Below are 53253 nucleotides of genomic sequence, written 5' to 3' on the forward strand. Positions count from 1 at the left end.
GGCGCGATGGACCACAGCGTATGGCTGGGGTCATCCGTGTTCGACGGCGCGCGTTCGATACGCGGCCACATGCCGGACCTGCGCCTGCACCTGCAACGCGTGATCACCTCGTCGGAGCGGGTGGGCCTGGTGTGCCCGCTGAGCGTCGACCAGATGGAACAGCTGGTGCGCGAGGGCGTGGCCAAGTTCCCGGCCGATGCCGAGCTGTACGTGCGGCCGCTGGTGTTCGGCACCGACGGCCTGCTGGTGCCGCTGCCGGAAAAGAGCGCCTTCGCGCTGACCCTGTTCGACGCGCCGATGCCGCCGTTCACCGGCTTCTCGGCCTGCCTGACGGCGCTGCGCCGTCCCGACCCGTCGATGGCGCCGACCGACGCCAAGGCCTCGGCGCTGTACGCCAACACCAGCAAGGCCATCCGCGAGGCGCAGCAGCGCGGCTTTGACAACGCGGTGGTGTGCGACAACGCCGGCAACGTGGCCGAGTTCGCATCGGCCAATCTGTTCCTGGTCACGCCCGAAGGCAGGGTGGTGACGCCGGTGGCCAACGGCACTTTCCTGTCCGGCATCACCCGCGCGCGCGTGATCGCCTTGCTGGCGCAGGAAGGCATCGCGGTGGAGGAACGTTCGGTGCGCCCCGAGGAGCTGGAGACGGCCATCGAGATCTTCAACACCGGCAACTACGGCAAGGTCACGCCCTGCATCCGTTATGAAGCGCGCAGCCTGCCGGTCGGTCCGATCGCCACGCTGGCCTTCCAGCGCTACATGGCGTTCTCCGACAGCGAGTAATCAGTTCAGTTGGAGCGGGCCGGACAGGTGGCGCCCAGCCAGCGTCCGGTCGATTCCACCTGCACGTTCTGCGGCTTGCCGCCGGCCTCGCTGTTGATGTTCATGTTCATCAGATAGCTGCTGTCGCCGTTGAAGCGCAGCGTGCCGCTGCCGTTGGAGACCGGGTCGGTGCAGCTGAATGAAATGTTCAGGCCGCCCGCCACCGGATCGCTCTTCGACGTGCACTTGCCCTGCTGATTCATCGGCAGTTCTTTTTTTGCCGCCATCTCGGGCGTGACGCAGGCTTTGATGACCATGGCGCCGTCGCCGCCGGCCGTGGGCATGGAGGCGCCGTTCTGCTTCATCATCGCCTCGATCTGCGCGCGCTGCTCGGGCGGCATATTGGCCAGCTGCTTGAGCGCCATGCTCATCGCCTGGTCGGCCTGCGCGTTGCCGGTCTTGACCTTGTTGGTCAGCTCCCACAAGCCTGGCTTGATGGATTGGGCCGATGCCTGCACGGCGGCCAACATGGCCAGGGAAATTATCAGTCGCTTCATGTGATCTCCTGAAATGAAAAACGGCGCACCACCGCTGGGTGGAACGCCGCTTCAATGGCTTGCCGAGGTGGCGCTACACGCCGCGTCCGCTAATCAGGCGCAGCAGCACCATGATGATAGCAATGACCAGCAGGATGTGGATAAACCCGCCGATGGTGTAGGACGTGACCAGGCCTAGCAGCCACAGGATAAGCAAAACGACAGCGATGGTATAGAGCATGATTCTCTCCTCAGGTTGTTATGCGACGTCCATGTTGGTCATCGATTGCGATCTCGAACCTGCAACCCTGTTGCCATGTTCGTATCTTGTAGCCATTATCTGCAAAGGCGAAGGGACCTTCTGTACGGTATCGTACTTAAGCAGAATGCAACTGGCCGTTGACGATCTTGACCTGGTCGCCCGAACGCCATTGCGGCTGCGCCGACTGGTGCAGCACGCGTTTCTTGCCATTGTCCATGCGCACCACGATCTCCCAGCTGTGCGTGGTTTTCATATTGCCCTCGACCTGGTTGCCGGCCACGGCGCCGCCGACCGCACCGGCCACGGTAGCCAGTTGACGGCCGTGGCCGCTGCCGACCTGGTTGCCCAGCAGGCCGCCCAGGATGGCGCCGCCGGCCGCGCCCACGCCGCTACCCTGGCCGCGATGTTCGATCGAGCGCACCGACTCCACCACGCCGCAGCTGCTGCAAACGGCCGGACCCTGTTGCGCGAGCTGTTCCTGCTGCTGTTGCTGCGCGGGAGCTTGGCCCTGGGCCGGTGCGGCGTTGTTGGCGTAGCCGGCCTGCTGCGATTGCTGTGACGGCAGCGGCTGTTCCGCCGGCGGCACCGACGACAGCTGGCCCGGCATCGGCGCGCTACCCGCCACGGTGGCGCTGGAAGTCGGCAGCCAGCCCATGATGGCGGCGCTGCCGACACCGCAGAACAGTACCACCGCGACGGCGGCGATGACCATGATAGGGTGGAGCGATGGCTTGCTGGTTAGGGTGTCCATGATGATTGTCCTGTTTTTGGTTGGCGTAGTGGATTGCAGCTTGGATTTTCCCTGAAGACTTGTACTGCTTCCGTGCGTCACCGTACATACAGGGAAAATCGCAGCCTTTACGCTGGTCCCATGCATACCCATCCCTCCATTTTTTCCGACGACGACAGGGCGCAAGCCAGGCCCGTGCTGAACCGCTTGTTGTCCGGCCTGCCGGACGAAGACCGCGGCAAGTTGCTGGCGCTGTGCGACACGGTCAGGCTGGAGGCGGGCGAGGTGCTGTATGAACCTGGCCAGACCATCGACTACGTTTACTTTCCGGTCGGCTGCCTGATCTCGCTGCTGGCGGTGGCCGAAGGCCGCATGACGCTGGAGGTGGGCTCGGTGGGGCAGGAGGGCATGATAGGCGCGTCGGTGGCGCTGGGCCGTGGACAGGCGCTGGTGCGCGCGGTGGTGCAGCGCGCCGGGCGCGCCAGCCGCGTCAGTGCGGCGGCCTTCCGCGCCGAGTTCAAGCACACCGCCTCGCTGCAACGGCTGCTGTACCGCTACACCGACACCCTGCTGGCGCAGGCGATCCAGATCGCCGTCTGCAGCCGCTTCCACGTGCTGGAGGCGCGCCTGGCGCGCTCGCTGCTGATCACGCGCGACCGCCTGCAATCGGAGAAATTCCACCTGACCCACGAGTTCCTCGCGCACGCGCTGGGCGTGCGCCGCGTGGGCGTGACCAAGGCCGCCAGCGCGCTGCAAAACCAGAAGCTGATCAGCTACAGCCGGGGCAATATCGAGATCCTCGATTCGGCCGGGCTGGAGGCGGCATCCTGCCGTTGCTACGAGCTGGTCAAGGACGACGGCGCCATCGGCATGGCGAACGTCTTTCTGTGAGCTCGAACCGGCACCCCTCAGTGCGCGTGGCGATGATGGATATCGGGATAGTGCTGATGCGCATGCCGCATCGGCTGATGCTGGTGGGGATGGGCGTGCGGCTCGCTGCCGTCCCATTCAAAGTCATGCGTGTGCTGGTGGTGCGCATCGTGGCGGTGGCGGTGGCTATGCGCCAATGCTTCATGCTCATGCTCGTGTTCATGCGTTTCAGTCAGGTGTAGCCAGATGCCCGCGCCCATCAGTGCGCTGGCGACCCAGAACAGCGGGCCGGGTTGGTCGCCGAGCATCACCAGCGAAATCGCCGCGCCCACAAACGGCGCTGCCGAAAAATACGCGCCGCTACGTGCCGTGCCGAGATGGCGCAGCGCCAATACGAACATCACCAGGCTCAGGCCATATCCCCCCAGGCCGACCACGCCCGCCATCAGCGCGGTCGACACCGGCGGCAGATGAAAGCCGAGCGCCAGCGCGAGCGCCACATTGACGGCGCCCGCCACCAGGCCCTTGAGGCAGGCGATCTGCACCGCGTCGCTGGCCGAGACCTTGCGCGTCAAGTTGTTGTCGATGCCCCAGCACAGGCAGGCGCCGACGATGGCCAGCGCGCCCCAAGGCACGCCGAACGCGGGGAGCTGTTCCCACGACAGCAAAATGCCTGCCGCGACGATCAGCAGCATGCCGATGAAGATGCGGCGGTCAAAGTTTTCCTTGAACACGAACCAGGCCAGCATGGACGTCAGCACGCCTTCCATGTTGAGCAGCAGCGATGCCGACGACGCCGGCGTCAAGCTCAAGCCGAACATCAGCAATACCGGCCCGGCGATGCCGCCGGCGGCGATCGCACCGGCCAGCCAGGGCAAGTCCGGCCTGGTCAGGCCGGCGCTGTCCACCTGCCGGCCACGCTGGGCAACGGCGCGCAGCAGGTAAAAGACCGACAGGCCCAGGCCGCTGCCGAGGTAGAGCGCGCCGGCCAGCATGACCGGTTCGACCTGGTCGACCATGGCCTTGGCAAACGGCGTGCTGGCGCCGAACAGGACCGCAGCCAACAAGGCGTAGACGACGCCCTTATGCATGGAGAGGAGTTTCATATATGTCCGAGACTGAATAAGTAAACATCATAACAAATATTGTATTGATCGCTACTTCTGCTATGCTTTAGCGATGAATTCCAATGATACAAGCTGGTTGCTGCTGATCGTCAGCCTGCCCTCGGACAGCGCCACGGCGCGCATGCGGATCTGGCGCGCCCTGAAAAGCCTGGGCTGCGGCGCCTTGCGCGACGGCGCCTATCTGTTGCCGGAGCGCGCGGCGGAGCAGCATCAATTATCCGAGCTGGCGGCCGAGACCATCCGCGAAGGCGGCAGCGCCTGGCTGCTGACGGTGCAGGCCCAGTCGGCCGGCGAGGACGAAGCTTTTCGCGCCCTGTTCGACCGCGGCGCTGCCTGGAGCGAGTTCGCCCACATGCTGGACGCGGCCCAGCGCTTGCTGGCCGGCCAGTCGCCCCAGGAGATTAACCGCTCGCTGCGCAAAATACGCCGCGAGTACGAGGCGGCTTGCGCGGTCGATTACTTCCCCAACCAGGCCAGCGCCGCCGCCGAAGCGGCGTGGATGGATTATCTTAACAGCGCTGAATCGCTGCTGTCGCCCGGCGAGCCGCAAGCCGTCGCGGCCGAGATTCCAGCGCGCGATCCTGCCCTCTACCAGGGCCGGACCTGGGCCACACGCCGCCATCTGTGGGTGGACCGCGTTGCCAGCGCCTGGCTGATACGGCGCTTCATCGATCCGCAGGCCCGCTTCCTATGGCTGGCCACGCCCGCCGATTGCCCGCCCGACGCGCTGGGATTCGATTTCGACCACGCCGCCTTTACCCATGTGGGCGAGCGCGTCACGTTCGAGGTGCTGTTGGCCAGTTTCGCGCTGGAGCAGGACCGTGGCCTGAGGCGGCTGGGCGCGATGGTGCACGCGCTCGATGTCGGCAGCGGCTTTGTGCCGGAAGCGGCCGGCTTCGAGGCGATGCTGGCCGGCGCCCGCCATCATGCGGGCGACGACGATCAGCTGCTGGCGGCGATGAGCGCCGTGCTCGACGCCCTGTACGCCCATTTCGGCAGCCCCCCGGCCGCGCCGGCCACACCGTAAGGAGAACATCATGTCCATCGTGGAATCGAACGCAGGCAAACCCGGCTATACCCTCTGGCAAATGGTCCGCTACATGCTGCGGCTGGGCAGTTTCGGTTTTGGCGGGCCGGTCGCCCTGGTCGGCTATATGCACCGCGACCTGGTCGAAGCGCGCGGCTGGATCAGCGACGGCGACTACAAGGAAGGCCTGGCGCTGGCGCAGATGGCGCCCGGTCCGCTGGCGGCGCAACTGGGCATCTACATGGGCTATGTGCACTATCGCATCCTCGGCGCCACGCTGGCCGGCCTGGCGTTCGTGCTGCCGTCGTTCCTGATGGTGGTGGCGCTGGGCTGGGCCTACGTGCGCTTTGGCGGCTTGTCGTGGATGCAGGCGGTGTTCTACGGCGTCGGCGCGGCGGTGATCGCCATCATCGCCATCAGCGCCAGGAAGCTGACCATCAAGAGCGTGGGCAGGGACAAACTGCTGTGGGCCATCTACCTGCTGCTGGCCGCGGTGACGGTGGTCACCGAATCGGAAGTGGCGTGGCTGTTCATCGCTGCCGGGGTGCTGGTCTGGTTGTTGCGCGCGCCGCCCAGGTGGCTCAAGGGCGGCCTGCCGGCGATCGTGCTGGCGCAAGCGCCGTCGATGCCGGTCGTGGCGGCCGCCATCGACCTGTCGCTGCTGGCGCAGATCGGCATCTTCTTTGCCAAGGCCGGGGCGTTCGTCTTCGGTTCCGGCCTGGCCATTGTGCCTTTCCTGTACGGCGGCGTCGTCACCGAACACCACTGGCTCAACGACAAGCAGTTCGTCGACGCGGTGGCGGTGGCGATGATCACGCCGGGCCCGGTGGTGATCACGGTCGGCTTCATCGGCTACCTGATCGCCGGCCTGCCGGGCGCCTCGGTGGCGGCGCTGGCCACCTTCATTCCCTGCTACCTGTTCACGATCCTGCCCGCGCCGTACTTCAAGAAATACGGCAAGCTGCCCGGCGTGATGGCGTTTGTCGACGGCATCACGGCGGCGGCGGTGGGCGCCATCACCGGCTCGGTGCTCGTGATCGCGCGGCGCTCGATTGTGGACCTGCCGACCTTGCTGATCGCGTTGGTGGCGATCGTGCTGTTATGGAAGTTCAAGAAATTGCAGGAGCCTGTGGTGGTGGCGGCTGCCGCCCTGGTTGGCTTGGTGATTTATCCGCTGCTGCCTCATTGATGTGCGAGCCGGCCCAACGAAAAAGCGGACCAGGCGGTCCGCTTTTCTTTTGCGGCCATGGCCGATTAACGCGGCGGCTTGTTGACCTGGTTGCCGATCACGCCGCCGACCGCCGCGCCGCCCACGGTGCCGATCGGGCTGCCGCCGGTCAGGACCGAGCCGGCCACGGCGCCGACGCCGGCGCCGATGGCGGTGTTCTTGTCCTGGTTGGACATGCCCGCGCATGCGCTCAGGCCCAGGGTGGCCGCCACGATGGCGACGGTCGATACCAGCTGTTTGATGTTGTTCATGATTTTCTCCTTGCTACTGATTGAGGCGCGGCGGGGAGTGCCCACACCAATGACCTAAGCGTACGCAAGAATCCGGGGCGATTCCGTTCGGCAGCGCACACAGAGTCGCAGCCGCCTTCAGTGCTTGAGCGGCGGTTTCGGCGCCAGCGTCTTGCCCGGCGGCGGCGCCACCGGCTTGCCGCCTTGCTGGGCCAGCAGGGTGGCGCAGCCGGTGGTTTCGCCGGGGCCAGCGTTGATCAGCGGCAGGATGGCCGCCACCGGCGCCACGATGGCCAGCGCCAGCGCGCCGCCGGCGCGCAAGGCCAGCACCCCCTTGTCGACGCTGATGTCCGGCTGCTTGAAGGTGCCGCGCACATAGATCGGCGCCCGCAGCGAAATCACCCGCAAGCCCTTGGCGTCGGGCCGCATGGTCAGGTCCATTTTCTCGTTGCCCAGGTTGACGGTGCCGGAGACGTCGATCTTGGCGTCCGAGGTGTCGACCACGAACAGGCGCGACTGCATCAAGCCCTTGCTCACGCCGAAGTCGGCCACCATGCAGTTGAGCTTGACCTGCTTGTCGCCGATCACCTTGGTCAGCACCACGTTGCCGATGTTCAGGCCCATCTCTTCGAGCAGCAGCTTGCTGACGCTGCCTTCGTTGATCACGCCTTTGAGCTCGCCGTTCGACGTCGCCAGCAGGCCGGCCACCGAGTTGCCGGTGGCCGACAGCGAGATGTCGGCGTTGACCTCGCCCACCGTGGCCTGCATTTCCGCGATGCGCGGGAACAGCTGGCGCAGCTTGAGGTGGCGCGCGCCGGCCTTCAGTTCGGCGCGGATGGCGTTGGGGTTGAGCTTGCCGCTGCCGTCCAGCAGCACGGTGGAGGTGAAGCGGCCGCCGGCGATGTCGAAGTTCATCGGCGTCAGCGACAGCACGCCGTCCTGCATGGCGATCATGGTGTCGAGATTGGCGATCGGCAGGTCCTTGTCGCGCGTGATGCGCTGGGCCTTGAAGCCGACCTTGGCGTCGAGCGCGGTCCAGCGCTCGGTCTTGAACGGCTCCACCGGCAGCACGCGGTCGCCCGGCTGCACCGGCGCCACGCCGCGCGCCTCCTTGCTGGCGTTGGAGTCGGCGCCGATCAGCGGCCCCAGGTCGGAAAATTGCAGCAGCTTCGATTGCACCGCGCCCGTCAGCAACGGCCGCGCCAGCGCCTGGCCGGACTGGTAGTCGAGCTTGCCGCCGATGTCGGAATGACCGACGCGGCCGCTGAACTGATCGTAGGTCCAGCGGCTGGCGTGGGCGCCCAGGCTGGCGCTCAGGTGGCCCTCGGTGGCGAACGGCGGGGTTTCCGGCAGCAGCACGCCGGTCAGGCCGTACAGGCGCGCCATGCTGGGGCCGGACACCTTGAGCCGCATGTCGAGCGCGGCCAGCGCGGACGGCTTGGTCAGCGTGCCGACGATGGCGATGCGGGTGCCGCCGACGTTGAGGTCGGCCGCCAGCGGGTAGGGCGTCGATTGCTGCTGCAGCGACAGCACGGCGCCGGCCTTGCCGCCGCCGGCGATGTTCTGCTGGTTCCACTTGCCGCGCAGTTTCCAGGCCACGCCGTAGGTCGGATCGGCGTTCAGCGTGTCGACCTCGGCGACGGCGTCCACGTGCGTCATGGCGTCGACGTAGTGCACCGTGCCCTTGGTGAACACCACGCGCTGCAAATCCAGTTTCCACGGCGAGGGCTTGTCGGCCGGCTTGAAGGTCCAGTTGTTGCGGCCGTCCTCGCGGCGCTGCAACAGCACCACCGGACTGTCGAAGCGCAGCACCGGGATGGCCAGCTTGTGCTCCAGCAGCGGCAGCAGGTCGATCGAGAACGAGAACTGGCTGACGCTGGTCATTTCCATCTGCGCCGGCCAGCCGGCCGGGTTGCCGACGTGGACGTCGCGCGCCACCAGGTGCGGCAGCGGCAGGTAGTCGCGCCAGGTGCGGTCGGCGTCGCCGTGGCCCTGGCGTTCCCAGGTCAGCGACAGCTCGCCGCGGATCGCGAACGGACGGTCGATGGCTTCGCTGACCTTCTCGTTCAACCACGGGCGCGCCCGGTTCCAGTCGACATTGACCAGGACGATGACGGCGATGGCGGGCACGGCGAGCAGGACGCCGGCGACGGCAAGGGCGATGCGGGTGCGGCGGCGGAGAGGGGACATGACTGGCCTATTTTCTTATTGGAGTGACGCTATTTTACTAGGCCGCAGCTGGCGAGCTATGTGCGGCACCGTACTGAGGCTGCATCGGCAAGGGCATATAACGTCAACCTACCGAACGATTTTTTGAGGAGAAGAATAATGACCACCATTCAAAACCGTCTCACCCTGTTGTGCACCGTGGCCGCCGTACTGGGCCTGAGCGCCTGCGCCAGTGAAAAAACCCCGGCCACCGCCGACGTCGCCGTGTCGCGCGCCGCCGTCGCCAACGCCACCAGCGCCGGCGCGTCCGACCTGGCGCCGGCGGAAATGCTGTCGGCCCGCGACAAGCTGATGCGCGCCAACCAGGCGCTGGCCGCCAAGGACTACAAGACCGCGCAGGACCTGGCCAACCAGGCCTCGGCCGACGCCCAGCTGGCGCAGAGCAAGGCCAGTTCGACCAAGGCCACCATGGCGGCGGACGAGCTGCAGCAAAGCATACGCGCCCTGCGTGAAGAACTGAACCGCAGCAACGCCACCAGCCAACAATAAGGAGCCCACCATGAAATCCCTGTACCTCATTCCATCCGTGTTCGCGCTGTCCATGCTGTTCGCCGCGTGCAGCACCACGCCGACCACCACCAGCCTGCTCGATCAAACCCGCGGCGACTTCATGGCCGCGCAAAGCACGCCTTCGGTCGCGACCAACGCGCCGCTGGAATTCAAGGCCGCGTCCGATGCGCTGGACCGCGCCAACGCCGCCGCCGCGAAGAAGGAAAGCCTGGACGAGATCGACAAGCTGGCCTACATCGCCAAGCAGAAGATCGCCACCGCGCGTGAAGTCGCGAAACAGAAACAGGCCGAGAGCGAGATGGCCAACGCCGGCCACCAGCGCGACGAGATCCGCCTGGAGCAGCGCACCGTGGAAGCCAACCAGGCCAAGTCGCAAGCCAACCAGGCCAAGGCTGACGCCGACGCCGCCCGCGCCCAGGCCGACGCCGCCGCCAACAGCGCCCGCGACGAAGCGGCCAAGAACGCCGCGCTGCAACAGCAGCTGGCCGACCTGCAAGCCAAGCAAACCGACCGCGGCATCGTCATCACCCTGAGCGACGTGCTGTTCAAGGTCGACCGCGCCGAGCTCAGCGCGGAAGGCATGCGCACCGCGCAGAAGATGGCCGACGTGCTGCTGCAGGAACCGCAAAGCGCGGTGCTGATCGAAGGCTTCACCGACAGCACCGGCAGCGCCGCGCATAACCTGGAGCTGTCGCAGCGCCGCGCCGAATCGGTGCGCAACGCGCTGATCGGCCTAGGCGTCAAGAGCGACAAGATCGCCACCCGCGGCTATGGCGCAGCCTTCCCGGTCGCCAGCAACAGCGATGCCGGCAGCCGCCAGCTGAACCGCCGCGTCGAGATCGTGCTGTCGCAGAACGGCGCGCCGATCGCCACCCGTCATTAACTTTTAAGGAAGGCACATCATGGCTGACTCCACCCCCATCGGCATCGACAAGGAGGCCATCCGCGCGGCCGCCCGCAACCTGCAGGACGGCCCGGTCACGGCCGGCTACCAGGGCGACCGCACGGCCGTCCTGAAGATGCTCAACGACGCGCTGGCCACCGAGCTGGTCTGCATCCTGCGCTACAAGCGGCACTACTACACGGTGACCGGTCGCGACAACGGTTCGGTCAAGGCCGAGTTCCTGCAGCACGCCATGGAAGAGCAAGAACACGCAGACTGGCTGGCGGAGCGTATCATCCAGTTGAATGGCCAGCCTGATTTCAATCCGGCAACATTGCTCGCACGTAGCCATGCCGAGTATGATGCATCTGACGATGTGCAATCGATGATCAAGGCCAACCTGATCGCCGAGCGTGTCGCCATTGAGTCGTACCGCCAGATGATCGAACAGATCGGCGCGACCGATCCGACCACCCGCCATTTATTGATCAAGATCATGGCGGTGGAAGAGGAACACGCGGACGATATGCGCGATTTGCTGGGATAATGCTGTTTTTGCAGTTTGCTGTACAGTTTTCACTTCACACAACCATAACAGGAGCTCCATCATGCTGGAACAAAACATCAGTACCGTGAATAACGACGTGAAAACTCTGGTTAAGGATGCGCAAGCATTGTTCACCGCCGCCACCGCGCTGACCGGCGAAAAAGCCGAAGAACTGCGCGGCCGCGGCATGCGCGCGCTCGACACCGCGCTGGCCAAGGCCCACGAAGCGCAGCAAAGCGCGCTCGCCGCCAGCAAGGAAATGGCCAAGCAGGCCGATGTCTACGTCAAGGAAAACCCATGGCGCTCGATCGCCGCCGCGGCCGGCGTCGGCCTGCTGATCGGTGTGATCATCGGCCGCAAGTAAGCCATCGTGTCCGATGAGATGAACCGTCCACCGGGCTTGATCGCGTCGCTGGGCAATATCGCCCGCAACAGTATCGGCCTGGTGCTGACCCGGCTGGAGTTGGCCGCGCTGGAATTGTCGCAGGTGCGCAATCACCTGCTGCAGCTGGTGCTGGTGTTCGCGCTGGCCGTGGTGGCGGGTTGCTTCGCGCTGGCCTACGGCACGGTGACCATCGCCTACCTGGCCTGGGACGCGCTCGGCTGGAAGATCCTGCCCATCATCACCGGCGTGTTCCTGTTGATCGCGATCGGCTTGATCCTGTACGCGCGCGGCCTGATACGCAGCGGCAAACTGTCGATGCCGGCGACGATGGCGGAACTGAAGTCCGACCGCGACATGCTGTTGTAACCGGGAGAGCAGATGAGCAAACAAGCTGAACGCGCCGCCGTCGAGGCCGACAAGCAGCGCCTGATCCGCGAAGGCGAGCTGTATCGCATCAAGGTGGTGCACGCCAAGGCGCTGGTCGGCAATGCCCTGCAGCCGGACGCCATGTTGCACGGCGCCGTCGAGCAGGCCATCGGCATGGCCCAGGCCCGCCTCGGCGGCCTGTTGCAGCCGGGCGGGCTGAAGAATGTCAACTTCAAGGCCTTGCTGCCGTATGCGCTGACGGTGGGCTCGTATGTCGCCCGCAAGCGCCTGGTCAAGCCGGCCATGGGCCTGGCCCTGGCCGCCGGCCTTGGCATGGCGTGGCTGCTGCGGCGCAAACCCGCGCCGGAGCAGGAGTAATCCCCCAAACGCCGCCAATGCGGCGTTTTTTTTATTGGAGTCACAGATGAGCAGTGCGAAACCGAATTTGAATCCCGAGCGCTTGCGCGTGGTGCTGGTGTTGCAGGGCGGTGGCGCGCTGGGGGCTTACCAGGCCGGCGTGTTCCAGGCGATGCACGAGCACGGCCTGGCGCCGGACTGGATCGTCGGCACCTCGATCGGCGCGATCAACGCCGCCATCCTGGCCGGCAATCCGCACGAGACCCGCCTGAGCCGCCTCAAGCAGTTCTGGGACGGCGTGGCCCACCGCGACAGCTACGACATGACGCGGGTGCCGGACATGCAGCGGCGCTCCAACGTGCAGATGCAAACCTGGGACACCGTGCTGCGCGGCGTGCCGGGCTTCTTCAAGCCGCGCTTCATGAGCCTGTTCCCCATGGGGACCGCCGTGGCGCCCGAGCAGGCCAGCTTCTACGACACCAGCGAGCTGGGCGAAACGCTCGAGCGCCTGATCGATTTCGACTACCTGAACGCGCCGGGCGGCATGCGGCTGACGGTCAACGCGCTCAAGGTCACCTGCGGCTCGCTGCGCAGCTTCGACAACCGCGAGCAGCGGTTGTGCGCCGACCATGTGCGCGCCAGCGGCGCCTTGCCGCCGGGCTTTCCGCCGGTGCGCATCGACGGCGAGCTGTACTGGGACGGCGGCCTGTATTCCAACACGCCGCTGGAAACCGTGCTGGACGATAACGAGCATGTCGATACCTTGTGCTTCATGGTGGACTTGTGGAACGCCGACGGCCCGGAGCCGACCACGCTGGACGAGGTGCAGACGAGGCAGAAGGATGTGAGCTTTGCCTCGCGTTCCACGCGCCACTTGCAGGACTATGTCGCCACGCACAAGCTCAAGCAGAAGCTGCGCGCGCTGTACGCGGAGTTGCCGGAGCGGGCCAAGTCGGAGCAGGGCCAGCAGGATCTGGCCGGGCTGGGCGGCGACAGCACGCTGCACGTGGTGCGCCTGGCCTATGCGGGACGCGACTGGAATATGGCGGCCAAGGACATCAACTTCTCCAAGGGCTCGATTGAATGGCGCTGGGAACAGGGCTATCAGGACGCGCTGCGCGCCATCACGGCGGCGGGCTGGTTGAGCTTTGTGACGGAAGACACGCCGCTGGTCGTGCACGAGCTGCCGCCGTTGCGGCAGCCGGCGCACGACCAGGAACGGGCGGCCTAGGCCTTAGTACGGATGGTTCTCCGCGCGGATCTGCGCGGCGTTCGCCATGTCGTGGCGGTAGGTTTCGCGGGCCTCTTTCAGGCAGGTGCTGCGTTCGGCCGCGGGACCCTGCTTGCAGGCGATGGTGGCCTCGGCCAGCGCGGCGCCGATTTCCTTGCGCAGGGTGCGCAATTGCGCCGCCGGGCTGGTGTCGTCCTGGTACCAGCGCGGCGGGTCGCCCTTGGCGATTTCCGACTTCTGCAACTGGACGTTTTGCGGCGGCGTGGTGTTGGTGCTGGCCTGCGCGGCGCACGCGGCGACTAGCAGCGCCGCGCCGATGATGAGGTGCTTGAAGTGAGCCATGATGTCCTCCAGTGTCGTTACAGCCTGCCGGTCAGCAGCATGATCAGCAGGATCACCACCACCAGGCCGGTGATGCCGCTGGGCGCATAGCCCCAGCCGCGGCTGTGCGGCCAGGTCGGCAAAGCGCCGATCAAGGCCAGGATCAGAATGATCAGAATGATGGTGCCCATGGTGTTCTCCTTGTTATATGCTTGACTGCCGGTGCGGCAAAAAAATTAATAGCGGTACACGCGGCCGTCGACCAGGCGCACGCGATTGCCGGCGCGCAGGTCGTAGACGCTGTCCTGGTTGACGATGCGGTAGTCGCCGTTGTCCATGCGCACGCTGATCTGGTATTGTTCGCGCGGCTGGCTGCGGTTTTCTTCTACCTTGTTGCCGACCACGGCGCCGCCGACTGCGCCGGCCACGGTGGCGGCGGTGCGGCCGCTGCCCGAGCCAATCTGGTTACCCAGCAGGGCGCCGACCAGGCCGCCCGTGACGGCGCCGGCGCCGCTGGTGCCGGATTTGGCCTGCATCACCTGGATCGATTCGATGGTGCCGTAGGAGGCGGTGTCCGCCGGGTTGGTGTAACTGCCTTGCGGCTGGCCGGTGCCGGCGCAGCCGCTCAGGACGGCGGTTCCTGCGATCAGCATGGCTGCTATGGTGGTCGAGTGTTTCATCTTGTCCTCCCGAAAATGTGTGATTCCAGCATAGACAGCGGTGCGGCGAGGGTCTGTGCGCTTCCGCACCCAGCATGGCGATGTGCGGCCTGTGTACGGTACCGTACAGAGGTGGGCAGGGAAGGGGCGTAAAACCTCTACATCGGTAGCGGAGACATCAAGTTCCGCTGGCTGACAAACCACTGTTAATAAACCCTCCAAGGAGAATGCCATGAAAATCGCACACAAAATCGCTACCGCCCTGTTCGCCGTTTCGCTGCTGGCCACCGCCGGCTGCGCATCGACCTCGACCAAAGAAGGCACGGGCGAGTATGTCGACGATTCCGTCATCACCACCAAAGTCAAAGCCAGCATCTTCAACGAGCCCAGCCTGAAGTCCACCGAAATCAATGTGGAAACCTTCAAGGGCACCGTGCAGCTGAGCGGTTTCGTCGCCCAGCCAGAAGACATCGCCAAGGCCGGCGCTGTGGCGCGCGGCGTCAAAGGCGTGACCGCCGTGAAGAACGACATCCGCGTCAAGTAAGTCTTACCTGCCGGCGCGGCCTGCCCATCCGGGCGTGCCGCGTCGGGAGTTCTTTGCGAGCCATCATGAGCCAGCTGCCTGCCGAACTTCCCCGCAACAACGCAGTGGCTGCCGATGGCGATCTGCCCCGTATTCCCCTGCATGTCAACGCCCGCGGCCTCGCGCTCGGCGTCATCGCCACCGTGGCGTTTGTCTATGCGCTGCAATGGTCGCGCAATTTCCTGGTCCCCCTGTTACTCGGCATTTTGTTCAGCTATATGCTCAGCCCCATCGTGTGCTGGCTGGAGCGCCGGCGCGTGCCGCGCGTGCTCGGCGCCACGCTGGTCACGGTCGCCATCCTGGGCGGCGCCTTCGTCGTGATCGACAAGGTGCAGGGCGAATTCCAGGCCATCGTCGAAGAGCTGCCCACCGTCAGCCACAAACTGTCGCGCCTGCTCACCGCGCGCATGCAAGGCGGCCCCAGCACCTTCCAGCGCATCCAGGCGGTGGCCACTGAATTGCAGCAAGCGACCGCCGGCGCGCAGGAGCGCCGCGCCCTGCGCAAGGCCGCGCCGGCCGCGGACGGCGGCACCTTGCCGGTGATGGACTGGGTCTGGGCCGGCTCGATGGGCGTGATGGGTTTCCTCAGCCAGGCGACCATGGTGATCTTCCTGGTGTTCTTCCTGCTGCTGTCGGGCGACATCTTCAAGCGCAAGCTGGTCAAGCTGACCGGGCCGTCGCTGAGCAAGAAAAAAATCACCGTCCACATCCTGGAGGACATCAACTCGTCGATCCAGAAATACATGCTGATGCTGCTCGTCACCAACGGCCTGCTGGCCTTGCTGATGTGGATAGCGCTGCGCTGGATCGGCCTGGAGAACGCCGGCGCCTGGGCCATCGTGGCCGGGCTGCTGCACTTGATGCCGTACTTCGGCCCCTTGCTGATCACGCTGGCCACCGGCGCGGTGGCCTTCATGCAATTCGAATCGCTGCAGATGAGTGTGCTGGTGATGGGCACGTCGCTGGCGATCGCGACGCTGGTCGGCAGCGTGGTGGCGACCTGGATGACAGGACGCTTCGCCCGCATGAACGCGGCGGCGGTGTTCGTCAGCCTGCTGTTCTGGGGCTGGTTGTGGGGCGTCTACGGCTTGCTGCTGGGGGTGCCGCTGACCGTCATCGTCAAGGTGGTGGCCGAGCGCGTCGAAGGCATGGAAGTGGTGGCGGAATTGCTGGGCGAATAGGCCTGCGCGCCAGCCCTTGTTTCTCTGCGCCAGTCGGCTAACATGAGCATTACCAACACCTTGAGGAGGGCGCCATGAGTCCAGAGCAAGACCGCCGCCAGCGACCGGGGACTTCGGAAACCGCGGGCTGGCACTCCCTTGAATTTATCGTGCGCCATGCGCTGGAAATGCAGCGCGACATCGGCACCGCCAACGCGGTGGAGTTCTTGCAGAGCATAGGCATCAGCCCGCAGGTGATCGCCCGCGTGCTGGCGCCCGACGCCCAGGTGCGCGAGGCCGACCAGCAGGCGCTGGCCGCGGCGGTGCCGGTGGCCGATCTGCCGGTCGCCACGCGGCGCGCCTATCTGCGGCGCACGCTGGTGTAATCTGTTGGTCGGTTGGGGTCAGGCCTGATCCCAACGCGCACCAACGCGCAGGCTGCCCAGTTGCAGCGCGTACTGGCGCGCGAACTCGGCGCCGAGGAAGAAGATCTGCGCCGAGTAGTACACCCACAGCAGCAGCGCGATCACCGAGCCGGCCGCGCCGAAGCTGCTGGTGACGCCGCTGTTGCCGATGTAAACCCCGATCAGGTATTTCCCCAACGTGAACAGCGCGGCCGTGCCGGTCGCGCCTATCGTCACGTCGTGCCAGGACAGCCGTACGCGCGGCAGCAGCTTGAAGATCACGCCGAACAGGGCGGCGATGACGATGAAACCGATGACGAAATTGATGGCCGACAGCACCAGCCCGGCTTCGCGCCAATATTCGCTCCACAGCTTTTCCAGCAGGGCCAGCGCGGCGCTGACCACCAGCGACACCATCAGCAGGAAGGCCAGCACCAAGATCATGCCGAAGGAAAGCAGGCGGGTGCGTATCACGTCCCAGGCGCTGCCGTGGGTCAGCGGCGGGACTTGCCAGATATCGTCCAGGCTGGCCTTGAGCTCGGCAAACACGCTGGTCGCGCCGAACAGCAGCAGGGTGCCGGCCAGCGCGGTGGCGAGCCGGCCTTCCTCCTTGTTGCGGGCGCCGGCCAGCACCAGTTGCAGCGCCTGCGCGCCCTGCGCGCCGACCAGGCCGCGCAGCTCGCCGAACAACTGGCCCTGCGCCGCCTGCGGACCGTAAAACCAGCCGGCGATGGCCAGCACCAGCACCAGGATGGGCGCCATCGAAAACAGCGTGTAAAACGCCAACGCCGCGCCCTTGCTGCTGGCGCGGTGTGTCAACCATTCGGTCACGCTGCATCGCAGCACCGACACGAGATCTGGCTTCATCGGAAAAAAGCCCCGCTACCGGAGCGGGGCTGATCGCGCTTACTGCACGCGGCGTTCGATGGTGATCTGCTCGACTTCGACGCGGCGGTTAGGCTCCAGGCACTTGATCAGGTCGGCACGCTTCTGCTTCTTGTCGTTGCACTGCGCGACAGGATTGGATTCGCCCTTGCCGACGGCGTTCAAGCGGTTGGCGGCGACGCCCTTGCCGACCAGGTAGTCCTTGACCGCGTTGGCGCGGCGCTCGGACAGCTTGAGGTTGTACTTGTCGCTGCCCAGGCGGTCGGTGTAGCCGGAGATGACCACGTTGTCGATGCTTGGGTTGGCGTTCAGCACGTTGGCGATGTCGTCCAGCTTGGGTTGCGCAGGCGCCAGCTTGGCGCTGTCGAAGCCGAACAGCTCGGTCGCCGACATCGTCACTTTTTCAAAGCGGGCCGGTGGCGGCGGCGGCGGCGGGGTGACCGGCGCCGGCTGCGGCGCGGGTTCCATGACCTGCGGCGCCGGCGGCGGCGCGGCCGGCGCGGCTTTCGGCGGCGCGTTGAAGGCGATGTTCAGGCCGACCGTCGCGTAGTAGTTATTGCTCTTGCTGTTCGGGAACTCATTGCCGCGTATGAAGCCATGCACGTCGCGCAGGTCGGCCTGGAAGGCGACCTGGTCGTTGATGTCGGCCTGGAAGCCCAGGCCGGCGCTCAGGTAGGGCGAGGTCTTGCTGCGCTGGCCGACCAGGTTCAGGTTGGACTTGTCGTGTTCGGCGCCGATGCCGACCAGCAGGAAGGGACGGAAGGTCTTGCGGGAGAACATATACAGACCATCGACGCCCAGCGTGTTTTGCTGGTAGCGCTGGCCGTTTTCACGGGAGCGGGCGTAGGTGGTGCCGAGCTGCACATCCCAGTCCTGGTTGATGGCCTTGCCGAACTTGAGGCCGGCGCCGTAGCCGCGCTTGTCCACGCCGAAGTCCGAATCGGGCTTCATGGCGTTCAGGCTGGGCTGGATATACCACGATGGATTGACGACCGCATCCTGGGCCAGGGCGGTGAACGACGCGCACAACAGTGCGGCGGCGAGGGCGATTTTTTTAGTGTGGTTCACAGGTTTGCTCCCGATTTATTGATTGGATGTGTTTCATTGCCAGCAATGTTGAGGCACCGCTGTTGGACCGAAGATTAGGGAATTTGGTGCAGCTCTTCCGTGCGCTAGCGTACCTAAGATTGTGGTGTATCAAATCCGGCACAGTTCCGGAAACTTAGTTCAACGCCCCTTGTCACACCTTAAGTGCCAAGGATGTTCTCTAATGTTCGTTGCCGCACAGACCGATGCGCTGCGAAAAGGCATTCTTGAGCCAGATGCAGAGAACGTAGCGAGATGCCCGCCGCCCGCCACGCTATCCGCTGCCACTAATCTCGGCAATTGTTATAAGGAGTGTTCCCATGCATGCAGTTAGACAACCTCAACATCTGGTCCAGAACGAGATGAAAGCCTCGCCGGAAATGCACGCCACCACAGCCAAGCTGATGCTGGTGGACCGTCCGGCCCCGGCGCCTCTGGACCGGAAGCCTGCGCTGTCGATGGCCTCTATCGAGCGGGTCCGCTCGACCTCGGCCACGCTGCGCCGCATCGAAAACATGCAAAAGCTGATCGGCGAATTGCAGCTGCACGAAATGCTGGCCGATGAAATCGCCTGGTTCCTGAAGTTCTCGCCGTCCGGCGCCCGCAAATACATCCGCGACCTGCGCGAAGCCGGCGTGATCGAGCTGGCCCGCTATGTCGAAGGCACCGCCACCTACCTGGGCAAGGCGGTCTACCAGCTGACGCCCGACCCGGAACGCGTCGGCGCCTTCCTGGCCGCCATCGTCCAGCCCAAGCGCGAAGGCGCGCCGCCGCGCAAGGAACGTCCCGGCCTGCGCGAACAGGCGATGGCCGGCAGCGGCCGCCACTTCCACATCCTGGCCGACGACACGCATTACGCGATCCGCGTCAACCGCGGCCCGGTGATGCGCGATCCGCTGGTGGCGGCGCTGTTTGGCTCGGCGCCATCGATGCAAAAAGAAGAAATCGCCTGACCGTCCGCCGTGGCGCACGCGTATGATGGAACGGCCGGGCATGCCCGGCTGTTTGCATATTGAAATGTCGACAAGGCCCCCCAACTAGCCTGGACTGGACATCTCAACGGACGCGCGGCACATGGAAGCTTTGACCTGGATCGGCCTGACGGCGCTGTTGATCGCGCTGCCTTTTTACTACCCGCGCTGGCGTTTGCGGCGGGTGCTGGCGCAGCCCTTGACGGCCGGGGCGCAGGCCATCTTGCAGCACAACATCCCGGTCTACCGCCGCATGGCGCCCGATCTGCAGCAGCAGTTGCAGCGCATGGTGGTGCAGTTCCTGCACCAGAAAAAATTCATCGGCTGCGAAGGCCTGGAAGTGACCGACGAGATCGCCGTCACCATCGCCGGCCAGGCTTGCCTGCTGTTGCTGAACCGCCCGTCCAAGGTCTATCCGGCCCTGCACACCATCCTGGTCTACCCCGGCGCCTTCGTGGCGCCGCGCGCCGAGATCGGGCCGGGCGGGGTGGTCACGCCGGGCCACCACAGCATGCTGGGCGAATCCTGGGACGACGGCCGCGTGATCCTGTCGTGGGACGACGTGGTGTCCGGCCCCGGCCGCGGCCACAACGTCGTGCTGCACGAATTCGCGCACCAGCTCGACAGCGAATCGGGCCGCGCCAACGGCGCGCCCTACCTGGGCAACCCGGCCAGCTACCGCGAATGGTCGGAGGTGCTGGAGCGCGATTTCCAGAGCCTGCGCCACAGCGCCATGTACCGCCAGCACAGCGTGATGGACCATTACGGCGCCACCAATCCGGCCGAGTTCTTCGCCGTCGCCACCGAAACCTTCTTTGAAAAACCGTACCAGATGGCCGAGCACCACGCCGAGTTGTACGCCGAATTCCTCAAGTACTACCGGGTCGATCCGCGCGCCTGGATGGCGCCGCCGCCGGCGCCGCCCGAGCCTGTCCACGACTGGTCGCCCACCTGGTCGCATTGAACACCGCCCATGCCGGAACTAGTGCATAATCCATTCAGCCGCGCACGTTGATGCATGCCGTCCGCCTGCGCGATCTGCGCAGGACAGACGCTGTCGCGAGGCTATCAATATGCAATTTGACGAATTCGATTTTCTTTCCTCCGATGCCGCCGGCACCCCCGCCGCCGCGGCGCCCGTGGCCGAGGCGGCTTCTCCGCTGGTGCGCTTGCAGTACCTGGTCGACAACACGCCGGCCATCATCTATTGCACCGTGCCCAGCGGCGACTTCAAGATGACCTTTGTCAGCAACAACGCCTTGAACGTGCTGGGCTACCGTCCCGAGCAGATGGTGGCCGACCCCAACTTCTGGTTCGACCACATCCATCCCGACGACGCCCCCAGCATCTTCTCCAGCCTGGCGCTGGTGTTCAGCGAAGGCCAGCGCGCCTACGAGTACCGCTTCCGCGTCAGCGACGGCAGCTATCTGTGGATGCACGACACGCTGCGCCTGATCCGCGACGACAAGGGCGTGCCGCTGGAGGTGATCGGCTCGCTGACCGACATCACGGCGCGCAAGCGCATGGAAGAGACCTTGCAGGCCAAGGGCGTCGAACAACAGGCGCTGATCGGCGAGCTGCGCAACGCCCACGAGCAATTGCTGCAGTCGGAAAAAATGGCCTCGATCGGCCAGCTGGCGGCCGGCATCGCGCACGAGATCAACAACCCGGTCGGCTTCGTCAACTCGAACATGGGCTCGCTGAAGAACTACGTCGGCACCCTGCTGGGCGTGATCGAGCGCTACGAGCAGGCGGCCGCGCCGCATGCGGCGCTGGCGGCGCAGCTGGCGGCGCTGCGCCAACAGGCCGACCTGGAATTCCTCAAGGAAGACGTGACCGACCTGGTGCGCGAATCGATGGACGGCCTGAAGCGGGTCAAGGACATCGTCCAGGCGCTCAAGGACTTTTCCCACGTCGGCGAGACCGAGTGGCAGGTGGCCGACCTGCACCATGGCCTGGACAGCACGCTCAACATCGTCAGCAACGAGATCAAGTACAAGGCCCGGGTCGACAAGCAATACGGCACGCTGCCGCCGGTCACCTGCCTGGCCTCGCAGCTGAACCAGGTGTTCATGAATTTGCTGGTCAACGCCGCCCACGCCTTGCGCGAGCAGGGCGTGATCACGCTGCGCACCGGCGCCGCCGACGGCTGGGTGTGGATCGAGGTGGGCGACAACGGCTGCGGCATCGCGCCGGAAAACCTGAACCGCATCTTCGAACCGTTCTTCACCACCAAGCCGGTCGGCAGCGGCACCGGGCTGGGCCTGTCCTTGTCGTACGGGATCGTCAACCGCCACGGCGGCCGCATCGAGGTGGCCTCGGTGGTGGGCCAGGGCACGCGCTTCACGGTGCACCTGCCGGTGCAGCCGCCGCAGGCCGCGGCGGCCTGACGGCTAGAGGATGACGGCGCCGTCGTCGTCGCGCTTGACGTCGAGCAGGCCCGGTTCCTCGGCCTCCAGCCGCCGCGCTTCCTGCTCCTGCGGCGTCAGCGGCGGCGGCGCCACCAGCGTGGCGCGCTGCGCCAGCGCCTGCCGCACGTTCTGCTCCAGCTCGGCGGCGTCCCAGGGTTTGCTCATGAAGCGGAAGGCCTGCGCCTGGTTGATGGCGCTCAGCACGGTGGCGTACTCGGTCGAGGCGCTCAGCATGATGCGCATGGTGTTGGGCGCGACGTCCTTGAGCGCCTGCAGCAGCTCGCCGCCGGTCATCTGCGGCATGTTGTAGTCGCAGATGATCAGGTCGTAGTCGCTATAGCAGATGCGCTGGAGCGCGTCGTAGGGATCGAGGCAGGTCTCGATCTGCGGCGGCGCGGCGCGGAACATTTGCAGCAGGGCGCGCTGCAAGGCGTTGAGCACATTGATCTCGTCGTCGACCAGCAGGATCTTGCTCATGCGTCCCCCTTGGGATTGCGGATCCAGATCGACAGCCGGCCGCCGGCCTTGGTCTCGAAGTCCTGCACCTGCTGGATCATGCGGGCGTCCAGCACGTGCTCGATCGACAGCAGCATCAGGCCGTCGCGGCTGATCAGGTCGCGCGCCAGCACCATGCCGGGCAGCAGCTCGCCCGACAGCACCTCGACCCCGGCGCCGACGTCGACGTCGCCGTCGATGATCTGGCGGAAGGCCGTCACCACGTTGGGATCGTAGCGCTTGCCGCTGGCGTCGAGGATCAGCGTCTTGGCCTCCTCCGGGCGCAGGTGGCGCTGCACCATCGCCCCCTGTTGCAGGTTGTAGTAGTCGGCCGCCAGCGCCAGGATGCGCGCGCCCAGCGGGATCGCCAGGCCGGCCAGGCCGTCCGGGAAGCCGTTGCCGTCGAAGCGCTCGAGCTGGCCGCGCAGGATGGTGGCGCTGCCGCGCAGGTCCTCCAGCGGCATCAGCAGCTCGGCGGCGCGCTGCGGATGCTTGCGGAACAGGCCCAGCGATTCGCCGTGCAGCATGGTCAGCGGGGTTTGCAGCAGCTCGTCGGAAAAGCCGATCTTGCCGATGTCGGCCAGCAGCGCGGCGATGAAGATTTCCTGGGTCACGCGCGCGTCCAGCGCCAGCCGCTCGGCCAGCTGGCGCGCCAGGTCGGCCACCAGGCGCGCGTGGCCGGGCTTGTTGTGCGCGCGCAGTTCGATCATGCTGGAAAAAATCTTGATGGTGGTGACGAAGTTGCGCTTGAGCTTGCCGTTGGCGGTGGTGGTCGCCTCGTGCTCGGCCCTGAGCTGGCGGGTGCGCGCCTCGACCTTCGCTTCCAGGCTCAGGTTGAGCGCCTTCAGCTCCTCGTTCTGGGCCAGGGTCAGCGCCTCCAGCCGCAGCTTGTCCTGCTCCAGCAGGCGCCGCTCCAGCGCGTGGCGCACCACCAGCAGCATGTCGCCGTCTTCCCACGGCTTGGTGATGTAGCGGTAGATCTCGCCGCAGTTGATGGCGTCCTGGATCGACTGGATGTCGGAATAGCCGGTCAGCAGCAAACGCATGGTGTCGGGCCAGCGCGCCCGCACCTGGGCCAGGAACTGGGCGCCGTTCATTTCCGGCATGCGCATGTCGGAGATCACCAGGTCGACCTGCTCCTTCTCCAGCACCTCCAGGCCCTGCGCGCCGCTCTCGGCCAGCAGCACCCGGTAGCCGGCCGGGCGGAACAAACGCCGCAGCGAGGACAGGATGTTGGGCTCGTCGTCCACGCACAGCACGGTGGCGATGGTGGCCGGCACGGCCGCGGCGGACAGGGCGCTGCTCATGGCGGCCCTTCGCTGGCCGCTTCGGGCTGGTGGATCGGCAGCCGCACGCGGAAGCGGGTGCCTTTGCCGAGTTCGGTTTCGACGTCGATCTGGCCGCCGTGCTTCTGCACGATGCCATAGGCCAGCGACAGCCCCAGCCCGGTGCCCTTGCCGACCGCCTTGGTGGTGAAGAAGGGGTCGAAGATGCGCGACAGCGTGTCCGGCGAAATGCCGCTGCCGTTGTCGGCGACCTCGATCCACACGCAGTTGTCGCCGTCGGTGCTGGTGCGCACGGTGATGCAGCCGCGCTGCTCGCCGATGGCGTGGGCGGCGTTGACCACCAGGTTCATCACCACCTGGTTGATCTGCAGCGGCAGGCACTGGATGTCGGGGATGTCGCCGTATTCCTTGATCACGTCGGCCTTGTACTTGACCTCGTTGCCGACGATGTTGAGGGTGGAGTCGATGCCGCGGTGCAGATTGGACCAGACCCAGTCCTGGTTGGCGTCGACCCGCGAGAAGTCCTTCAAGTCCTGGACGATGTGGCGCACCCGCACGATGCCCTCGCGCGACTCGGCCATCAGCGACGGGATGTCCTCGCGCAGGAAGGCCAGGTCGATCTGCTCGCGGCGCGCGCGCAGCGCGGCCGCGGCGGCCGGCGCGCCGATGTCGGCCTCGGCCTGCTGGTAGGCGTCGAGCATCTCGAACAGCTGGTCCAGATAGGTTTGCAGCGTGGTGAAGTTGGAAAAGATGTAGCCGATCGGGTTGTTGATCTCGTGCGCCACGCCGGCCGCCAGCTGGCCGATCGAGGCCAGCTTGTCGGCCTGCACCAGCTGCTGCTGGGCGCGCGACAGTTGGCTGTTGAGCTCGGTCAGCTCGAGGTTGCTGCGGCGCAGTTCGGCCTCGGCCAGGTGGCGCTGGCGGATGTCTTCCTGCAGCTGCTCGTTCATGTCGGCCAGCTGGGCGGTGCGTTTCTCGACCACGTTTTCCAGGTTGTCGTGGGCGCGCCGCAGCGCGTTCTCGGCCACCCGCCGCTCGGTGACGTCGCGCAGCGTTTCGATGGCGCCGACCACGCGGCCCTGGTGGTCGCGCAGCGGCGCCGCCGTGAAGTGCAGCCAGTGGCCGCTGGCGCCGATGTTGGGGAAGAAGTCCTCGGCCTCGTAGGCGCCGGGGATCAGCGCCGAGGCCAGGAACTTGCCCTGGTAGTGCTGTTCCAGCAGCTGGTCGTCGCCGGCCACGATCAGGTCGGCCAGCACCGGGCGCTGCTTGGGATAGAAGGCTTGCCAGTGGTTGCTGGTGCCTATCATGGCCTGCTTGCTCCAGCCCAGCAGGTGTTCGCAGGCGCGGTTCCAGTGCGTGATCACGTGGCGGGTGTCGATGGCGAAGGTGGCCACCGGATGGCCGTCGAAGAACTCCGACAGGGCGATCGCGGCATGCGCCTGCAGCTCGGCGTCGGGCGGCGGCGGGAGCGCCGCAGCGTTGGGGGTGGCGGGGGCGGCGGCGTTCATGTCGTCAGCATCTTGCACATGGTTTCGAACAGCTGTTCGGTCTCGGCGAACACGCCGGCCCAGGCGGCGTCGCTCAGGCCCAGCGCCTGCCACGCGGCCAGCGACAGCGGCGGCACCTGGTCGTCTTCCTGGCCCGACAGGTCGAGCGCGTGGGCCAGGATGTTGGCCGCGTAGATCACGGTCGACAGCGTGGCCGGGCCGGCCTCGGGCGCGCGGTGGTGGTCGGCCACGGCGGCCTGGATGGGCGCCGGGAACTTCCAGTGCTTGGCCAGCGCGCTGCCGACGCTGGCGTGGTCGATGCCGAACACGGCCAGCTGGGCCGGCGCGGCGCTGCAGTCGTGCTGGCGGCGGTAGTCGTGCACGCGGCGGTAGTCGTCCGGGAAGCGGGTGGCCAGCACCAGCGTGCCGAGGTCGTGCAGCAGGCCGGCGGTGAAGGCGGTGTCCGGGTTCAGCCGCAGGCGCGGCGCCAGCACGCGCGCGCACACCGCGCTGGCGATCGAGTGGCGCCAGAAGGCCGGGAAGTCGAACTGGTTGCCGGGCGCCGGCTTGAAGCTGTCGGTCACCGAGCAGGCCGTCACCAGGGTGCGGATGGCGTGGAAGCCCAGCACCGAGATCGCCTGCTGGATCGAGGTGACCTTGGACGGCATGCCATAGAACGAGGAGTTGGCCAGGCGCAGCGTCTTGGCGGTGAGCGCCTGGTCGAGCGTGATCTTGGCGGCCAGCGCGTGGGTGTCGATGTCGTCCTGGTCCATGCTGGCCAGCAGTTCGTTGACCACCGCCGGCAGCGACGGCAGGTCGCGCACCGCCTTGATGATGTCGTCGGCGTTCATGCGCTCGCTCCCTCGCGGTAGGCGCGCAGGCGCGCCAGCAGCAGGGCGCCGCCGTCGCTGGCGGCGCTGTGGCGGAACAGGCGCTCCAGCCGTTCCAGCTGCAGGACGCGGGCGCGGGCCAGCGCGGCCGGATCGGGCGCCTCGGCCGCGGTCCAGACCACGCAGCGTTCGATGCCGCGCCGGCGCAGCGAGGCCAGCGTGGCGGTGGTCAAGGTGGCGTCCTGCGGCAGCAGCACGCCGCCGTGGGCGTCGAGCAGGGCGGTGGCGAGGATCATGCCTTCGACGGCTTGCTCCAGGTCGATTTCATTGCGGTGGGCGGTGACGCTCATCGGTCGGTCTCCACGATGCTAAGGGTGATCAGGCTGCCGCGCGACGTCGAGTGCTCGCCCATCGGGTAGCACATCACGGCATAGCGCTGGCCGTCGATGTCGGCCAGGTGGTGGTGGGGCTGGCCGCTGGCGGCCTGGGCTTCGACGTCGTCGGCCGGGAAGAGTTCGGGCAGCACGTGGCAGGCCTCGTTGCCGAGCAGCGCGCCGCTGTGGCGGAACAGGCCGGCGGCGGCGCCGTTGATGAAGGCGATCATGCCGGCGTCGTCCATGCCGATCACCGCCAGCGGCAGGTGTTGCAGCAGTTCGCGCGCGACGTTCAGGCTGATCTCGTCGCGGCTGATCTGGCGCTGCTTTTCCTGCAGCAGCTGTTCCATGCGGCGGTTGGCGGCGGCCAGCTCCTGGTTGGCGCTGCGCACCTCCAGGTGCAGGCGCTGGTTGTCGTCGGCGATTTCCTTGACCCGGAAGGCGTCGGCGATATGGCCGCGCAGCTGCTCGTCTTCCCACGGCTTGGTGAGGAATTTGTAGATCGCCCCCTCGTTGACGGCGTCGGTCACCGATTGCAGCTCGGTGTAGCCGGACAGCATGATGCGTATGGTGTCCGGCACCAGCTCCCTGGCCTTGCGCAGGAAGTCGGCGCCCAGCATGCCGGGCATGCGCTGGTCGGAGACGATGACGTCGACCGGATGCTCGGCCAGCACGGCCAGGCCCTGCGGGCCGTCGTTGGCGGTGTAGATCTGATACTGGTCGCCGCGCAGCAGGCGCTTGAGCGCGGCCAGGATGTTGGGCTCGTCATCGACCAGCAGCAGGCGGCGCGGCGGCCGGTGCATGCGCAGCAGGTGTTCCGGCAGCGCGCGGCCGCTGGCGAGCAGCTGGTGCAGGTCGGTCGAGGCCAGCGGCGGCGCGAAGAAATAGCCCTGGATCTGGTCGCACATATTGCGGCGCAGGAAGTCGCACTGGGCCTCGGTCTCCACCCCCTCGGCCACCACCTTCATGCCCAGGTTGTGGCCCATGGCGATGATGCTCTTGGCCATGGCGGCGTCGTGGCTGTCGGCCACCACGTTGCGGATGAAGTCGGCGTCGATCTTGATGGCGTCGAAGGGATAGCGCTTCAGGCTGCTGAGCGAGCCGTGGCCGGTGCCGAAGTCGTCCAGCGTCAGGTTCAGGCCGCGCGTCTTGAAGCCGGCCAGCACGTCGTCGCAGGCGGCGCCGGCCTCGTTGAGCGCGGTCTCGGTGATTTCCAGGGTCAGCGCGGCGGGGGTGATGGCGTAGTCGTCCAGCATGGCGGCGACGGCGGCGCCGAAGCCGGGATCGCGGAACTGGCTGGGCGCGACGTTGATCGCCACCCGCAGGTGGTTCTGGCCGCCGCGGCGCCAGGCCTGCAGGTCGCCGCAGGCGCGCCGCAGCACCCAGTGGCCGATGGCGGCCGTCATGCCGGCCGCCTCGGCCTGCGGCAGGAAGGCGTGGGCCGACAGCAGGCCGCGCTCCGGATGTTGCCAGCGCACCAGCGCTTCCAGGCTGACCACGGCGCCGCTCTGCAAGTCCACCAGCGGCTGGTACAGCAGGCGCAGCTGGTCCTGCGCCAGCGCCTGTTCCAGCGCGTGGTGAAACGGCAGGTCCGGTGCGACCGTCACGGCCGGGACATCGTGCGTTGGCGTGGCTGCATGCATGGGTGCGCCTAGCGATTTAATAGTTTCTGTATATCGAAAACCCCAATCGATTATAAGGCCACACTAGTTTTGTTGCGTGCAAGCTTGCAGCTTTTTTTGCCGCCCGCCGATTTGCGCGCCGTTGTTGCTTATTGGGGACTAAGCCAGCGCTGGCGGCAATTTTGGGTATGATGGTCGCTACAATAAAAAAACCTGGCACCCGTCGGACTAACGCGTTGTGATAGGGGGATGCGGCAATGGCACAGGCATGGGTAGTGCTCACTGGTCCAGATGGCCGCGATGTGGCGGCGCCGTCCGAGGCGCAGATGGCGGCGGCGCTGGCGGATGTCTACAGCGGCAAGGCCGCCAGCCCCGACGGCGGCCCCGGCAGCGCCGTGCTGCGCTTCGGTTACGACGACGGCTTGATGTACGAGGTCGAGGTGTCCAGCGGCGGCCGGGTGCGCTTTGCCGAATGGTCGGACCGCGATTGCGAAATCGCGCTGGCCGGCCCGCGGGTGATGACGGCGCTGGCGCAGGCCGACGCGCTGCAACTGTGGCGCTTGCTGGCGCAACGGCAGGTGGCCAAGATCCGCAGCCAACCGTGGCTGGAGGCTGGCTGAACTGAAACCAGGCTGAACTCAGCGGCGGCGTTGTTCCTGCCGCGTCTGGCAAGTGATGCACAGCCGCGCTTCCGGCCGCGCGTTCAGGCGCGAGTAGCCGATCAGCTCGCCGCAGTGCTCGCACAATCCATAACTGTGGTCGTCGAACTTGGCCAGCGCATGGCGCACGATGTGCAGCTGGCGCGCCGTGTGCTCGGCGGCCTCGTGCACCAGCGCGTTGAGGGTGCGCTGGCTGGCGTTGTCGGCCGGCGACGCTTCGGCCTCGTGCGGCGGCGGCGCGCGCACGTCGGCGCTGCGGTCGAGATCGTCCGCCAGCTGGCTCAGCAGGCCGGCCCGCGCCAGCTCCAGCCGCGCCTGCAAGGCCGCCCATTGATTGTCGTCCAGTCCATTCATGCCGCGCACTCCTTACGGCATTGGACCGGCGCCGCGCGATTTTGTTCGGCGCAGCGTGGCGCTCAGGCCGACGGGGCCAGCGCGTCCAGGTGGTGCTTGAGTTTTTCCAGCGGCGTGACGATGCGTTCCGGCTTGCCGCTGGCGACCGCCGCGCCCAGCGACAGCAGTTCGGCGCTCAGGTCGACCAGGTCCTTGACCTGGTCGATGCGGGCCACGGCGTCCTGGGCGCGCCGGGTCTGCGCCAGCAACTGCTGCTGGGCGCCGCCCAGGCCGCTGGCGGCCAGCCGGGCGCTGTCCAGGTACAGGCTGTTGGCGCGCTGGCGCAGCAGCACTTCGTTTTCAAACAGCGCCTGCGCCGTGCCCTGCGTCATGGTGGGCGCCGTGCCGCCCGGCGCGCGCCGGCGCAGGGCGCGCATCAGCTGCGCGTGCAATGCGTCGGCGCTGGCGGACAGGTTGTCGCCCAGCGCCTCGATATCGTGCGGATCTGTCATGACCACTCCTTACCGGGTTTATTTTTGCGGGATCTGGCTGAGCAGCGCGCGGTGGCTTTGCTCGATGGCGGCCAGATTGTTTTGCGCCAGCGTGTTGCGCAGGCCGAACAGGTGGTACTCGGCCTGCCGGTCATGCTGCTGGGCCTTGGCCAGCGCCAGCAGCAGGCGCTCGCGGCGGCTGTCGACGAAGGGGATCTCGGTCTCCAGCATGCCGAGCACGATGCCTTCCTCGTTGTCGCTGGTCTTGCCGTACAGGCGCAGCAGGGTGCGCATGGCGCCCAGCAGTTCCTGCATAGCCTGGTGGCCGTCGCGCATCAGTTCCTGCACCGCGGCGTCCTGCGCCGGGCGGGTGAGGGCGCGCGCCAGCAGACGGGTCAGGCCGGCGTAGGCGTTGACGTGGCGGTCGTCGATGCCGTTCTCGGGCCAGGCCTTGATGCCGCCGCTCATGGACTTGACCTGGTCCTCGAGGTCGTACTGGCGGTCGCCGGCCAGCTGGCCCAGGGCCTGCATATACGCTTGCACGCCGGCCTGCAGCTTGACGAAGTCGTCGCAGGCGGCCTGGCGCTGGCTGTCGAGCTGGCGCTCGCGGGCGTCGGCGGCGGGGCTCAGGAAGGGTTGTTCGCGCTGGTAGGTGGAGCGGTAGCGCTCGGTCAATTCATGGTAGGCGCCCAGCCTGGGCGACTGGGCGGCGAAGGCGCGTACCTCCGCCATCCGCGGCGTGCTGCTGGCGCAGCCGCCTAGCAGGGCCAGCAATCCGAGGATCAGCAATGCACGGGTGAGTTTCATGGGGCGCTCCACGAGGTGTGTCGCTATTTTTGCCCCAGCTGTATCGCTCCGTGTTGCGAATGCGCAGATCAGGTGGCCAGCGCCTGGCGCCAGCCGAGGCCGGCCACGGTGTCGCCGGCCGGGATGTATTCGCAGCCCAGCCAGCCGTCGTAGCCGATGGCGTCGATGTGGCGCAACAGGTGACGGTAGTTGATCTCGCCGGTGCCCGGTTCGTGGCGGCCTGGGGTGTCGGCGATCTGCATGTGCTTGATCATCGCCAGGTGGGCGCGGATTGTGTTGCTCAGTTCGCCCTCCATGCGCTGCATGTGATAGATGTCGTATTGCAGGAACAGATTCGGGCTGCCGGTCTCGGCGATAATGTCCAGCGCCTGCCGGCTGTGGTGGAGGAAGTAGCCCGGCATGTCGTAGTGGTTGATCGGCTCGATCAACAGCTCGATGCCGTGCGGCGCCAGCGCGCCGGCGGCGTAGCGCAGGTTGTCGACGTAGGTGGCGTGGGCGCGCTCCGCCGCCACGCCGCCCGGCAGCTTGCCGGCCATGCAGTGCAGGCGGGGGGCGCCCAGTTCAGTCGCGTATTCCAGCGCGCTTTGCACGCCGGCCCGGAACTCGTCCTGGCGGCGCGGATCGCAGGCCATGCCGCGGTCGCCGGCGTTCCAGTCGCCGCAGGGCAGGTTGAACAGCACCAGTTGCAGTTGGTGGCGGCGCAGGCGTTCGGCCAGCTGCTCGGCCTCGTAGGCGTAGGGGAACAGGAATTCGACGCCGTCGAAGCCGGCCTCGCGGGCCAGCGCGAAGCGTTCCAGGAAGGGCGCTTCGTTGAACAGCATGGACAGGTTGGCGGCGAATTTGGGCATGGCGGGCTCCGGGGGAAGTAGCTGGCAGCCGCTATCGTAACCGCAAATAAAAAAAACCACCCGAAGGTGGTTTGGAGGGAGTTGCTTATCGGCCGCGGCCGCCGGAGCGGTGCTGGGCCGCCGAGCGTGGGGCGCTGGTGCCGGTGCGTGGACCGCCGCCGGCCGGCGCGCCTGGCGCGCGTGGCTTGCCGCCGCCGTTGCCGCCACCGCCGCCAGCAGGCTTGGCGCCGGCTGCGGCAGGCTTGCCGCGTCCGCCGCCGCCGTTACGGCCACCGCCACCGCCGTTGCGATGGCCAGGGCCGCCGCTGCGCAGTTGCACTGGCTGTGGACGCGCGTTCAGGTCCGGCTCGAAGCCAGGAATCACTTCACGCGGCAGGGTTTGCTTGATCAGCTTCTCGATGTCCTTCAGCATGTCGTGCTCGTCCACGCAGACCAGCGACACCGCTTCGCCGGTGGCGCCGGCGCGGCCGGTGCGGCCGATGCGGTGCACATAGTCTTCAGGAATGTTCGGCAGGTCGTAGTTGACCACGTGCGGCAGCTGGTCGATGTCGATACCGCGCGCGGCGATGTCGGTGGCCACCAGTACTTGCAGCTTGTTGTCCTTGAACTCGGACAGCGCCTTGGTGCGCGCCGACTGGCTCTTGTTGCCGTGGATCGCCATCGCGCCGATGCCGTCGCCGCCGAGCTGTTCCACCAGCTTGTTGGCGCCGTGCTTGGTGCGGGTGAACACCAGCACCTGCGACCAGTTGTTCGACTTGATCAGGTGCGACAGCATCGGATGCTTCTTGTCGCGGTCGACCGGGTGGATCATCTGGGCGATCACTTCGACCGCCGAATTGCGGCGCGCCACTTCGATCATGGCGGGCTTGTTCAGCAGGCCGTCGGCCAGGGCCTTGATCTCGTCCGAGAAGGTGGCCGAGAACAGCAGGTTCTGGCGCTTCGGTGGCAGCGCGGCCAGCACTTTCTTGATGTCGCGGATGAAGCCCATGTCCAGCATGCGGTCGGCTTCGTCCAGGATCAGGATTTCCACGTTGGACAGGTTGACGGTGCGCTGTTCCATGTGGTCCAGCAGGCGGCCGGGGGTGGCGACCAGGATGTCGACGCCGTGCTTGAGCTGCTTGATCTGCGGGTTGATGCCGACGCCGCCGAAGATCACGGTGGAGTTCAGCTTGGTGTATTTGCCGTAAATGCGCACGCTTTCCTCGACCTGGGCCGCGAGTTCGCGGGTCGGGGTCAGGATCAGCGCGCGGATCGGACGGGCGGTGGTGTTGCTGGTGATCGCCGCGCCTTTGGCGTCGGTCGACAGGCGGTGCAGGATAGGCAGGGTGAAGCCGGCGGTCTTGCCGGTGCCGGTTTGTGCGCCTGCCAGCAGGTCGCCGCCATTCAGGACAGCGGGGATCGCCTGCTGCTGGATAGGGGTGGGCGAGGTGTAGCCGGCTTCGGTAACAGCGCGGACGATAGCGTCGGACAAACCGAGGGTAGAGAATGACATGAATGACTTTTTGTTAAGATAGGCCTGTCGCGTTCAAGGCGCCAGTCGCAGGCAATCAGAGTGAATGACACTGCGGCTAAAGGACTGGTCAGAGTGCCGCAGGCCTGAGTATAACAGCTAAGCTCATCGTTTGTTTCGCTTAGGAAATAAAAAAACCCCTGAGGCCATAAGACGGCCAAGGCCGCCTTATGCGCACAGGGGATTTTTTTTGTAACAAAAGGTTAATTATGCCTTCGGCTGCTCACCGAACGGCGACAGCAGGCCGACCATCTGGCTGAAGATCTTCGGGCTGGCGGCGATGATGTCGCCCTTGTACAGGTAATCGGATTCGCCGCTGAACTCGCCGACGATGCCGCCCGATTCGGTCACCATCAAGGCGCCGGCGGCGATATCCCAAGGCTTCAGGCCTTTTTCGTAGAAACCGTCCAGGCGGCCGGCGGCCACATAGGCCAGGTCCAGCGCGGCGCTGCCCGGGCGGCGCACGCCGTGGCAGCGTTCGGCCATGATGCCGTACATCTTCAGGTATTCGTCCAGCGCCTTGGCGTTGCCGGCCACGTAGCCGGTCGACAGCAGCGCGTTGGCGATGCGGTCCAGCTTGGTGACGCGGATGCGCTTGTCGTTCAGGTAGGCGCCGGCGCCCTTGGTGGCGGTGAACAGGTCGTTGCGCACCGGGTCGTAGATGACGGCCTGGGTGATCACGCCGCGCTGCGACAGCGCGATCGAGATCGAGTATTGCGGGAAGCCGTGCATGAAGTTGGTGGTGCCATCGAGCGGGTCGATGATCCAGGTGTATTCAGTCTCGTCGTTGGCGTTCTTGGACGGGCCCGACTCTTCGCACAGGAAAGCGTGGTCGGGATAAGCTTTGGACAGCACCTCGACGATGGCCTGTTCGGCCGCCTGGTCGACGTCGGTGACGAAGTCCTTGTGGTTTTTCTCGGTGACGATGACGCGGTCGAGGTCGAACGACGCGCGGTTGATGACGGCGGCGGCGCGGCGGGCGGCTTTGATCGCCGTGTTGAGCATTGGGTGCATGTAAGCTTTTCCGTTAAAAGAACGCTAACGCCCACCGGGGGCCTCAGCCTGCCCGGCAGCACGAAAGTGTACAAGAGTGAATTAAAGAGCGGAGCGGCGACGACAGGGTAAAATCCCGGGGAATTTGTGTATCGATACCGCGCAATAGCGCTATTTTAAATGAACCTGCCTCAAATCAACACCAATCTTTTCAAACAGCGGTGATTTTATCCTGGCCAAGACCGCCGCCGCTATTTGTAGATGCCCGCGCCGATGACGAACTCGTCGGCCTTTTCGACATAGCTCGACTTGGCTTCCATCACCTTGCTGACGGGATTGGGCCATTTGTAGTCGACCCAGCCGTGGCCGCTCGTGTTGGCCACCTCGATGAAGCGCCGGACCTGGAACACCCCGTCCGGATCGCGCAGGTCGATCAGGACCTTGCCTATCATGCGCGGATTGTTGCCGATCGCGACACAGGTGCCGTTCATGTCGTAGACGAAGATATACAGGTTGCGGTCGACGAATTGCCCGCTGGGATTGTTGAATTCCGCAAAAGCCTTGTCCTTGCCGTTGGCCTTCAAATAGGCCACCGCCTTCTTGACCATGGCCACCGCCTCGTCGGCGCTGGCACGCCCGCCCGCATCGGCCGCCATGGCATTTGACATCATGCACGCCAGAACCAGCGTGACGGCCTTGAGAAAGTGTCGCATGAGATGCTCCCGGTTGGATGTGGCGGCCGGCGCGGCGGCGCCGTGCGGTCGGGTAAGTCCATGCTACGCCCTAAGTTTGCCGCTCACAAGAATAACCTTGGCGGCGCAGGCGCGCGCCAACAGGGTAAAATCCGGGTTTGCGCAGGGCCGGTTCGGCCGCTTGGCAATCTTGCAATTTGTGTATCGATACCGCGCGATAGCGCTATTTTAATTTAAATGAACCTGCCAGTAATCAACACCAACCTTTTCAAACAGCTGCGATTTATTCTGGTCGAGACCAGCCGCGCGGGTAATATCGGCGCCGTGGCGCGAGCCATGAAAACCATGGGTTTCAGCGATCTGGTGCTGGTGACGCCCCGCTTCGAGCACGCGCTGCAAGACCCGGAGGCGGTAGCCTTCGCCAGCGGCGCCGGCGACATCCTGGCCGGCGCGCGGGTGGTCGGCAGCATGGCCGAGGCGCTGGACGGCGTCAATTTCGCCGCCGCCGTGTCGGCCCGGCTGCGCGAATATTCGCCGCCGGTGCTGACCCCGCGCCAGGTGGCGGGGCAACTGGCGGACCAGCCTGAACTGCACGCCGCCCTCATTTTTGGCAACGAACGCTTCGGCCTGCCGAACGAGATCGTCGAGAAATGTAATGTTTTGATCAATATTCCAGCCAACCCGGACTACTCGTCGCTGAACCTGTCGCAGGCGGCGCAGGTGCTGGCCTACGAATGCCGGATGGCGGTGCTGGACGGCGCGCCGCCGGCTATGAACACACGCCAGCCGAGCGGCGACGCCAACGAGATCGGCTTCCAGGGCGAGGCCGCCAGCGCCGCGCAGATCGAAGGCATGTACCAGCACCTGGAGCAGTCGCTGGTGGAGATCGGCTTCCTCGACGCCGGCAATCCGCGCAAGCTGATGCCGCGCCTCAAGCGCATGTTCGCCCGCGCCCAGCTGGAAACGGAGGAAGTCAACATCCTGCGCGGCATCGCCCGCCATATGGTGGGCAAGCGCAAGGAGTGAGAGCCGCAACCGCCAAACAGTACGCCGGGTCCATGCGTTGGAATTGCTCCTTGTCGTTTTGATGCTTCGTCGTTTGCACTAAGCTTGGCAGACGCAAGGAGCTCCAATGCTGCTCAGAATACGGATTATTAATGGCCGGCCGATACACCGTGCAATGATCAAGAGGGTGGTTCGATGCATGCGCCAGGATCTGCGCGGTTATTTCCACCAGCGGAAAAGGCCGGAGTCAGTCCGGCTTCCCAATATCTATCAAGATCTGGAAGCCCGCCGATTTTTGAATTGGCAGTCCGCTGCCGCCTGCTGCTTTTCGTCTGAGGTTATTTTCGTGCGACGAAATCCCAGTCGCTCGACTTTGTTGGAGGAGGCAGGTCACGCTTTGCAGTTCCACCAAGGGATCTACAATGATATCGTGGGCTTGGGCGGAAACATGCTGGCTGATGTCGCGATGGAGTACATGATTGCAAGAGTTCTTCAGCAGAACGCCAAGCGGTGGGGCCTGCCCAGCGTCGAGAGGAATGAAACCAGCGCCAGGTTGCGGCGCTTCTTGAGCGCGGCGCGGAAACACGGAGGCCTGTCATGGGATATACGTTTGAAGTTACGAAGGTCAGAAAAGTCGATAATGCGCAAATTGGAATCCTGGACGGGAGAATTCTCGAAGGGCGGGTAAGGGCAGACTCCTCCGCTTTGCTGTTGCATGATGGGCAAAGCATACCCGTGCATGTCAAGGGTGTGCTCCTCTGTGGTGGCGATCGTTCTGACGGTTTGCTGAGCCTGACCATCGGGCTGGGTGAGCGTGCAATGAAACTGGTTGCAGCTGGAGACAAAATCCGCGCCTGATCCGACTAGACGCCTTACTCTATTTTTTGCGCGCAAGGTTGTCCGCCCGTTCACGTACACTAGCTGGATTAAAAAAACGAGACGGACGGAGACATGACTACCCGCAGATCTTTCCTCAAGATCGGCGCGGCCGCTGCGATCACCCTCGCAGTCGGCGGCGCCATCTATCGCCTGGCGAACCCGCCGGCGCTACCCCATCCCTTCGCGCTGGACGGCGACGCCAAGGCCGTGCTGGCCGCCATCGCGCCGGTCATGCTGGGCCCGGTGCTGCCGGCCGACGCGGCCGCGCGCGCGGCGGCGCTGGAGGCCGCCATGACGCGCACGCTGGCCGCCATCCACGGCCTGCCGCTGGGCACGCAAAAAGAAGTGCAGGACCTGTTCGGCCTGCTGGCGCTGGCGCCCGCGCGGCGCTTTCTGGCCGGCGTCTCCGGCAGCTGGGAGCAGGCCGCGCCGCAGCAGGTCGCGGCCTTCCTGGACAGCTGGCGCCATCATCGCCTCGACGCGCTGCAAACGGCCTACCTGGCCTTGCATGATCTGATCCTCGGCCCGTGGTATGCGGAGCCGTCGTCGTGGGCCGCGATCGGCTATCCCGGTCCGCTGAAGGAGCTGCAGAAATGACCAACACGAATATCCCGATCGCCGCCGCCAAGGGCACTATACCCGACCCGATCCGGGCCGGCCTGGCCGCCGGCTGGCGCGTCACCGACTGCGCCCGGCTGGACGCCGACCTGACGCTGGAGGCGGACGTGATCATCGTCGGCAGCGGCGCCGGCGGCGGCGTCAGCGCCGAGATCCTGGCGTTGTCCGGCCTGCGCGTGCTGATCGTCGAGGAGGGCGCGCTGCGCTCCTCGTCCGACTTCAACATGAAGGAGGCCGAAGCCTATCCGCAGCTGTACCAGGAATCGGCGGCACGCAAAACGCGCGACAAGGGCATCAACATCCTGCAGGGGCGCACCGTCGGCGGCACCACCACCGTCAACTGGACCAGCAGCTTCCGCACGCCCGACATCACGCTGGCGTATTGGACTAAACAGTATGGTTTAAAGGACTACACGCCGGAAAAACTGGCGCCGTGGTTCAGCATGATGGAGCAGCGCCTCAACATCAGCGACTGGGCCGCCGCGCCCAACGAGAACAACGACCTGCTGCGCCGCGGCGCCGCCAAGCTGGGCATCCCGACCGGGCTGATACGGCGCAACGTCAACGGTTGCTGGAACCTGGGCTACTGCGGCATGGGCTGCCCGACCAACGCCAAGCAGTCGATGCTGGTCACCACCATCCCGGGCGCGCTGACCCAGGGCGCGACCCTGTTGACGCGGGCGCGCGCCGAGCGCTTCGTGATCCAGGGCGACAAGGTGGCGCAGCTCGATTGCGTGGCGCTGGACGACGCCGGCCGCGCGCCGACCGGGCGCCGCCTCACGCTGCGCGCCAAACACTACATCGTCGCCGGCGGCGCCATCAATTCGCCGGCGCTGCTGCTGCGCTCGGGCGCGCCCGATCCGCACGGCCTGCTGGGCAAGCGCACCTTCCTGCATCCGGTGGTGATCTCGGCCGGCACCTTCGCGCAGCGCGTGGACGGCTACGCCGGCGCGCCGCAGACGGTGTACTCCGACCACTTCCTGCACGACCAGCCGATCGACGGCCCGATTGGCTACAAGCTGGAAGTGCCGCCGCTGCATCCGCTGCTGCTGGCCACCACCACCGCCGGCTTCGGCGCCCAGCACGCCGGCGACATGGCAGGCTTCCCGCACAAGCAGGCCATCCTGGCGCTGCTGCGCGACGGCTTCCACGCCGACGCGCCCGGCGGCAGCGTGGCGCTCGACAGCCACGGCGCGCCGGTGCTCGATTATCCGATCAGCGCATTCCTGTGGGACGGCGCGCGCCGCGCCTTCCTGACGATGGCCGAGATCCAGTTCGCCGCCGGCGCCCAGGACGTGTCGCCGGTGCACGAGTCGGCGCCGCGCTACACCAGCTGGGCGCAGGCCAAGGCCGGCATCGCCGCGCTGCCGCTCAAGCTGCTGGCGACGCGGGTGGTGTCGGCCCACGTGATGGGCGGCTGCACCATGTCCGACGACGAGCGCCAGGGCGTGTGCGGTGCCGACGGCCGCTACCACGGCCTGGCCAACCTGTCGGTGTATGACGGCTCGCTGTTCCCGACCTCGATCGGCGCCAATCCGCAGCTGTCGATCTACGGCGTGGTGGCGCGCCTGGCCAGCGGCCTGGCGCAGCAGCTGACCGGCAAGCCGGCGGCGCGGCCACAGCGCACCTGATCCGGCCGGCGGGGGTATGATGGCGGCATGATCAAACGCTGGATTATCCTGTTGCTGGCCGTGCAGGCCGGCGCCGCGCTGGCGCTGGCGGCGCTGTTGCACCAACTGTGGCGGCCCGCCTGGCAGGCTCCACTCAGTGCGCCGCTGACCGCGCTGGCCTATCTCGGCATCGGCCTGGCTGCCGTGCTGCTGGTGCGGCTGGCGCTGTCGGTCAATAATTTCCTGCTCAGCTCGCGCGCCGGCAAGGGCGATCCCACGCCGGCCGCGCATGCGCTCAATCCGGTCAGCGCCGCCGGCCTGTTCCTGCATGAATTCAGCGCCTCGATGCTGACCTCGACCTATTACATGCTGCGCCCGCTGGGCATGCAATTGCAGCCGCAGGCGCGCGGCCTGCCGGTGCTGCTGATCCACGGCTATGCCTGCAACAGCGGCTACTGGCGGCCGCTGAGCGCGCAACTGGCGCGGGCCGGCATCAGCCACTACGGCATCGACCTGGAGCCGCCGGGCGCCTCGATCGACACCTACGCGCCGCAAGTGCAGGCCGCCATCGAGCGGCTGTGCGCGGCGACTGGCAGCAAGCAAGTCATCATCGTCGGCCACAGCATGGGCGGCTTGGTGGCGCGCGCCTGGTTGCGCCGCTACGGCGCGGCCGCCGTGGCGCGCGTGATCACGCTGGGCACGCCCCATCACGGCACCGCGCTGGCCCATTTCGGACCGGGCGGCAACGCCGTGCAAATGCGCTACCGCAGCGAATGGCTGGCGGCGCTGGCGGCGTCTGAGGCTAATTTGCAACGGAGCCTGTTCAGCTCCATCTATTCTGTCCATGACAACATCGTCGCGCCGCAGGATTCCGGCGCGCTGCCGGGGGCGCGCAACCTGGTGTTCGGCGCCATCGGCCATGTGGCGCTGGGGCGCCACCCGGTCATCCTGCGTTGCGCCCTGGACGAAATCGCCGCCGTCGAAGGATTGTGATTTTGTGTGATTATTCGCGTTGCTGCTTACTGTATGTTTATTGGTGTGTAACCATCAATAGCAGGCGACAATGGCAATCGACTTCGGCACGCTGATCCTGAACGAAACGCCAGACGCTGTCGTGCTGACATCGCTGGAGGGCGAAGTCGTCTGCTGGACCAACGGCGCACAAGCCATCTTCGGCTACAGCAGTTCCGAAGCCCTGGGGCATAACCTGGCGGAGCTGATCGTACCCGCCGGGCTGGACCAGGACGAGCGCGCCGTGGTGCGGGAAACCCTGCAGTGCGGCGCCGCCAACTATGAATCGATGCGCCACGCCAAGGATGGCACGCTGGTCTACATCGACAGCTCGTCCAAGCTGGTGCACGACAGCGAAGGCCAGCCCGAATATATTTTGTGGAGTAAAAAAGACGTCACCGCCTTGAAGGTGCTGCGCGACGCCAAGCTGGTCCACGCGCGTTTCGCCGACCTGCTGGAGTCGCTGCCGGACGCCATCATCATGGCCAACGCCGCCGGCCGCATCGTGCTGGTCAACGCCCAGGCCGAGGCGCTGTTCGGCTACCCGCGCGGCGGCATGCGCGGCCTGGTGCTGGAACAGTTGATGCCACCCCGTTTTCGCCAGCGCCACGTGGCGCACCGCAACGCCTTTCATGAGCAGCCGGTGGTGCGCCCCATGGGCGGCGGCCGCGAGCTGTACGGCTTGCGCACCGACGGCGTCGAGTTCCCGGTGGAGATCAGCCTGAGCCCGGTCGTGACCGAGGAAGGCACGCTGGTGATGAGCGCGATCCGCGACACCAGCGAACGCAAACGGATCGAACGCTCGCTGCAGGAAAAGAACGCCGAACTGGCGCGCGCCAACGCCGCCAAGGACCGCTTCCTGACCGGCATGTCGCATGAATTACGCACGCCGTTGAACGCGATCATCGGTTTTACAGGTACTATGTTGATGAAGTTGCCTGGGCCAATCAATGATGACCAGGAAAAACAACTGCGGACCGTGCAAGGCAGCGCCCGACATCTGCTATCCTTGATCAACGACTTGCTGGAACTGACCCAGATTGAAACCGGCAGCCTGGTGCTCGACCTGAAACCAGTGTCATGCCGCGCGGTGATCGACGAGATATTATTGCTGTTTGAGCCACAGGCCCGGCACAAAGGGCTGGAACTGAATTTCGTCCGCGCGCAGGACGACCTGACCGTGGTCGCCGACCGCCGCGCGCTGCAACAGATACTGATGAATTTGCTCCACAACGCGATCAAGTTCACCGACCATGGCCGCATCGTGGTGCGGCTGGAGCAGGACGCCGTCCACGAGCGGGTCTGCGCGCTGATCAGCGTCAGCGACACCGGCACGGGCATAGTCGAAGGCGAGCGGGACGGGCTGTTCCAGGCCTTTTCCCAGCTCGACGCCTGCAAGGAACGGCAGCAGGAAGGCACCGGCCTGGGCCTGCACCTGAGCCAGCGCCTGGCGGCGATGCTGCACGGTGAGATCTTGTTTGAAAGTGAACCTGGCGTCGGGAGCATCTTCACCCTGGCGCTGCCGCTGGAACGATGAAATAGGAGAGCTCAACGTGTCGGCACGTATCCTGATCATAGAAGACAATGCCACCAACATGGAGTTGATGGTGTATCTGTTGCGCGCCTTTGGCTATGTGCCCTTGTCGGCCAGCGATGGCGAAGCCGGCGTCGCCGCGGCGCGGCGGGAAGTGCCGGACCTGATCATCTGCGACGTCCACCTGCCCAAGCTGGACGGCTACGGCGTGGTGGCCGCGCTCAAGTCCGATCCCGCGCTCCAGCACATCCCGACCCTGGCGGTGACGGCGCTGGCGATGGCCGGCGACCGCGAGAAACTGCTGGAGGCCGGCTTTGACGGCTACATCGGCAAGCCGGTCGAGCCGGACAGCTTCGTCAAGCAAATCGAGTCTTTCTTAGGCGGGGAAGTGTCGACCCCGGTTAAAAACGACGTCGCCACCATCCTGATCGTCGACGACCACGTACTGAACCGCGAATTCCTGATGACCCTGCTGGGCTACGGCGGCCACCGGCTGCTGGAGGCGGCCAACGGCGCCGAGGGCCTGACCATGGTGCGCGCCGAAAAGCCCGACCTGGTGATCTCCGACATCCTGATGCCGAACATGGACGGCTACGAGTTCGTCACCCGCCTGCACAGCGATCCGCAGACGGCCGACGTGCCGGTGATCTTCTACACCGCCACCTACCGCGAGCGCGAGGCGATGGCGGTGGCGCAGTCCTGCGGCGTGCGCTGGGTGCTGCCCAAGCCGTCCGATCCGGAGGTGATCCTGCGCACCGTGCACGAGGCGCTGGGCCTGGCCGCAGTGGCCGAGGACGAGCAGATGCCGTCGTTCACGCCGGAGCCGCCGCAGGAAGGGCGCTTCCACAACATCGACGACAAGGTGGCCGAATACCTGGGCGAGCTGGAGTCGAGCAGCCAGCTGCTGTCCAAGTTCGCCCACGAGACCGACGAGGCGGCGCCGGAAAACCTGACCCGCATGACGCAGCGGCTCACCAGTTCGCTCTCCAGCCTGCAGGCGGTGAGCCTGCGGCTGACCGCGCTGATCGAGCTGGGCATCGAGCTGGGCGCCGAGCGCGATCCCGGCGCGCTGGTGGAGATCGGCTGCCGGGTGGCGCAGAATATCTGCGTCTCCAAGTACGCCTGCATCGGCGTGCTGGAGCCGGGCGCGGCCGAGCTGGCGTACTTCGCCAGCTGCGGCGCCGGCGTGCCGGCCCGGCAGATCGCCTTGGCGCCGCGCGCCGGCGTGCTGCGCGGCCTGCTGGAACAGCGCCAGGCCTGCCGCATCAACGACCTGAGCGGCGACCCTGCCAACATCGGCCTGCCGCCCAGCCATCCGCCGGTGCATTCCTTCCTCGGCGTGCCGATCGCCTCGCGCGAGCGCATCCACGGCTGGCTGTACCTGGTCGACAAGCTGGGCGCCGACGGCTTTTCCGAAGTCGACGAGCGCGTGGCCGCCACGGTGGCCGCGCAGATTTCGGTGGCCTACGAAAACCTGCTGCTGTACGACGAAATCAAGCGCCACCACGCCCAGCTGACGCTGGACATGAACGCCCGCATCCGCCTCGACGAAGACCTGCGCCGCTTCCGGCTGGCGATGGACGCCACCGCCGACGCCATCTTCCTGGTCGACCGCGCCGGCATGTGCTTTGTCGACGTCAACGTCACCGCCTGCCGCATGCTGGGCTACGAGCGCGAGGACTTCCTCAAGGTCGGCCCCAACAAGTCCATCGAGGGCGAGCTGAACCGCCTGGAAGAGCTGTACGACAAGCTGCTGGCCGGCGACCAGAGCGGCGCCATGACCGAGCTGCTGCTGTACCGCAAGGACGGCTCGCCGCTGTCGGTGGAAGTGCAGCGGCGCACCTTGCGTTCCGGCCCCAGCTGGATACTGGTGGCGGTGGCGCGCGACATCACCGAGCGCAAGGAGGCCGAGCAGCGCCTGCTCAAGCTGGCCCACTTCGACACGCTGACCGGCCTGCCCAACCGCAGCCAGTTCTACGATTCGCTGAGCCACTCGCTGCGCCAGGCCAACGATCACAAGTGGTCGCTGGCGGTGCTGTTCCTCGACGTCGACCGCTTCAAGAACGTCAACGACACCCTGGGCCACACCATCGGCGACGAGCTGCTGCGGCAGTTCTCCAGCCGGCTGGTCGACTGCCTGCGGGTGCGCGACACCATCGGCCGCTTCGGCGGCGACGAATTCGCCGCCATCCTGATGCTGCCCGAGGGCGCGCAGAACGCCATCGCCGTGGTCGACAAGATCCGCGAATCGATGCGCCGGCCGTTCGACCTCAAGGGCCATGAAGTGACGGTCACGGCCAGCATCGGCATCTCGGTCTACCCGGACGACGGCGCCGATCCCGACACGCTGATCCAGTACGCCGACACCGCCATGTACCGCGCCAAGGAAGCCGGGCGCGACGCGTTCCGCTTCTTCACCTCGGAGATGAACGCGCAATCGCTGGCGCGGCTGGACCTGGAGAACGCGCTGCGGCGGGCCATCGACAACGAGGAATTCGTGCTGCACTTCCAGCCCAAGGTCCACATCGGCACCGGCCGCATCAGCGGCGCCGAGGCGCTGATACGTTGGAAACGGCCGGGCCACGGCATGGTGTCGCCGGCGCTGTTCATTCCCATCCTGGAAGAGACCGGGCTGATCGTGCGGGTCGGCACCTGGGTGCTCAACGAAGCCTGCCGCAAGATCGCCGAATGGGGCCGGTCGGGCGTGGGCGCGGTGCACCTGTCGGTCAACGTCTCGGGCATCCAGTTCTTCGTCGGCGGCCTGGAGGAAGAGGTGCTGAAGGCGATCAAGGAGCACGACATCGCGCCCGAACTGCTGGAGCTGGAGCTGACCGAAAGCTCGCTGATGTCCAACGCGGAAGAGACCATCACCGTGTTGCAGAACCTGAAGGCGCTCGGCATCCAGATCTCGATCGACGATTTCGGCACCGGCTATTCCTCGCTGGCCTACCTGAAGCGTTTCCCGATCGACAAGCTGAAGATCGACATCGCCTTCGTGCGCGAAGTGACCAGCAACCCGGACGACGCCGCCATCGTGCTGGCCATCATCAACATGGCGCACAGCATGAAGCTGGAAGTGATCGCCGAGGGCGTGGAGAAGGATGCGCAACTGGCCTACCTGCGCCGCCACGGCTGCGACGAGATGCAAGGTTATTACTTCAGCCGTCCGCTGCCGGAAGACGACTTTGAAACGATGTTGCGCGAAGGCCGCTTCCTGCAGGCGCCGGCCGATGAGAACGTGGTCGAACAGCAGACCCTGCTGATCGTCGACGACGACGCCTTCATGCTCGACGTGCTGACCGACTTCCTGTCGCAGGACGGCTACCGCATCCTGACCGCGCAGACCGCGGCCGAGGGCTTCGACATCCTGGCCCAGAACCGGGTGCAGGTGATCCTGTGCGACCAGTGCATGCCCTTGATGAGCGGCACCGAGTTCATGGAGCGCGTCAAGAACCTGGCGCCGGACACCTTCCGCATCATGCTGTCGGCCTATGCCGACCTGACGCCGATCATGGCCGCCATCAACCACGGCGCCATCGACCGCTTCTACACCAAGCCGTGGAAGGGCGCGGTGCTGCGCGAGAACATCCGCGAAGGCTTCCGCCTGCATGCGCAGGTGCACGGTGGCCACGCGCCGGCGCTGCCGGTGCAGCCGGTCACCGAAGACATCAAGGAGTGAGTTTGGGCCTGCTCGATTTTTTCACGTCCACACCAACCGAAGAGAAATTTGCCCGACTTGCGCTGAAGGCTTTCGCCGACAGCGGCCACGCGGGGCCGCTCAGCTATGACGCCAGCGAATTCCGCCTGGTCGGCGGCAGCGGCGGTACCGAGATCTACAACCTGCACAATGCCTACCGCGATTACTGCGACGCCCAGCGCAGGCAGCGGCCCGAGGTGTTGGCCCACTACATCCGCAGCATGCAGGCGCCGGCCATGCCGGCCACCTTTGCCGAGGCGCGCGCCGGCCTGCGCCCGGTGCTGCGCGGGCGCTCCATGCTCGAGTACATGCGCTTGATGCAGGCCGACCAGCGCGCGTCGCAGCCGTTCAAGCAAGGCTCGGCGCCGTTCAGCGCGGACAGCGTGCTGATGCTCGCCTACGACAGTCCGCATTCGATCCAGACCCTGTCGCACACCGCGCTGTCGGACTGGGGCGTGTCCTTCGACGTGGCGCTGTCGGCCGCGCTCGACAACCTGCGCGACATGACGGTGGCCAACTTCGTGCGGGTGGCGCCCGGCCTGCTGCTGGCGGCCTGGGACGATTCGTACGAAGCCTCGCGCATCCTGCTGGCCGACCTGTTTTTCCGGCTGGAGGTGGGCGGCGATCCGGTGGTCATGATCCCGACCCGCAACCGGCTGCTGGTGGCCTCGTCCAACGACAGCGCGGCGCAGCTGGCCATGCTGGCCTTGTCGCGCAGCTACGCCAGCGAGGAGGGCCGCAGCATTTCCGCGCTGATGTACCGCTTCGAGCAGGGCAAGGCGGTGGCCTACCTGCCGGCGGACGCGGAAGTGCAGGCCGAGTTGGCGCAACTGAAAAAAATCTACCTGGCCGACGATTACGCCTCGCAAAAGCAGCTGCTGGACAAAGCCAACGAGCAGAACGAGGTCGACATCTTCGTCGCCACCTGCCAGCTGGTGCAGAAGAAGGAGGGCGGACACCTGATCAGCTATGGGGTCTGGACCGAGGGCGTCGACACGCTGCTGCCGGAGGTGGACCTGGTGGCGCTGGTGCGGCCGGACGATGGCCGCGAACACGGCGCCGGCGCCCCCAAGCTGGTAGCCTGGGACGACCTGCGCGCCAGCATCCAGGAGCTGACGCACAGCGTGGAGGGCTACCCGGCCCGCTACCGCCTGCGCAACTTCCCCAGCCAGGACCAGTTCGACGCGCTGACGGCGCGCGAATTCTGATCGGCATGGCCTGTCAGCAAGATCTGGCTTACTATCGAGCTTGTGAAGGTCGAGTTCGAGGTAGAAGATGCGCATGATGTCTAGTTTGTCCATATTGCTGCTGGTCGCCGGCATGGCGTCCGCCGCGCCGGACGGGCCTGCGCTGAAGATCTACGGCATGGACAGCAAGCCGATCAGCTACACCGACAGCGGCCAGCCGGCCGGCCTGGCGGTCGAGCTGGTGCGCCGCATCCAGGAAAAACTGGGCCGGCACGACGCGATCGACATCGTGCCGTGGGCGCGCGCCCAGACCTTGGCCGAAGCCGTCCCCAACGTCATGCTGCTGACGGTGGTGCGCACCCCGGAGCGCGAGCGGCAGATGCAGTTCGTCGGTCCGATCTTCACCTCGCGCCTGGTGGCCTACGTGGTCAAGGGACGGCTGGCCGAGCTGCAGCGGCGCGATCCCGGGCTGTACAAGTCGCACGCCGGCGCGCGCCGCGGCAGCATCTTCGCCAACATGGCGCGCGGGCTGGGCTTCAATGTCACCGACGAAACCAATACCTCCGAAATCGCCGCCAAGATGCTGATGAGCGGACGCTTCGAGCTGTGGTTCGACGGCGAGGAACTGATGCCGGGCGCCATGGAGCGCGCCGGCCACCATCCGGACGAGATCGAGGTGGCGCTGCGGCTGGGCACGGCCGAGGTGTATTTCGCCTTTTCCAACGGCACGCCGCAAGAGCTGGTCGAGGCCTGGGCCGGCGCGCTGCGCGAGCTCAAGCGGGACGGCAGCCTGCTGAAAATCCAGCGCAAGTGGCTGGCCGCGCCTCCCGAGCATTAGAAAACGTGCTCTAGTTTTGCCGACTACAATCGAAGCTCGGCAATGCACACTTGGGAAGTTCACATGGCAAAGAAGTTGAAGCGCAATGAAGACCAGCAAACCGCTGACGTGGTACGCATGTCCTCGCAGGAGATCTGGCAGGCCGGCCTGAGCGCCTTCGCCAAGGCGCAGGAAGAGGAGGGCAAGTTCTTCTCCATGCAGCTGTTCGAGGAGCGTGTGCTGCGCGCGCTGAGCTCGATCGGCGTGCCGACCGCCGGCGAAGTGGCCGCGCTGCACCGGCGCATCGACGAGCTGACCTTGCAGGTGGCGGCGCTGCGCGCGGCGGAAAAACTGAAGAATAGCCGGCGTTAGCCCGGTTTGGCCGCATCTTGCGGCATCTGGGCGGCATGTGCGCGTAAAAGCACGCACGGATGTTTCTAAGATAGTCTCATCGGTGTTATGCTTGCAGGAGAATAAACAGAGGTTTCCTTGCTATGCTACAAAAAGCACCCCGCCGTACCCGCGAACGCATACTCGAACTGTCGCTGCGCTTGTTTAATGAGTTCGGCGAACCCAACATCACCACCACGGTGATCGCCGAAGAGATGAATATCTCGCCGGGGAATCTGTACTACCATTTCCGCAACAAGGACGACATCGTCAACTCGATCTTCGTCCAGTTCGAGGCCGAGATCGAGCGCATCCTGACCGTGCCCAACGGCCGCCGCTCGAACATCGAGGACGTGTGGCTGTACCTGCACCTGATGTTCGAACTGATCTGGCGCTACCGCTTCTTCTACCGCGACCTCAACGACCTGCTGTCGCGCAACCGCAAGCTGGAGCTGCACTTCAAGCAGATCCTGGCGCACAAGATCAAGGTCGCCAAGCAGCTGTGCGAAGACCTGCGCAGCGAAAAATCGCTGGAAGCCTCCGACACCGCCATCGACGCCATGGCCACCAATATGGTGGTGGTGGCGACCTATTGGCTGTCCTACGAATACGTGCGCAACCCGCGCAAATACAGCGAGCAGCAATCGATGGCCGACGCGCTGGCGCGCGGCTGCTACCAGGTGTTGTCGCAGATCGGTCCCTACCTGCGCAACGAAACCAGTTTGCTGTTCCAGAAACTGTCCGAAGAATACCTGAAGAAGCTCAAGTAAGCCGACGGAGACTGCCATGGCGTGGAACCCCTTTCCGTACCCTGATCCCGCGTACCAGTACACGCCGGCCAGCCTGGAGGCGGCCTGGCCGTTGCTGCATGGCGGCGACCAGGAGCCGTTCCCGGCCAACCCGCTGCTGGTGCAGGCCTGGATCGCCTTCCATGCCGGCGAGTTCGAGCGCGCCGCGCGGCTGGGCCTGGACGTCGGCGTGAACGGCTACTCGGTGGCGCACAAGGCCATCTGCATCTACACCCATTACCTGGAGCGCAGTCCGCAAAAGAAGCTGGCCACCTTCGAATGCGTGGCCGAGCGCTGCGAGCGGCAGCAGCTGGAGCAACCGAATAATTCGTCCGGCTACTACTGGCATGCGTATGCGCTGGGCCAGTATTCGCAGGGGATCTCGGTGGTCAAGGCGCTGGCGCAGGGTTTGGGCGCCAAGGTGCGCAACAGCCTGGACAAGGCGATCCGCCTGCAACCGCTGCGCTCCGACGCCCACATCGCGCTGGGCGTCTACCACGCCGAGATCCTCGACAAGGTGGGCGCCATGATCGGCGGCCTGACCTACGGCGTGAAAAAGGAAGAATGTTATAAACAGTTTCAGGCCGCGCTGGCGCTGACGCCGGACTCGGCGATCGCCAAGGTCCGCTATGCGCGCGCGATGATCATGTTGGAAGGTAAAAGGAAGCAGGCCGAAGCGATCAGCCTGTGTGAGGAAGCCGCCCGCGGCGCCATCCACGATGCGATGGAACGGCTCGATGCGGACGCGGCCAAACGAGAACTGGAAGAGGAAAAACAGTAGTGAAAGCTATTTGCGTGTATTGCGGCGCCAACGCCGGTGTGAGTCCTGTGTATGCCGAGGCGGCCCGCGCCTTGGGCCGGGCCCTGGTGGCGGACAACCTGTCGCTGGTCTACGGCGGCGGCAATGTCGGCCTGATGGGCATCATCGCCGACGAAGTGCTGCGCATGGGCGGCGAGGTAACGGGCGTGATCCCGACCGCGCTGGTCGAGCGGGAAGTGGGCCATACCGGCCTGACGCGCCAGTTCATCGTCAAGGACATGCACGAGCGCAAAGCCATGATGGCCGAGCTGGCCGACGGCTTCATCGCCATGCCGGGCGGCATGGGCACGCTGGAGGAACTGTTTGAAATGCTGACCTGGTCGCAGCTGGGCATCCACGCCAAGCCGATCGGGCTGCTGAATGTGGACGGCTTCTATGACGGCTTGACCGGCTTCATCGCGCACGCCAGCGCGCAGGGCTTCATCCGTCCGCAGCACGCGGCGCTGATGATGTCCGCGCCGGAACCCCAGGCCTTGCTGCAATTGCTGAAGGCCTAGCCCTGGCGTCCGGGGCGGTTCGGATGATGTTCCTGTCCCCATCGCGCAACCGTGTATTGTTCGCCGCGACGACCACGATGGCGTGCGCGCTGCTCGGCGTGCGCACCGGCCGCTACACCGCCGCCTCGCCGACCTACAAGGACGAGGCGCCGGACTTCATCTATCCCGCCACGCCGATCTCGCGCAACCGCTACTGTTTTTACACGGCGCCGGACAGCCATTGGCTCTACAAGAACGCCGCCTCGCTGGCGGGGCAGCGGGTGGGCATCGTCCAGGGTTACAGCTATGGCAAGGAAATCGACCAGGCCGTCGCGCAAAAAGCGGCGGCATTCGAGGTCAACTACGGCGAGGACCTGACCTACCGCTTGGCGCGCAAGCTGCTGCTGGACCGCCTGGACAGCTTTGTCGAAGATGAGAACCTGGTCAGCTACACCATGGCCAGGCATGCCGATGTCCGGCTGCGCCAGGCCGGCTGCGCGCCGGTCAGCTATTCCTATTTCGCACTGTCGCCGGCGCTGGCGGAGTCCAGGGTGCTGGCCAGGGAGTTCGATGAAGGCATCGTCAGGCTGCATGAGTCCGGCCAACTGGAGCGCATCATGAAGACCTACGGCCTGCACGACTGGATGCGCTAAGACCGGAGAAATTATTTTTCCGGGACCGATCCGTTTTATTGTGCTTCATCGTCTTACAGAGTATGGGCCCGATAGGCGGGCCCACCCAAGCCGAGGTGAACCATGACTACCCTGATCCTACCCCTGACCGTCGATCCTGCCAACCAGCGCAAAGTGCTGGACATGTTGCGGGACAATATACACACCGTGATCCGCACGCTGGACGGCTGGATCGCCACCAACCTGATCGCGACCGCGGACGGGACCCGTATCGTCATTCATTCCCAATGGCGGGACGCCGCTGCGGTGAAGGCGATGCAAACCGATCCGCGCATGGTGGCCTACTATCCGAAACTTGCCGCGCTGGCGACGATCGAAGCCATCATGGGCGACGTGGTCCACGCGGCCAAACCCTGAACAGCCCGATATCATTCACCAAGGACGATGCCATGCCGGAATTTGAAGAACTGCTCGGCGAGATGCGGCCCAGGCTGCACCGCTATTGCGCCCGCATGAGCGGATCGGTGATCGACGGCGAAGACATCGTCCAGGAAGCGCTGGCGAAGGCATGCGCGGCGCGCGCATCGTTTGGCGGGCTGGATCATCCCCAGGCTTGGCTGTACCGGATCGCCCACAACGCCGCGCTCGATTTTCTGCGGCAGCGTGCGCGCGTGCCGCCGATGGAGGAGGAAGATGCGCTTGCCTCATTGGCGTCCCCCGATGCGCCCGACCCCGAGATTGCCGCGACCTGCCTGCGCAGCTTCATGCGGCTGCCGGCCTTGCAGCGCAGCGCGGTGATCTTGAAGGATGTGCTGGGCCACTCGCTGGGCGAGGCGGCGGCGATCACCGGCGCCAGCGAAGCGGCCGTCAAATCGGCCTTGCAGCGGGGGCGTGAACGGCTGCGCGCGGTGGCGGGCGAACCCGCCGAGCCGGCCTTGCCCGGTTTCGATGCTGCGCTCGGCGCCCGCCTGACTGCCTATGTGGACGGCTTCAAGGCCGGCGATTTCGACAGCGTGCGCGCGATGCTGGCCGAAGACGTCCGACTTGAGCTGGTGAGCAAGCTGCGCCGCAACGGCAAGAGCGAGGTCGGCGACTACTACGGCGCCTACGCGGCCGCCGTGCGATGGGCGTTTGCGGCGGCCCTGGTGGAGGGGCGCGCCGCGATGCTGGTGTTCGATCGCGAGGTGTCGCTCGATGCGCCAGCGTATTTCGTGGCGCTTGAATTTGCCGCTGGCCAGGTCGTCGGCATCCGCGACTTCCTGTATGCCCGTTACGCGATGGACGGGGTGGAGATACGGCCGCTGCTTACGCCGCCTGGCTCCACAGGCGCTTGCCCGACGCCTCAAGTTCCGTGAGGTACAGGCGCAAGTCGAATTCATACTGGTGATAATTCGGTTCCATGTAGGTGCACAGCTTGTAGAAGGCTTTGTCGTGCTGCTTCTCTTTGATGTGCGCCAGCTCGTGCACGGCTATCATGCGCAGGAATTCAATCGGCACTTCCTTGAACAGGGTCGCCACGCGGATTTCGTGCTTGGCTTTCAGCTTGCCGCCCTGAACCCGTGAGATGGACGTGTGCAGGCCCAGCGCGTGATTGATGACGTGGATCTTGTTGTCGTACTCGACCTTGTTGATCGGCTCGGCGTTGCGCAAATGTTCATTTTTCAAATCTTGCACATACTGGTAGAGTGCCTTGTCGGTGCGCAGCTCGTGCGCCTTGCTGTAGCGTTTGAGCAGCACTTCGCCCAGGCGGTTCTGGGCCAGGAGTTGCGATACTTGCTGCTGGGTTTGCTCGGAATAGGCGCTGAGGTACTTCAGGGAGGACATGTTGGGCACGGCTGGAAGGAATCGAGGCGTGAATGTACCACACGCCATCACGGCTGGTCGTATTTTTGCGGCGTTTCCAGGCGCCGGAAAAACTCCTTCATCGGCTCGTCATAGCGCAGCGCGGATGCCTTGCTGATCCAGCGCGCCTGCGCCTGCAGCAAGACCGACGAGCCTTCGTGCGAGGCCAGCAGGGCGTCGATTTTCTCGACGGTGGCCCGGCCCCATGCCGTGCGCGGACAGGCGATGCCGCCGACGATCAAGGCATCGGCGCCGGCCAGCGGGATCGCCTTGAGCCTGGCCAGCTGGGTGTCCGTCGACGCCGCATGGGCCAGGACGAAATCGTAGTCGATCGTGTAGTCGCCGCGATTCAACGTCATCATCGTGAAGATGGTCTTGCCGTAGTTGCTGGCGGCCAGGCGCTTGATATTGGGACTGGCGACGGGCCGCGCCAGCAGCGTATCGACGGCATGGCCATACGCCCGTTTTTCGATCACCAGGCCGTGCAAGGCGGCGTTGTTCATCAAGGGGCCCGGCTCGGCCTCGCCCCTGGCATTGAGCGTGATGGCGGCCAGCACCTCGGGCCGGATGATCAGTTGTGGCGGCGGCAGCAGGTAGGTATTGCGAAAATAGGCAAACCGTTCGCGTTCCGGCGTGCGCAAGGCGCCGGTAAAGCACACCTGTTCGCCCGAGGCGAGCATGGACCAGACGCGGTTGGGGTTGGCGTACAGGAAGCGGTGGCGCGCTTCCGGCCACCTGGCGACGATGTATTTGACCAGCTGGTCGGCCATGCCGTCGGTTGGTTGGCCGTGGACCGGGATGCCGATGGGCGGGAAGTCCGGCATCAGCCAGGTCATGCTGTCGCCGGCCCGTGCCGGGCCGGCCAGTAGCAGCCCGGCGGCCAGCAGCCCGGCAATACGGGAACTCCGAAATGTGCACCGCACGTCAGGCCTCCACGCGTTGGCAGTGAAGCAGCTTCGATGGCTGTAACAGTAACCGAGTTCGCCGCTGCCGTCACCATAGTCCGTATAGTCATTTCTGCATAGCGCAGCATCCCCTGTATCGCTATATAATCGGGTTTATTGCGATTCTATTACTTAAAGGAAAAAACGATGCATGCATTGAAACTTGGGGTGGCGCTGGTGTTGGCGGCGGCGGGCGCGTCGGCGTCGGCGACCGATATCACGGTGTCGGCCGCGGCCAGCCTGACCAATGCGTTCAAGGAAATCGGCGCCGCCTACGAGAAAGAGCATGCGGGCGACAAGGTGCTGTTCAATTTCGCCGCCTCCGATCCGCTGGTGCAGCAGATCGCCAAGGGCGCGCCGGTCGACGTGTTCGCCTCCGCCGACCAGGATGCGATGGACAAGGCCGACAGCCTGAAGTTGCTGGCCGCCGGCAGCCGCAAGAATTTCGCCAGCAACAGCCTGGTGCTGATCACGCCACTGAGCGCCAGCTTGCCGATCAAGGGCATCGCCGACTTGCAGCAGGCCGCCGTCACCCGCGTGACGATGGGCAACCCGGCCAGCGTGCCGGTGGGCCGCTACACCAGACACGCGCTGGAGCAGGCCAGGCTGTGGGCCGCCGTCGAGCCCAAGGCCATCTTCGGCGCCTCGGTGCGCCAGAGCCTGGATTACGTGGCGCGCGGCGAAGTCGATGCCGGCTTCGTCTACGCCACCGACGCCGCCGTGATGAAGGACAAGGTCAAGGTGGTCGCCACGGTGGCGACCGAAACCCCGGTCAGCTACCCGATCGCGGTGATCGCGGCCGGCCCGCAGGCCGCC

The 53253-nt window shown here is 65.7% G+C and carries 61 protein-coding genes (2 of these 61 cut by a window edge); 35 read left to right on the forward strand and 26 right to left on the reverse strand.

Annotation, left to right across the window (positions count from 1 at the left end):
* On the forward strand, positions 1-783 hold the 3' portion of the coding sequence (locus AC07OK_RS11925) for a branched-chain amino acid aminotransferase (protein ID WP_494690503.1). Its footprint begins 54 nt before the window's first position; 783 of the gene's 837 nt are visible here — the last part of the coding sequence; its start codon lies off the left edge, out of view; the stop codon is at positions 781-783.
* A gap of 5 nt (positions 784-788) precedes the next feature.
* Here AC07OK_RS11925 and AC07OK_RS11930 read toward each other — a convergent pair whose 3' ends face one another.
* The 3 genes from AC07OK_RS11930 to AC07OK_RS11940 form a co-directional block, all read right to left on the reverse strand.
* Entirely contained in the window at positions 789-1319 is a 531-nt protein-coding gene (locus AC07OK_RS11930; protein ID WP_494690504.1) for a DUF3617 family protein, read from the reverse strand.
* Positions 1320-1392: 73 nt separating this feature from the next.
* Complete coding sequence (locus tag AC07OK_RS11935) at positions 1393-1539, reverse strand: lmo0937 family membrane protein (protein ID WP_492927011.1); 147 nt, start codon at positions 1537-1539, stop codon at positions 1393-1395.
* Between the two features lie 136 nt (positions 1540-1675).
* Positions 1676-2311 carry a glycine zipper 2TM domain-containing protein gene (locus AC07OK_RS11940; protein WP_494690505.1) on the reverse strand — a complete coding sequence of 212 codons (636 nt, stop codon included), beginning with the start codon at positions 2309-2311 and terminating at the stop codon, positions 1676-1678.
* A gap of 120 nt (positions 2312-2431) precedes the next feature.
* Here AC07OK_RS11940 and AC07OK_RS11945 point away from each other — a divergent pair, with 120 nt between their 5' ends.
* The gene (locus AC07OK_RS11945) at positions 2432-3181 is read left to right on the forward strand and encodes a Crp/Fnr family transcriptional regulator (RefSeq protein ID WP_494690506.1); all 750 of its coding nucleotides are present in this window, start codon (positions 2432-2434) and stop codon (positions 3179-3181) included.
* Positions 3182-3198: 17 nt separating this feature from the next.
* On the opposite strand, the gene AC07OK_RS11950 is transcribed toward AC07OK_RS11945, so the two are convergent.
* Positions 3199-4251 (reverse strand): DMT family transporter, encoded by a 1053-nt coding sequence (locus AC07OK_RS11950; protein WP_494690602.1) that lies wholly within the window; start codon positions 4249-4251, stop codon positions 3199-3201.
* Between the two features lie 88 nt (positions 4252-4339).
* Between AC07OK_RS11950 and AC07OK_RS11955 the strand changes: the two genes are divergently transcribed.
* Both AC07OK_RS11955 and AC07OK_RS11960 read left to right on the forward strand, forming a co-directional pair.
* Complete coding sequence (locus AC07OK_RS11955) at positions 4340-5314, forward strand: chromate resistance protein ChrB domain-containing protein (RefSeq protein WP_494690507.1); 975 nt, start codon at positions 4340-4342, stop codon at positions 5312-5314.
* A gap of 10 nt (positions 5315-5324) precedes the next feature.
* The gene (locus tag AC07OK_RS11960) at positions 5325-6503 is read left to right on the forward strand and encodes a chromate transporter (protein WP_494690508.1); all 1179 of its coding nucleotides are present in this window, start codon (positions 5325-5327) and stop codon (positions 6501-6503) included.
* A 65-nt stretch (positions 6504-6568) separates the two neighbouring features.
* Here the strand turns inward: AC07OK_RS11960 and AC07OK_RS11965 are convergent, their stop codons facing one another.
* Together AC07OK_RS11965 and AC07OK_RS11970 are read right to left on the reverse strand one after the other, a co-directional pair.
* Entirely contained in the window at positions 6569-6793 is a 225-nt protein-coding gene (locus tag AC07OK_RS11965; protein WP_494690509.1) for a YMGG-like glycine zipper-containing protein, read from the reverse strand.
* A 117-nt stretch (positions 6794-6910) separates the two neighbouring features.
* Positions 6911-8962, reverse strand: coding sequence for an AsmA family protein (locus AC07OK_RS11970; protein WP_494690510.1), 2052 nt, complete (start codon positions 8960-8962; stop codon positions 6911-6913).
* Positions 8963-9100: 138 nt separating this feature from the next.
* On the opposite strand from AC07OK_RS11970, the gene AC07OK_RS11975 reads away from it, so the two are divergent.
* The 7 genes from AC07OK_RS11975 to AC07OK_RS12005 all read left to right on the forward strand — a co-directional run bounded on the left by AC07OK_RS11975 (position 9101) and on the right by AC07OK_RS12005 (position 13280).
* Positions 9101-9490, forward strand: a complete 390-nt coding sequence (locus tag AC07OK_RS11975) for a DUF4398 domain-containing protein (RefSeq protein WP_494690511.1) — start codon at positions 9101-9103, stop codon at positions 9488-9490.
* Positions 9491-9500: 10 nt separating this feature from the next.
* On the forward strand, positions 9501-10394 hold the full coding sequence (locus AC07OK_RS11980) for an OmpA family protein (RefSeq protein WP_494690512.1): 894 nt from the start codon (positions 9501-9503) through the stop codon (positions 10392-10394).
* Positions 10395-10413: 19 nt separating this feature from the next.
* Positions 10414-10941, forward strand: a complete 528-nt coding sequence (locus tag AC07OK_RS11985) for a ferritin-like domain-containing protein (RefSeq protein ID WP_494690513.1) — start codon at positions 10414-10416, stop codon at positions 10939-10941.
* A 61-nt stretch (positions 10942-11002) separates the two neighbouring features.
* Positions 11003-11305: an ElaB/YgaM/YqjD family protein gene (locus tag AC07OK_RS11990; protein ID WP_161098957.1), complete on the forward strand. Its 303-nt coding sequence runs from the start codon at positions 11003-11005 to the stop codon at positions 11303-11305.
* An 18-nt stretch (positions 11306-11323) separates the two neighbouring features.
* Positions 11324-11692 (forward strand): phage holin family protein, encoded by a 369-nt coding sequence (locus tag AC07OK_RS11995; RefSeq protein ID WP_494690603.1) that lies wholly within the window; start codon positions 11324-11326, stop codon positions 11690-11692.
* Between the two features lie 12 nt (positions 11693-11704).
* Positions 11705-12070, forward strand: a complete 366-nt coding sequence (locus tag AC07OK_RS12000; RefSeq protein WP_494690514.1) for a hypothetical protein — start codon at positions 11705-11707, stop codon at positions 12068-12070.
* 46 nt (positions 12071-12116) lie between these two features.
* Positions 12117-13280 (forward strand): patatin-like phospholipase family protein, encoded by a 1164-nt coding sequence (locus tag AC07OK_RS12005; RefSeq protein WP_494690515.1) that lies wholly within the window; start codon positions 12117-12119, stop codon positions 13278-13280.
* 3 nt (positions 13281-13283) lie between these two features.
* Here the strand turns inward: AC07OK_RS12005 and AC07OK_RS12010 are convergent, their stop codons facing one another.
* The 3 genes from AC07OK_RS12010 to AC07OK_RS12020 are packed head-to-tail and all read right to left on the reverse strand — an operon-like array spanning position 13284 to position 14281.
* A complete protein-coding gene (locus AC07OK_RS12010; RefSeq protein WP_494690516.1) occupies positions 13284-13622 on the reverse strand; it encodes a hypothetical protein in 339 nt (112 codons plus the stop codon).
* Positions 13623-13639: 17 nt separating this feature from the next.
* Positions 13640-13792, reverse strand: coding sequence for a DUF3309 domain-containing protein (locus AC07OK_RS12015; RefSeq protein ID WP_494690517.1), 153 nt, complete (start codon positions 13790-13792; stop codon positions 13640-13642).
* Between the two features lie 45 nt (positions 13793-13837).
* Positions 13838-14281: an outer membrane lipoprotein gene (locus tag AC07OK_RS12020; RefSeq protein ID WP_494690518.1), complete on the reverse strand. Its 444-nt coding sequence runs from the start codon at positions 14279-14281 to the stop codon at positions 13838-13840.
* Between the two features lie 211 nt (positions 14282-14492).
* Between AC07OK_RS12020 and AC07OK_RS12025 the strand changes: the two genes are divergently transcribed.
* From AC07OK_RS12025 to AC07OK_RS12035, 3 genes are all read left to right on the forward strand, one after another.
* Positions 14493-14804 (forward strand): BON domain-containing protein, encoded by a 312-nt coding sequence (locus AC07OK_RS12025; protein WP_494690519.1) that lies wholly within the window; start codon positions 14493-14495, stop codon positions 14802-14804.
* Positions 14805-14869: 65 nt separating this feature from the next.
* Positions 14870-16024 (forward strand): AI-2E family transporter, encoded by a 1155-nt coding sequence (locus tag AC07OK_RS12030; RefSeq protein ID WP_494690520.1) that lies wholly within the window; start codon positions 14870-14872, stop codon positions 16022-16024.
* Positions 16025-16098: 74 nt separating this feature from the next.
* Positions 16099-16389: a hypothetical protein gene (locus tag AC07OK_RS12035; RefSeq protein ID WP_494690521.1), complete on the forward strand. Its 291-nt coding sequence runs from the start codon at positions 16099-16101 to the stop codon at positions 16387-16389.
* An 18-nt stretch (positions 16390-16407) separates the two neighbouring features.
* Here the strand turns inward: AC07OK_RS12035 and AC07OK_RS12040 are convergent, their stop codons facing one another.
* Together AC07OK_RS12040 and AC07OK_RS12045 are read right to left on the reverse strand one after the other, a co-directional pair.
* Positions 16408-17274: a YihY/virulence factor BrkB family protein gene (locus tag AC07OK_RS12040; RefSeq protein WP_494690522.1), complete on the reverse strand. Its 867-nt coding sequence runs from the start codon at positions 17272-17274 to the stop codon at positions 16408-16410.
* Positions 17275-17313: 39 nt separating this feature from the next.
* Positions 17314-18360, reverse strand: a complete 1047-nt coding sequence (locus AC07OK_RS12045; RefSeq protein WP_494690523.1) for an OmpA family protein — start codon at positions 18358-18360, stop codon at positions 17314-17316.
* A 338-nt stretch (positions 18361-18698) separates the two neighbouring features.
* Between AC07OK_RS12045 and AC07OK_RS12050 the strand changes: the two genes are divergently transcribed.
* The 3 genes from AC07OK_RS12050 to AC07OK_RS12060 all read left to right on the forward strand — a co-directional run bounded on the left by AC07OK_RS12050 (position 18699) and on the right by AC07OK_RS12060 (position 21739).
* Positions 18699-19331: a winged helix-turn-helix domain-containing protein gene (locus AC07OK_RS12050; RefSeq protein ID WP_494690524.1), complete on the forward strand. Its 633-nt coding sequence runs from the start codon at positions 18699-18701 to the stop codon at positions 19329-19331.
* Positions 19332-19452: 121 nt separating this feature from the next.
* Positions 19453-20313: a M90 family metallopeptidase gene (locus AC07OK_RS12055; protein ID WP_494690525.1), complete on the forward strand. Its 861-nt coding sequence runs from the start codon at positions 19453-19455 to the stop codon at positions 20311-20313.
* Between the two features lie 109 nt (positions 20314-20422).
* Entirely contained in the window at positions 20423-21739 is a 1317-nt protein-coding gene (locus tag AC07OK_RS12060; RefSeq protein ID WP_494690526.1) for an ATP-binding protein, read from the forward strand.
* Positions 21740-21742: 3 nt separating this feature from the next.
* Here AC07OK_RS12060 and AC07OK_RS12065 read toward each other — a convergent pair whose 3' ends face one another.
* From AC07OK_RS12065 to AC07OK_RS12090, 6 genes are read right to left on the reverse strand one after another with little or no spacing between them, the layout of a single operon-like run.
* Positions 21743-22237 (reverse strand): response regulator, encoded by a 495-nt coding sequence (locus tag AC07OK_RS12065; RefSeq protein ID WP_494690527.1) that lies wholly within the window; start codon positions 22235-22237, stop codon positions 21743-21745.
* Complete coding sequence (gene nosR, locus AC07OK_RS12070; protein ID WP_494690528.1) at positions 22234-23562, reverse strand: response regulator c-di-GMP phosphodiesterase, NosR family; 1329 nt, start codon at positions 23560-23562, stop codon at positions 22234-22236. The genes AC07OK_RS12065 and nosR overlap by 4 nt, the downstream gene beginning before the upstream one ends.
* A complete protein-coding gene (locus AC07OK_RS12075) occupies positions 23559-25067 on the reverse strand; it encodes an ATP-binding protein (protein WP_494690529.1) in 1509 nt (502 codons plus the stop codon). The genes nosR and AC07OK_RS12075 overlap by 4 nt, the downstream gene beginning before the upstream one ends.
* Positions 25046-25879, reverse strand: coding sequence for an HDOD domain-containing protein (locus tag AC07OK_RS12080; protein ID WP_494690530.1), 834 nt, complete (start codon positions 25877-25879; stop codon positions 25046-25048). The genes AC07OK_RS12075 and AC07OK_RS12080 overlap by 22 nt, the downstream gene beginning before the upstream one ends.
* A complete protein-coding gene (locus AC07OK_RS12085) occupies positions 25876-26208 on the reverse strand; it encodes a hypothetical protein (RefSeq protein WP_494690531.1) in 333 nt (110 codons plus the stop codon). The genes AC07OK_RS12080 and AC07OK_RS12085 overlap by 4 nt, the downstream gene beginning before the upstream one ends.
* Positions 26205-27875: an EAL domain-containing protein gene (locus AC07OK_RS12090; RefSeq protein WP_494690532.1), complete on the reverse strand. Its 1671-nt coding sequence runs from the start codon at positions 27873-27875 to the stop codon at positions 26205-26207. Before AC07OK_RS12090 ends, AC07OK_RS12085 begins: the two co-directional genes overlap by 4 nt.
* A gap of 236 nt (positions 27876-28111) precedes the next feature.
* Between AC07OK_RS12090 and AC07OK_RS12095 the strand changes: the two genes are divergently transcribed.
* On the forward strand, positions 28112-28474 hold the full coding sequence (locus tag AC07OK_RS12095) for a hypothetical protein (protein WP_494690533.1): 363 nt from the start codon (positions 28112-28114) through the stop codon (positions 28472-28474).
* 18 nt (positions 28475-28492) lie between these two features.
* On the opposite strand, the gene AC07OK_RS12100 is transcribed toward AC07OK_RS12095, so the two are convergent.
* The 7 genes from AC07OK_RS12100 to AC07OK_RS12130 all read right to left on the reverse strand — a co-directional run bounded on the left by AC07OK_RS12100 (position 28493) and on the right by AC07OK_RS12130 (position 34208).
* Positions 28493-28867, reverse strand: coding sequence for a TraR/DksA family transcriptional regulator (locus AC07OK_RS12100; RefSeq protein ID WP_494690534.1), 375 nt, complete (start codon positions 28865-28867; stop codon positions 28493-28495).
* A 62-nt stretch (positions 28868-28929) separates the two neighbouring features.
* A complete protein-coding gene (locus AC07OK_RS12105; RefSeq protein ID WP_494690535.1) occupies positions 28930-29358 on the reverse strand; it encodes a hypothetical protein in 429 nt (142 codons plus the stop codon).
* Between the two features lie 18 nt (positions 29359-29376).
* Positions 29377-30144: a hypothetical protein gene (locus tag AC07OK_RS12110; RefSeq protein ID WP_494690536.1), complete on the reverse strand. Its 768-nt coding sequence runs from the start codon at positions 30142-30144 to the stop codon at positions 29377-29379.
* A gap of 68 nt (positions 30145-30212) precedes the next feature.
* Positions 30213-30992, reverse strand: a complete 780-nt coding sequence (gene hyi, locus AC07OK_RS12115) for a hydroxypyruvate isomerase (protein ID WP_494690537.1) — start codon at positions 30990-30992, stop codon at positions 30213-30215.
* An 85-nt stretch (positions 30993-31077) separates the two neighbouring features.
* Positions 31078-32484: a DEAD/DEAH box helicase gene (locus AC07OK_RS12120; protein ID WP_494690538.1), complete on the reverse strand. Its 1407-nt coding sequence runs from the start codon at positions 32482-32484 to the stop codon at positions 31078-31080.
* Positions 32485-32709: 225 nt separating this feature from the next.
* Positions 32710-33507, reverse strand: coding sequence for an inositol monophosphatase family protein (locus tag AC07OK_RS12125; protein ID WP_492927337.1), 798 nt, complete (start codon positions 33505-33507; stop codon positions 32710-32712).
* A 239-nt stretch (positions 33508-33746) separates the two neighbouring features.
* Entirely contained in the window at positions 33747-34208 is a 462-nt protein-coding gene (locus AC07OK_RS12130) for a cache domain-containing protein (RefSeq protein WP_494690539.1), read from the reverse strand.
* A gap of 216 nt (positions 34209-34424) precedes the next feature.
* On the opposite strand from AC07OK_RS12130, the gene AC07OK_RS12135 reads away from it, so the two are divergent.
* The 16 genes from AC07OK_RS12135 (at position 34425) to AC07OK_RS12210 (ending at position 51006) form a co-directional block, all read left to right on the forward strand.
* A complete protein-coding gene (locus tag AC07OK_RS12135) occupies positions 34425-35213 on the forward strand; it encodes an RNA methyltransferase (protein WP_494690540.1) in 789 nt (262 codons plus the stop codon).
* Positions 35214-35789: 576 nt separating this feature from the next.
* Positions 35790-36050 carry a hypothetical protein gene (locus tag AC07OK_RS12140; protein ID WP_494690541.1) on the forward strand — a complete coding sequence of 87 codons (261 nt, stop codon included), beginning with the start codon at positions 35790-35792 and terminating at the stop codon, positions 36048-36050.
* A 93-nt stretch (positions 36051-36143) separates the two neighbouring features.
* A complete protein-coding gene (locus AC07OK_RS12145) occupies positions 36144-36668 on the forward strand; it encodes a twin-arginine translocation signal domain-containing protein (RefSeq protein WP_494690542.1) in 525 nt (174 codons plus the stop codon).
* Positions 36665-38320, forward strand: a complete 1656-nt coding sequence (locus AC07OK_RS12150) for a GMC family oxidoreductase N-terminal domain-containing protein (protein ID WP_494690543.1) — start codon at positions 36665-36667, stop codon at positions 38318-38320. The genes AC07OK_RS12145 and AC07OK_RS12150 overlap by 4 nt, the downstream gene beginning before the upstream one ends.
* A gap of 27 nt (positions 38321-38347) precedes the next feature.
* Positions 38348-39292 carry an esterase/lipase family protein gene (locus tag AC07OK_RS12155; protein ID WP_494690544.1) on the forward strand — a complete coding sequence of 315 codons (945 nt, stop codon included), beginning with the start codon at positions 38348-38350 and terminating at the stop codon, positions 39290-39292.
* 70 nt (positions 39293-39362) lie between these two features.
* Positions 39363-40847: a PAS domain-containing sensor histidine kinase gene (locus AC07OK_RS12160; RefSeq protein ID WP_494690545.1), complete on the forward strand. Its 1485-nt coding sequence runs from the start codon at positions 39363-39365 to the stop codon at positions 40845-40847.
* A gap of 16 nt (positions 40848-40863) precedes the next feature.
* Positions 40864-44523 carry an EAL domain-containing protein gene (locus AC07OK_RS12165; protein ID WP_494690546.1) on the forward strand — a complete coding sequence of 1220 codons (3660 nt, stop codon included), beginning with the start codon at positions 40864-40866 and terminating at the stop codon, positions 44521-44523.
* A complete protein-coding gene (locus AC07OK_RS12170) occupies positions 44520-45749 on the forward strand; it encodes a DUF1444 domain-containing protein (RefSeq protein ID WP_494690547.1) in 1230 nt (409 codons plus the stop codon). The genes AC07OK_RS12165 and AC07OK_RS12170 overlap by 4 nt, the downstream gene beginning before the upstream one ends.
* Before the next feature lie 73 nt (positions 45750-45822).
* The gene (locus tag AC07OK_RS12175; RefSeq protein ID WP_494690548.1) at positions 45823-46566 is read left to right on the forward strand and encodes a substrate-binding periplasmic protein; all 744 of its coding nucleotides are present in this window, start codon (positions 45823-45825) and stop codon (positions 46564-46566) included.
* 63 nt (positions 46567-46629) lie between these two features.
* Positions 46630-46917, forward strand: a complete 288-nt coding sequence (locus tag AC07OK_RS12180; RefSeq protein WP_494690549.1) for a phasin family protein — start codon at positions 46630-46632, stop codon at positions 46915-46917.
* A gap of 122 nt (positions 46918-47039) precedes the next feature.
* Complete coding sequence (locus AC07OK_RS12185) at positions 47040-47705, forward strand: TetR/AcrR family transcriptional regulator (protein WP_008446927.1); 666 nt, start codon at positions 47040-47042, stop codon at positions 47703-47705.
* Positions 47706-47721: 16 nt separating this feature from the next.
* Positions 47722-48504 (forward strand): hypothetical protein, encoded by a 783-nt coding sequence (locus AC07OK_RS12190; protein WP_494690550.1) that lies wholly within the window; start codon positions 47722-47724, stop codon positions 48502-48504.
* Positions 48504-49040, forward strand: a complete 537-nt coding sequence (locus AC07OK_RS12195) for an LOG family protein (protein WP_494690551.1) — start codon at positions 48504-48506, stop codon at positions 49038-49040. The genes AC07OK_RS12190 and AC07OK_RS12195 overlap by 1 nt, the downstream gene beginning before the upstream one ends.
* A 23-nt stretch (positions 49041-49063) precedes the next feature.
* A complete protein-coding gene (locus tag AC07OK_RS12200) occupies positions 49064-49672 on the forward strand; it encodes a substrate-binding periplasmic protein (protein WP_494690552.1) in 609 nt (202 codons plus the stop codon).
* A gap of 102 nt (positions 49673-49774) precedes the next feature.
* On the forward strand, positions 49775-50068 hold the full coding sequence (locus AC07OK_RS12205) for a putative quinol monooxygenase (RefSeq protein WP_494690553.1): 294 nt from the start codon (positions 49775-49777) through the stop codon (positions 50066-50068).
* Between the two features lie 32 nt (positions 50069-50100).
* Positions 50101-51006 carry a sigma-70 family RNA polymerase sigma factor gene (locus tag AC07OK_RS12210; RefSeq protein WP_494690554.1) on the forward strand — a complete coding sequence of 302 codons (906 nt, stop codon included), beginning with the start codon at positions 50101-50103 and terminating at the stop codon, positions 51004-51006.
* On the opposite strand, the gene AC07OK_RS12215 is transcribed toward AC07OK_RS12210, so the two are convergent.
* Positions 50957-51475 (reverse strand): M48 family metallopeptidase, encoded by a 519-nt coding sequence (locus tag AC07OK_RS12215; protein WP_217943900.1) that lies wholly within the window; start codon positions 51473-51475, stop codon positions 50957-50959. The genes AC07OK_RS12210 and AC07OK_RS12215 overlap by 50 nt on opposite strands.
* Before the next feature lie 47 nt (positions 51476-51522).
* Entirely contained in the window at positions 51523-52416 is an 894-nt protein-coding gene (locus AC07OK_RS12220; RefSeq protein WP_494690555.1) for a TIGR02285 family protein, read from the reverse strand.
* A gap of 168 nt (positions 52417-52584) precedes the next feature.
* Between AC07OK_RS12220 and modA the strand changes: the two genes are divergently transcribed.
* Positions 52585-53253, forward strand: the 5' portion of a protein-coding gene (gene modA / locus AC07OK_RS12225) for a molybdate ABC transporter substrate-binding protein (RefSeq protein WP_494690556.1). Its footprint extends 81 nt past the window's final position; the window shows 669 of its 750 coding nt (coding positions 1-669); the start codon lies at positions 52585-52587; its stop codon lies beyond the right edge, outside the window.

The organism is Duganella sp. GW821-FHT07G03 (assembly GCF_059418605.1).

Bases quoted from the DNA above. Each gene is read 5' to 3' on its own strand.
- AC07OK_RS12050 (WP_494690524.1), top strand. From the start codon at position 18,699: ATGCATGCAGTTAGACAACCTCAACATCTGGTCCAGAACGAGATGAAA.
- AC07OK_RS12180 (WP_494690549.1), top strand. From the start codon at position 46,630: ATGGCAAAGAAGTTGAAGCGCAATGAAGACCAGCAAACCGCTGACGTG.
- AC07OK_RS12105 (WP_494690535.1), bottom strand. From the start codon at position 29,358: ATGACAGATCCGCACGATATCGAGGCGCTGGGCGACAACCTGTCCGCC.
- AC07OK_RS11930 (WP_494690504.1), bottom strand. From the start codon at position 1,319: ATGAAGCGACTGATAATTTCCCTGGCCATGTTGGCCGCCGTGCAGGCA.
- AC07OK_RS12015 (WP_494690517.1), bottom strand. From the start codon at position 13,792: ATGGGCACCATCATTCTGATCATTCTGATCCTGGCCTTGATCGGCGCT.
- AC07OK_RS12065 (WP_494690527.1), bottom strand. From the start codon at position 22,237: ATGAGCAAGATCCTGCTGGTCGACGACGAGATCAATGTGCTCAACGCC.
- AC07OK_RS11980 (WP_494690512.1), top strand. From the start codon at position 9,501: ATGAAATCCCTGTACCTCATTCCATCCGTGTTCGCGCTGTCCATGCTG.
- AC07OK_RS12135 (WP_494690540.1), top strand. From the start codon at position 34,425: ATGAACCTGCCAGTAATCAACACCAACCTTTTCAAACAGCTGCGATTT.
- AC07OK_RS12000 (WP_494690514.1), top strand. From the start codon at position 11,705: ATGAGCAAACAAGCTGAACGCGCCGCCGTCGAGGCCGACAAGCAGCGC.
- AC07OK_RS11995 (WP_494690603.1), top strand. From the start codon at position 11,324: ATGAACCGTCCACCGGGCTTGATCGCGTCGCTGGGCAATATCGCCCGC.
- AC07OK_RS12095 (WP_494690533.1), top strand. From the start codon at position 28,112: ATGGCACAGGCATGGGTAGTGCTCACTGGTCCAGATGGCCGCGATGTG.
- AC07OK_RS12005 (WP_494690515.1), top strand. From the start codon at position 12,117: ATGAGCAGTGCGAAACCGAATTTGAATCCCGAGCGCTTGCGCGTGGTG.
- AC07OK_RS12100 (WP_494690534.1), bottom strand. From the start codon at position 28,867: ATGAATGGACTGGACGACAATCAATGGGCGGCCTTGCAGGCGCGGCTG.
- AC07OK_RS12205 (WP_494690553.1), top strand. From the start codon at position 49,775: ATGACTACCCTGATCCTACCCCTGACCGTCGATCCTGCCAACCAGCGC.
- AC07OK_RS12125 (WP_492927337.1), bottom strand. From the start codon at position 33,507: ATGCTCAACACGGCGATCAAAGCCGCCCGCCGCGCCGCCGCCGTCATC.
- AC07OK_RS12200 (WP_494690552.1), top strand. From the start codon at position 49,064: ATGATGTTCCTGTCCCCATCGCGCAACCGTGTATTGTTCGCCGCGACG.
- AC07OK_RS11945 (WP_494690506.1), top strand. From the start codon at position 2,432: ATGCATACCCATCCCTCCATTTTTTCCGACGACGACAGGGCGCAAGCC.
- AC07OK_RS12130 (WP_494690539.1), bottom strand. From the start codon at position 34,208: ATGCGACACTTTCTCAAGGCCGTCACGCTGGTTCTGGCGTGCATGATG.
- AC07OK_RS11985 (WP_494690513.1), top strand. From the start codon at position 10,414: ATGGCTGACTCCACCCCCATCGGCATCGACAAGGAGGCCATCCGCGCG.
- AC07OK_RS11935 (WP_492927011.1), bottom strand. From the start codon at position 1,539: ATGCTCTATACCATCGCTGTCGTTTTGCTTATCCTGTGGCTGCTAGGC.
- AC07OK_RS12175 (WP_494690548.1), top strand. From the start codon at position 45,823: ATGATGTCTAGTTTGTCCATATTGCTGCTGGTCGCCGGCATGGCGTCC.
- AC07OK_RS11960 (WP_494690508.1), top strand. From the start codon at position 5,325: ATGTCCATCGTGGAATCGAACGCAGGCAAACCCGGCTATACCCTCTGG.
- AC07OK_RS12060 (WP_494690526.1), top strand. From the start codon at position 20,423: ATGCAATTTGACGAATTCGATTTTCTTTCCTCCGATGCCGCCGGCACC.
- AC07OK_RS12010 (WP_494690516.1), bottom strand. From the start codon at position 13,622: ATGGCTCACTTCAAGCACCTCATCATCGGCGCGGCGCTGCTAGTCGCC.
- AC07OK_RS12210 (WP_494690554.1), top strand. From the start codon at position 50,101: ATGCCGGAATTTGAAGAACTGCTCGGCGAGATGCGGCCCAGGCTGCAC.
- AC07OK_RS11990 (WP_161098957.1), top strand. From the start codon at position 11,003: ATGCTGGAACAAAACATCAGTACCGTGAATAACGACGTGAAAACTCTG.
- AC07OK_RS12090 (WP_494690532.1), bottom strand. From the start codon at position 27,875: ATGCATGCAGCCACGCCAACGCACGATGTCCCGGCCGTGACGGTCGCA.
- AC07OK_RS12150 (WP_494690543.1), top strand. From the start codon at position 36,665: ATGACCAACACGAATATCCCGATCGCCGCCGCCAAGGGCACTATACCC.
- AC07OK_RS12110 (WP_494690536.1), bottom strand. From the start codon at position 30,144: ATGAAACTCACCCGTGCATTGCTGATCCTCGGATTGCTGGCCCTGCTA.
- nosR (WP_494690528.1), bottom strand. From the start codon at position 23,562: ATGAGCAGCGCCCTGTCCGCCGCGGCCGTGCCGGCCACCATCGCCACC.
- AC07OK_RS12140 (WP_494690541.1), top strand. From the start codon at position 35,790: ATGGGATATACGTTTGAAGTTACGAAGGTCAGAAAAGTCGATAATGCG.
- AC07OK_RS11965 (WP_494690509.1), bottom strand. From the start codon at position 6,793: ATGAACAACATCAAACAGCTGGTATCGACCGTCGCCATCGTGGCGGCC.
- AC07OK_RS12215 (WP_217943900.1), bottom strand. From the start codon at position 51,475: ATGTCCTCCCTGAAGTACCTCAGCGCCTATTCCGAGCAAACCCAGCAG.
- AC07OK_RS12035 (WP_494690521.1), top strand. From the start codon at position 16,099: ATGAGTCCAGAGCAAGACCGCCGCCAGCGACCGGGGACTTCGGAAACC.
- AC07OK_RS12080 (WP_494690530.1), bottom strand. From the start codon at position 25,879: ATGAACGCCGACGACATCATCAAGGCGGTGCGCGACCTGCCGTCGCTG.
- AC07OK_RS11955 (WP_494690507.1), top strand. From the start codon at position 4,340: ATGAATTCCAATGATACAAGCTGGTTGCTGCTGATCGTCAGCCTGCCC.
- AC07OK_RS12120 (WP_494690538.1), bottom strand. From the start codon at position 32,484: ATGTCATTCTCTACCCTCGGTTTGTCCGACGCTATCGTCCGCGCTGTT.
- AC07OK_RS11975 (WP_494690511.1), top strand. From the start codon at position 9,101: ATGACCACCATTCAAAACCGTCTCACCCTGTTGTGCACCGTGGCCGCC.
- AC07OK_RS12160 (WP_494690545.1), top strand. From the start codon at position 39,363: ATGGCAATCGACTTCGGCACGCTGATCCTGAACGAAACGCCAGACGCT.
- AC07OK_RS12185 (WP_008446927.1), top strand. From the start codon at position 47,040: ATGCTACAAAAAGCACCCCGCCGTACCCGCGAACGCATACTCGAACTG.
- AC07OK_RS12190 (WP_494690550.1), top strand. From the start codon at position 47,722: ATGGCGTGGAACCCCTTTCCGTACCCTGATCCCGCGTACCAGTACACG.
- AC07OK_RS12025 (WP_494690519.1), top strand. From the start codon at position 14,493: ATGAAAATCGCACACAAAATCGCTACCGCCCTGTTCGCCGTTTCGCTG.
- AC07OK_RS12145 (WP_494690542.1), top strand. From the start codon at position 36,144: ATGACTACCCGCAGATCTTTCCTCAAGATCGGCGCGGCCGCTGCGATC.
- hyi (WP_494690537.1), bottom strand. From the start codon at position 30,992: ATGCCCAAATTCGCCGCCAACCTGTCCATGCTGTTCAACGAAGCGCCC.
- AC07OK_RS12040 (WP_494690522.1), bottom strand. From the start codon at position 17,274: ATGAAGCCAGATCTCGTGTCGGTGCTGCGATGCAGCGTGACCGAATGG.
- AC07OK_RS12155 (WP_494690544.1), top strand. From the start codon at position 38,348: ATGATCAAACGCTGGATTATCCTGTTGCTGGCCGTGCAGGCCGGCGCC.
- AC07OK_RS12085 (WP_494690531.1), bottom strand. From the start codon at position 26,208: ATGAGCGTCACCGCCCACCGCAATGAAATCGACCTGGAGCAAGCCGTC.
- AC07OK_RS12020 (WP_494690518.1), bottom strand. From the start codon at position 14,281: ATGAAACACTCGACCACCATAGCAGCCATGCTGATCGCAGGAACCGCC.
- AC07OK_RS12030 (WP_494690520.1), top strand. From the start codon at position 14,870: ATGAGCCAGCTGCCTGCCGAACTTCCCCGCAACAACGCAGTGGCTGCC.
- AC07OK_RS11940 (WP_494690505.1), bottom strand. From the start codon at position 2,311: ATGGACACCCTAACCAGCAAGCCATCGCTCCACCCTATCATGGTCATC.
- AC07OK_RS11970 (WP_494690510.1), bottom strand. From the start codon at position 8,962: ATGTCCCCTCTCCGCCGCCGCACCCGCATCGCCCTTGCCGTCGCCGGC.
- AC07OK_RS11950 (WP_494690602.1), bottom strand. From the start codon at position 4,251: ATGCATAAGGGCGTCGTCTACGCCTTGTTGGCTGCGGTCCTGTTCGGC.
- AC07OK_RS12055 (WP_494690525.1), top strand. From the start codon at position 19,453: ATGGAAGCTTTGACCTGGATCGGCCTGACGGCGCTGTTGATCGCGCTG.